This is a genomic window from Nonomuraea zeae (assembly GCF_005889725.1).
In the GTDB taxonomy this organism is placed as follows: domain Bacteria; phylum Actinomycetota; class Actinomycetes; order Streptosporangiales; family Streptosporangiaceae; genus Nonomuraea; species Nonomuraea zeae.
On record NZ_VCKX01000012.1, the window covers coordinates 1 to 57,671 of the forward strand.

The window sequence follows — 57,671 nt, forward strand, 5'->3', positions numbered from 1 at the left end:
GCATCCCCCGGCTCGGGCCGGGACGTCCCCGCACCCGGCCCGACAGCCTGACCGCGGACAAGGCCTACTCCTCCCGCGCCAACCGCGCCTACCTGCGCCGCCGTAAGATCCGCCACACCATCCCCGAGCCGCGCGACCAACGCGCCCACCGGCGTCGGCGCGGCTCGGCCGGAGGACGGCCCACCGGCTTTGACGCCGAACGCTACAAGGGCAGGAACGTCGTCGAACGGGCGATCAACCGGCTGAAGAACTTCCGGGCCGTGGCCACGCGTTACGACAAACGCGCCTACATCTTTCGCGGCACCGTCACCCTGGCAGCTCTGGTCATCTGGCTCCGCACCTGATCTAAGAAACAGCTCTTAGCCGAACGTTATGCAGTCCGGGTTCGGGACGGGCATGGACGTCCCGGTGTCCGCCAGCCGCCCGGACCGCGGATCGACGCCGAACAGGTTGACGGTGCTGCTCACCTGGTTCGCCACCAGCATCCACCGGCCGCCGCGGTGGATCGTGAAGCTCCACGGCGACAGCCCGCCGCAGGGGATGCGCTGGACGAGCGTGAGCCGGCCGGTCGCCCGGTCGGCCGCGAACACGACGATGGTGTTCTCCCCGCGACTCGAGGCGTAGACGAAGCGGCCGTCGCGGCTCATTCCCAGCTCGGCCGCACTCTTGGTGCCGGTGTACTCGGGTGAGTCGGTGGACACGCTCTGGCCGGGCGTGAGCTCTCCCGTCCTGGGGCTCCAGCCGAGGACCTGGAGGTCCGCCGTCAGCTCGTTCAGCAGGTAGAGGGTGCGGCCGTTGGGGTGGAACAGCAGGCGGCGCGGACCCGAGCCCGGGCTCGCCGCGTAGAAGCGCGGGCCGGCCGGCCCGCCGGCGGACAGAACGCGCGTCCTGCGGTCGAAGCGGTAGGCGAACACGCGGTCCGCGCCGAAGTCCGCGACCAGCGCGAACCGGCCGCTCGGGTCCACGGTCACGTGGTGCGGGTGCGGACCCGCCTGGCGGGGGTGCGGGCCCGAGCCGGTGTCCACCACGACGGACACCGGGGAGCCGAGCCCGCCGTCAGGCCGGATCGGCAGGGCCGCGACCAGGCCCGCCGCGAAGTTCGCCGCCAGCACGGTGCCCGAGGGTCGGTCCACCCCGATATAAGACAGGCCACCGGGCGTGCCGGCGCTGTCCGTGGTCGCCCGGCCGATCAGGTCGAGGGCGCCGCTCCCCCGGTCGATCCGGAACGCGGAGACGGTGCCGCCGCTGTCCCCGCTGCCCACGTAGAGAACCGGCTTCGACGGGTGTCTCGCCTGCCAGCTCGAATTCACCTGCGCCACGACTCCGGACGGGGTCAGCGTCGCGCCGTCCGGGTCGAACCGGGCGCCGTTCACCTGGGTGCCCCGCCAGGTGCCGATGTAGAGCCGCTCCGCCGTCGTGCCGGCCGCCGCCTCGGCGCCGCGCGCGCCGGCGAGCGCCCCCACGGCCGCCGCGGCGGTGGACAGCACCGTTCGCAGAGCCGTTCTCCGGGACGGCCGCCAGGCGGATCCGGACGGCGAAGCCTCGGTTTCGATGTGTTCTGAGTCCCACATTGGCGGCTGACCTCTCTGTTCGCGAAGAACACCTGTCGAGGACCAGCCGTGCGAACGCCAGACGCCAACCACGTAGTGCCACAGTCTGGGCCAGCCGCGGCCGATCGTCCAGAGCTGCCGCCGATCTCATGGTTGCATCCGGCGCAACGTAAGGTTTCGCGATCGTCGCCCGGCGCGGAAGAGCAGGCCGTGCACTGATTGTTGGACAATCAGCCAAGTCCATGTTGCAGACTCTTGTAGTTATGAGTCGGCACTGTTACGTTTCGTTCATCGCTTGTCGGACAATCCATGAACAGAGCGGCAGGCGATCGGACCGGCGTGCGAACGCCGGACACACCAGCCACGCATCAGCGCATCAGCGACTGCGTGTCCGAGGGACGCCACCCGGACACGCGCACACAACTTCCCTACCCGCCGTTCCCGGCGGTCAAGGAGGCACACGTTGTCGAACAACCCTCTCGCCCCCCATCCGGACGCACTCCGCTTCGAGCACGTCACCCTAGAGTTCCCCGGTGCCCACCGGCCGGCCATCGAGGACGTATCGTTCCAGGTCGGGCGCGGCAAGTTCGTCGCCGTGATCGGGCCCAGCGGGTGCGGCAAGAGCACCCTGCTCAACCTGGCCGCGGGGCTGCTCTTCCCGGCACAGGGCGAGGTGCACTTCAACGGCGCGCCGGTCACGGGGGTCAACTCCGAGGCCGCGTACGTCACCCAGCAGGCCAACCTGCTCCCCTGGCTGAGCGTGCGGGCCAACATCGGCCTGGCGCTGAAGTTCCGCAAGGTCCCGAAGGAGGAGCGGAACGCGCGGATCCAGCACTGGATCAAGATGGTCGGTCTCACCGGGTTCGAGGACCACTTCCCCCGGGAGCTGTCCGGCGGCATGCAGAAACGCGTCTCGATCGCGCGAGCGCTGATCTACGAGCCGTCGATCGTGCTGATGGACGAGCCCTTCGGCCCGCTGGACGCCATCACCCGGCTCAGGCTCCAGCAGGACCTGCTCAACCTCTGGCAGGAGGAGCGCGGCACGCTCGTTTTCGTCACGCACGACCTGAACGAGGCGATCTACCTGGCCGACGAGGTCATCGTGATGTCCGACGGGCCGGGCACGATCCGCCGCGTCCTGCCGGTCCCGTTCGAGCGCCCGCGCCAGATCAGCTCTCTCGTCGAGTCGCCGGAGTTCGCCGAGCTCTACAACGACCTCTGGAGCCTGTTCAGCTCCGAGACGCAGACCGCGGACACCACGGCGTGAGGGCCGGCCGAGCCGCCGAGCGAGGGCGGCGGCATTGATATCGATCACGGAAGAGATCGCCGTCCCGAGTCCCCCGGCCCGCGTGTGGGAGGTCATCTCGAACCCGGCCGACGTCGTGTCCTGCATCAGCGGCGCCGTGCTCGGGGCAGCCCACGACGACGGCTCGTTCGACGGGACGCTGGTCGTCAAGTTCGGCGCCGTACGCGTCAGGTTCGCCGCCCGGGTCACCCTCGACCTGGCCGCGGACGAACGCGAAGGCCGCCTGTCGGCGCGCGGCCGGGACGGCCAGCGGGCCACCCGCTTCACCGCGGACGCCACGTTCCGGGTGGCGCAGGCCGGGCCGGGCCAGGCGCGGGTGAGTGTGAGCGGCGAGATCACCATCAACGGCAAGCTCGCCTCGCTGGTCGAGTCGGGCGCCGGAGCCGTCGTCACGCGGATGACGAAGGAGTTCTCCGACCAGCTGGTCCAGCGCTGCGCCGGTCCGGCGGCCGAAGCGACCGGCAGGACCGAAGCGACCGCGGCGACCGCGGCGACCGCGGCGACCGCGGCGACCGGCCCGACCGGCACGGCCGAAGCGAGCACCGGTCTGTTCGGCCGGTTGCGGGCCTGGTGGGCGCGGCTTCTGGAGCGACGCCGGCCCGCCGGCAGCGGAGGCCGGCGTTGATCCCCACCCAGGCAATCACGAGAGCAGTCGAAGGAGGCGGGAAGTGGCAATGCCCAGGCTGAACAGGGTGATCGGCGGCTTGGCGGCGGGAGAGCACGTCTTCGCGTCCTTCTGCGCGCCGGATCCGGCGGCCGCGGTCGAATTCAGCACCACCGACTATGACGGCCTGGTCCTGGAGACCGAGCACAAGCCGTGGGACGTCATCGCGCTCCGGGACAGCCTGCAGTACCTGCTGAACCGGCGCCAGATCTTCACCGCCGGCAGCCTCGCGGCCCCGGTCACCCCCTTGGTGCGGATCCCCGCCAACGGCGGCGAGAAATCCCAGTGGCACGCCAAGCAGGCCCTGGACCTGGGCGCGTACGGCATCGTGTGGCCGCACGTCACCTCGGTGGCGGAGGCGTACAACGCGGTCGCGGCCTGCCGCTACCCGCGGCTGCCCGGCACCCCGCGCCACGAGCCCGCCGGTCTGCGCGGCGACAGCCCGGCCGCGGCGGCGCGCTACTGGGGCGTGTCGAACCAGGAGTACTACGCCAGGAGCGACGTGTGGCCGCTCGACCCGGACGGCGAGATTCTCGTCGCCGTCATGATCGAGGACCAGCGCGGCATCGAGAACCTGCCGGACATCCTCGACCAGGTCCCGGGCATCGGCCTGGTCCTGCCCGGCGAGGGCGACCTGAGCCAGGAGCTGGGGGTGCCCCGCCAGTACGACCACCCGCGCGTCATGGAGTCCAAGCGCCGCATCCTCGACGTCTGCGCCGAACGCGGGGTCGCCGTCGGCCATCCCCACGTCACGGCCGACAACGTCAAGCAGGTGATCGAGGACGGCTACCGGTTCCTGATGACGGCCCCCGTGCGCTCGTACCCGGGTCTCGACCTGGGCCGCGCCCTGACCGGCCGAGCCTGACGAGGAGACCTTTCATGATCATCGACTGTCACGGCCACTTCACCACCGCCCCTCCCGCGCTCGGCGAGTGGCGGGAACGGCAGATCCGGGCGTTCGAGGAGTCGGGCGAGCGGGTGTCGCCCGGCGAGCTGCGCATCACCGACGACGAGATCAGGACCGCCATCGAGCAGGGCCAGCTCAAGCTGCAGCAAGAGCGCGGCACGGACCTCACGCTCTTCTCCCCCGGAGCCGGGAAGATGGCCCACCACTACGGCGACGAGCGGACCAGCCTGGACTGGTCCCGGGTCAGCAACGACCTGATCGCCCGCGTGTGCGCGCTCTTCCCCGGCAAGTTCGTCGGCGTGTGCCAGCTGCCCCAGTCGCCGGGCGCCGCCCTCGCCGCCTCGGTCCGCAACAGCGTGGCCGAGCTGGAACGCTGCGTCGAAGAGCTGGGATTCGTCGGCTGCCTGCTCAACCCGGACCCCTCCGACGGCTTCTGGCAGGCGCCCCCGCTGACCGACCGGGTGTACTACCCGCTCTACGAGAAGCTGACCGAGCTCGATGTGCCGGCCATGATCCACGTCGCGATGTCGCGGAACCCGGCTCTGCAGGGCACCTGCGCCCACTATCTCAACGGCGACACCGCGGCGTTCATGCAGCTGTGCCAGTCGGAGCTGTTCCAGGACTTCCCCACCCTGAAGCTCATCCTGCCGCACGGCGGCGGCGCCGTCCCCTACCACTGGGGCCGGTACCGGGGCTTCCTGCTGGACCAGGGCCGCCCACCGCTGGAGGAGGCGGTGCTGCGCAACGTCTTCTTCGACACCTGCGTGTACCACCGGCGGGGGCTGGAACTCCTGGTGGACGTCATCCCCACGGCCAACGTGCTGTTCGCCTCGGAGATGATCGGCGCCGTCCGCGCCGTGGACCCCGAGACCGGGCGGCGCTTCGACGACACCAAGTACCTCCTCGACTCCATCCCGGCCCTGGACGGCACCGCCCGTCAGGCGGTGTACGGCGGCAACGCGCTGCGCGTGTTCGGGCGGCTGGAGGGCGTGCTGAAAGGGACCATGAAGTGAAGGTTTACGAGCTACTCGCCCAGGCGTTCGTCGCGGAGGGCACGAGCGACGTCTTCGGCATGATGGGCGATGCCAACATGCACTGGATGAACGCCCTCGCCCGGCGCGGCGTGCGGCTGTACGAGGTGCGGCACGAGGGCTCCGGCCTGGGCATGGCCGACGGGTGGGCGCGGACGGCCGGGCGGCCGGGCGTCGTGACGACCACCAGCGGGCCGGGCGTCGCCCAGCTCGCCACCTCGATGATCGTGGCGAGCCGGGCGCGCACCCCGCTGGTCGCCTTCTGCGGTGAGACGGCCTGGGGCGACCAGGGCGCCGTGCAGTACCTGGACCAGCGGCGCTTCGCCGCCGCGATCGAGTGCGGCTTCGTGCACGTGTCCCGGGCCGACCTGGCGGAGGAGGCCGTGCAGCGGGCCTTCTACCTCGCGCGCACCGACTCCCGGCCGATCATGCTCAGCGCGCCGATCGACGTCCAGAAGCAGGAGTGCGAGGACGGCGACCACTACGTCCCCTCCACCGACCTCATCCCGCACGTGCGCTCGCTGCCCGACCCGGCGGCGATCGAGGCGGCCCGCGACATCATCCGCACGAGCAAGCGCGTGGTCATCATCGCCGGTCGTGGGGCGCGCCGCGCGGAGGCCGGCGAGCAGATCCTGCGGCTGCAGGCGCAGACCGGCGCCCTGCTGGCCACCACCCTGCAGGCGAAGAACTGGCTGTGCGGCGACACCGACTACCACGTGGGCATCGCCGGCCTGTACGGCAACAAGACCGCGATGGAGCTGCTGCAGGAGGCCGACTGCGTGATCGCGGTGGGCGCCAGCCTGAACCACTACACGATCGAGCACGGCTACCTGTTCCCGGACGCCCGGTACATCCAGATCGACACGGCTCCGCACATCGTCATGGGCAACGGCGCGGTGGCGGACTCCTACATCAGGGCCGACGCGGTCACCGCCCTCACCGAGCTGAGCCAGGCGCTGGAAGGCCGGGCCGAGGGCTACCACACCGCCGAGGTGTTGCACCGGCTGACCGCCCCGCTGGTGGCCCCCGCGGAGTTCCGCGACGAGCCTGGCCGGATGGACCCGCGCGAGGTGATCCACGTCCTGGACGAGGAGATCCCCGGCGACATCGGCCTGGTCCTGGGCAGCGGCCACCAGACCGACTTCGGCACCATGCTCTTCCAGCGCTCGCGCGAGGTCCTGTCGAACTACGGCATGTTCGGCGCCATCGGCCAGGCTCCGCTGCTGACCATCGGGTCCATCGTGGCCGACGGCAACCGGCCCGCCTTCGTGGTCGAGGGCGACGCCAGCTTCCTGATGCACCTGCCGGAGTTCGAGACCGCCTGCCGCTACGGCATCCCGATCCTGGTCGTCGTCATGAACGACGAGGGCCTGGGCGCCGAGTACCACAAGGCGGCGGCCGCCGGCCTGGACCCGCAGCTCGCGGTGATCCCGACGCCGGAGCTGGGCCCGGTCGCGGTGGCGCTCGGCGGCGGCGGGGCCACCGTCCGGACCGCCGACCAGTTGCGCGCCGCCCTCGCGGAGTACGTACGCGCCCCCCGCCCCACCGTGATCGACGTCCGGATCACCCGGAACGTGGTCAGCGTTCCCTACCGCCGGCTCCTGCACGGCGAGGACGTGTGAGATGGCGGCGCTGACGGTCCTGCTGGGCGACTACCCGCACACGCGCCCGCTCAAGGACGGGACGCTCGCCGTGGCGGGCGTGGACTGCCGGTTCGCCAGCTCGTCCCCGCTGTACCCCGCCTTCGCCCGCATGGTGCGCGACCTGGAGTTCGACGTGTGCGAGCTGGCGCTGGCGACCTACCTCCAGGCGCGGGAGGCGGGCGTACCGATCACCCTGCTGCCCGTGGTGCTGATCGGCGGCACCCACCACCGCTCGCTCACCCGCCTGCCCGGCGGCCCCGCGCTCGCCCCCGGCGAGCTCGCGGGGCAGCGGGTCGGGGTGCGCTCCTACAGCCAGACCACGGGCCTGTGGGTCCGCGGCATCCTGCGCGAGCAGTACGGCGTCGAAGCCTCCGACGTCACCTGGGTCACCACGGAAGAGCCCCACGTACGGCACTACCGGGAGCCCGCGTACGTGACGCGGTCATCGGCCGGGCAGGTCGCCGACCTGCTGCGCGACGGCGAGGTGGCGGCCGCCGTGCTCGGCCCGCGCGCGATCGGCGGCCAGGGCGCGGGCCTGGTCCCGGTCATCCCGGACGCCCACGACGCGGAGCGCGCGTGGCTGGACCACCACGGTTTCGTCCCGGCCAACCACCTGGTCGTGGTCCGCGACGACGTGTTGCGCGCGGACCCGGACGCGGTACGCGCGCTGTACCACGCCCTGGCGGACGCGATCGGCGCCACCGCGGACCGTCGCGACGATTCACCGGCGGGCCGCGCGGTCGCGGCCGGCTGGAGCGAGCAGCTGGCCGGCTGCCTGGACCTGGCCGCCCGGTACGCCCTCGAACAGGAGCTCGTGCGCGCGCCGATCGACCTCGCCGCCATCGAGAAGGAAGCGGCCTTCCTCACATGAGGGCTCAGGACATGCCCGCGGCGGCGAGCGCGGGCGGGCCGCAGGACGAGACAGCAGCACGAAGGGAGGCGGCGATGACGGGATTGCGCAGGCGGGGCCATGCCCCCACCCGGCGCCCCGACGTGATCACGCCGGAACTGCACGCGAAGATCGACTGGCGGCGGCGCGCGGCCGCGGAGCCCTTCCGCGGGGTGGCCACACCGGACGGCCCGCGGCCGGGACTGTTCCCGCTGCACGCCACCGGACTGGACGTCAGCGGCGTCCGGCGGGCGGCCGAGGACTACCTGTCCGCGCTGACGCCCCAGGAAGTGGCGCAGGGCCGGTTCGCCATGGACGACGAGACCTGGCGGCACTGGGCGAACGGCGCCCGGTACTTCCTGCGGCACGGCCTGTGCCTGGAGGACCTCGACGACGGCAAGCGGGACAAGGCGCTCGCCCTGGTCCGCGCCAGCCTCAGCGCGTACGGATACACGCAGGTCGTCGACCTGATGCACCTCAACCTGACCATCGGCGAGCTGCGCGGCGAACAGGACCTGCTCAACGAGTGGATCTACTGGTTCAGCGTTTACGGATCGCCCGAGCAGGGCGCGTGGGGCTGGCAGCTCGACGGCCACCACGTCAACGTCAACTGTGTCTTCGCCGGGGACCAGATGACGCTCACCCCGACCTTCCTCGGCGCGGAGCCGGTGATCGCCGAGTCCGGCAGGTACGCCGGAACCAGCGCCTTCCGCCGCGAGGAGGCCGTCGGCCACCGGCTGTTCACCAGCCTGACCGGCGAGCAGCGCAAGCTCGCGGTGATCGCGGAGGAGCTGCCGCCCGACCTGTTCACCGGCGCCTTCCGCGACAATTTCGAGCTGAACTACGCGGGCCTGCCGCTGGGCGAGCTCACCGGGCCGCAGCGCGAGACCGCCTCCGACCTGATCGGCCTGTACGTGAACCGGGCCCGCGAGGAGCACGCCCGGATCCGGATGGACGAGGTCCGCGCCCACGAGGCGGAGACCTACTTCGCCTGGATCGGCGACCCGGGCCCCGAAGGGGTCTTCTACTACCGCGTCCACAGCCCGGTGATCCTCATCGAGTTCGAGCACCAGGCCGGTGTGATGTTCGACAACGACACGCCGACGCGCCGGCACATCCACACCGTGGTCCGCACGCCCAACGGAAACGACTACGGCATCGACCTGCTGCGCCAGCACCATGAGCGGTTCCACCGGTGACCGGCGGCGGACCCCGTGCGGCGCAGCGGCCCACGCCCATCAAGGAGGAGCGCAAGTGAAGGTGGTTCTGGGCCGCGACGATCTCGCGGCCGCAGCCGAGTCGGCCGTCCGCGGGACCGGCACGGAGGTGGAGCGGCTCGATGTCCGCCCGGTGAACAGGGCCGCGCGCGGCATGATCGCCGAGTCGTCGGCCGACATCTGCGAGCTGCCGATCGTGACGCTGCTGCAGGCCGTCGCCCACGACCGGCCGGTGGTCCTGCTCCCCGTCACCGCGCTCGGCCGCTTCCAGCACCAGACCCTGGTGACCTGCGGCGACCTGACCGTCGCGGACGTCGAGGGCCATAGCGTGGGCATCCGCTCGTGGAGCCAGACCACCGGCGTCTGGGTGCGCGGCTTCCTCACCGAGCAGTACGGGGTCGATCTACGCAAGGTCGACTGGGTGGTGTACGAGGGCGGGCACGTGGACGGGCAGCACGACCCGGCGTACGTGCGCCGCGCGCCGGAAGGGGCCAGCCTGCCGGCGGACTTCCTCGAAGGCCGCCTCGACTTCGGGATCATGGGCAACGAGCTGCCGGCGGACGACCGCGTCCGCACCGCCATCGCCGGCCCCGCCCAGGTGGCCGCCGCCTGGTCGGCGGACAAGGGATTCGTCCCGGTCAACCATGTCGTGGGCGTCGGCGAGAAGGCCGCGCGGGAGCACCCGGCCGCCGTCTGCGCGGCCTACGACGCGATGCGCGACCTGCTCGCGGACAGCGGGACGGACCTGAACCCGGTGGGCTTCGAGGCGCTGCGCGGCCCGGTGACGCAGGTGGCGGCGTACGCGCTGGAGCAGGACGCGCTGCCGCGGCCGGTGGACTTCGACGAGCTGGTCGCGCGTTCCTGCGCGGCCCTCGGGGTCCCCTCGTCGCGCCTGGGCGGCTGAGGCCGGGTGACCGGCATTCGGGGGCCGATCCCAGGCGGACCCCATGACATTCACGACGTGCGGATCGGAAGGCAGGGTATGGAGAAGCTCTCGGTGGCCCTCGGGGATTACCCGCACGGGCGGGCACTGCTGGACGGCGGTGCCGAGGTGGACGGCTACCGGGTCGAGCCGGTGGAGGTCAGGCCGATCATCGCCGCGTACCGGCGGATGATCCGGGACCTCGAGTACGACGTGTGCGAGCTGGCGCCCGTGTCCTACCTGATGGCCCTCCAAAAGGGGGTGCCGATCATCGGGATCCCGGTGTTCCTCAACCGGCGCTTCCACCACGAGGACATCCAGTGCGCCGCGCTGTCGGGCATCCGGGTGCCGCGGGACCTGGAGGGACGGCGGGCCGGGGTGCGCGCGTACTCGGTGAGCACCGGCGTGTGGGTGCGCGGCGTCCTGTCCGAGGAGTACGGCGTCGCCCACGAGAAGATCACGTGGGTGGTGGACGACGACGACCACATCGAGGGCCGCGCCCCCGCGAACGTCGAGCGGGTCACCGACGGGCGCTCCCTGGGCGAGCTGCTGCGCACCGGTGAGCTGGACGCCGCGCTCACCGGCAACGCCGGGACCGGACGCGCCGGCCCGCCCCGGGCGAACTGGACCGCGACCGCTACTGCCTCTGGGACCGTCTCCGGGATCGGCAGTGGCGCCCTGGGCGAGGACGGCGGCGCCGACGGCCCGTATCCGCTCTTCGCCGAGCCCGGGGTGCTCAGCGCCGACTGGTACCTGCGTACCGGGATCTACCCGCTCCACTCGGTGATCGCGATCCGCTCCGAGCTGGTCGAACGTGACCCCGGCCTGCCGACGGCGCTGTACGCGGCGCTGGCGGAGAGCAAGCGCCGCCACCTCGCCGCCGACCCCGGCTGGTCCGGGCTCGCGCGGTTCGCCCGCCAGGCGCGGCAGATCGGCGGCGACCCCGTCCCCTACGGCATCGGGGCCAACGAGCCGAGCCTGAACGCCCTCGTGCGGTACTCCCGGGACCAGGGCCTGCTCGGCCCGGACTTCCCCACCGACCTCCGCGCGCTGTTCGCGCAGGGCGACTACCCGGACGCCTGACCGCAGGAAGGAACGGAACGTGTACGTGATCGACACCCACTGCCATGTCCTCTCGGACGACCTGACCAGGTACCCGCGAGCGCCGATCGGCGGCAAACAGTCGGAATGGGCCGAGTCCCGGCCGGTCACCGCCGCCGAGATGGCGGACCGGATGGACGGGACCGGCATCCGGCAGGCCGTGCTGGTGCAGGCCACCACGGCCTACGGGTACGACAACTCCTACGTCCTCGACAGCGCCCGGGAGCGGCCCGACCGGTTCGTGGCGGTGGGGACCTTCGACCCCCTGCGGCCGGACGCCGCCGCCCGCCTGTCGGAGGCGGTCCGCGGCGGCCTGGCCGGGGTGCGGCTGTTCACCCACGGGAGCACCGTGCCCGTCCAGGGCGAATGGTTCGCCGCGCCCGAGACGTACGAGTTCTGGGAGAAGGCGGGAGAGCTCGACGTTCCCGTCTGCCTCCAGATGCGTCTTGGGCCGGCCACCAAGCAGTTGCGCGAGGTGCTGGAGCGGTTCCCCGGCGTGCGGGTGCTCCTGGACCACATCGGCTACCCCGGCATCGCCGCCTCACCCGCCGACGCCGGCGGCGAGGTGGCCGAGCTCGCCCGGCACCCCGGCCTGCATCTCAAGCTCACCCACCGCAACCTGGAGCGGCTGCGGGACGCCGGCGAGGAGGCCGCCGGCTTCCTGGAGCCGGTGGTCGAGGCGTTCGGCGCCGGCCGGATCGCCTGGGGGTCGAACTGCCCGGCCGCCGAGCAGTCGCTGCCGGAGCTGCTGCGGCTCGCCGAGGAGGTGCTCGCGCGGCTGTCCGAGAAGGACCGGGAGGAGATCTTCGCCGGTACGGCGCGACGGCTGTATCCGAGCCTGGCGCAGGTCGAACCCAGCGGGATGGGTTGAGCTCGGACATACTCCCGGATCAGTCGTCATCTCTCTTCTGGGACACAGGTGATCATGGTGGAAGTCAGCGACCACGTCGTGGAACCGGACAAGACCTCGCAGACTCGGCACAACCAGGCGTACGAAGGGCTGCGCTCGCTGCTGATGTCGGGCAACCTCGCGCCCGGCACCCGGCTCACCGAGGCGGAACTGACCACGATGTTCAACGTCTCGCGCAGCACCATGCGGTCGGTGCTGGTCCGGCTGACCCAGGAGGGTTACGTCACCAGCGAGGTCAACCGCGGGGTGCGCACACGCAGCTTCTCGGCCGAGGAGGCGCTGGACATCCTGGAGGCCCGCGAGGTGCTGGAGTCCGCGCTGGCGGGCAAGGCCGCGGAGCGGGCCACCGAGCAGGAGATCCGCGAGCTGCGCGACACGCTGGAGGCGATGGAGGACTGCAAGCGGCGCGGCGACCAGGCCGGCTACTCGCAGGGCAACCGCAAGTTCCACCAGCAGGTGAAGGAGGCCGCCCACCAGCAGACCCTGGCCCGGGCGTACGACACCCTGCTCTACCCGCTGGTCATGCGCCAGTACCGCAACCTGTCCGCACAGCACCCGAGGAGCGGGTCGCTGGAGGAGCACCAGGCGATCCTGCTGGCCATCGTCACCCGCAACCCGGACGCGGCGGTGGCCGCGATGCGCCACCACGTCGCCTCCGCCCGGCGGGCGCTGCTGCTGCAGACGGCCGCCGACGCCGGACCGGCCGCCCGGACCGGCCAGGACGCGCGGCCCGATGAAGGCGCGCGGCCCGATGAAGGCGCGGAGCGCGGCGAGCAGCCGGCGCCGTCCGAGAACGGCCGGCAGCCGGCCGCGCCCGGGCGCGCATCCGATTGACCGGCCGTGCGGCGCACGGCTCGCCGCACGGCCAGGAAGGACCTACCCCCCATGCGTCACCCAGTGGAAACCGAATCGGGGCTGGTGGAGGGTGTACCGGGGCGAGACCCCTCGGTCACCGTCTTCCGGGGCGTGCCCTACGCCGCTCCCCCCGTCGGGGAGTCGCGGTGGAGACCGCCGCGACCGGCGCCGCCCTGGCCCGGGGTACGCCGGGCCGCGACCTTCGGCCCGATGTGCCCGCAGGCGCCGGACGGCGGGGCGGGCGGCGCCGGACTGCCGATGAGCGAGGACTGCCTGTACCTCAACGTCTGGACCCGCGCGGCCGGTGCCGGGGAGCGGCGGCCGGTGCTGGTCTGGATCCACGGCGGCGGCTTCCGCACGGGAACCGGCGCGAGCCCCCGCTACGACGGCGAGAGCCTGGCCCGCGCGGGCCTGGTCGTGATCACCTTCAACTACCGGCTAGGAGCACTCGGGTTCCTGGCCACCCCCGAGCTGAGCGAGGAGTCCGGGCACCGCGCCTCGGGCAACTACGGGCTGCTCGACTGCCTCGCGGTCCTGCGGTGGGTCCGGCGCAACGTCTCCGGCTTCGGCGGCGATCCCGGCCGGGTGACGATCGCCGGGCAGTCCGCCGGCGCCGGGACCGTGAACTTCCTGGCCATGTCGCCGCTGGCGGCCGGGCTCTTCCACCGGGCGGTCGCGCAGAGCCACGCCCGCCACTGCCGTGACCCCGAGCTGCGCTACCTGGCCACGTCGTACCGGACCCTGGCCGAAGCCGAGCTCGCGGGCGCCCGGTACGCCCGGGAGCGCGGCGCGCCGACGCCGGCCCTGCTGCGGTCGCTGCCCTGGCAGCGGCTGGTGGACGGGGACGACGCCGTGGACGCCGCGGTCGAGACCTGCGGCCCGGCCAAGCCGCCGCTGTTCCGGCCGGTCGTGGACGGCCGGGTGATCCCCGCGGGCTACGAGGAGACGTACGCCGAGGGGCGGCAGAACGCGGTCTGCTACCTCGCGGGCAACAACCTCGACGAGAGCGGCGCGGTCCCCGAGAGCATGTTCACGGCCTACCGCGCGGCCGGGACGAAGACCTGGCGGCCGGGCATGCCTCCGGTCCACGTGACCCTGGACGGCTATCTGGCCGCGGCGCGGCGCAGGTTCGGCGCGCTGGCCGGGGAGTTCCTGCGGCTCTATCCGGCGGGCACGGACGACGAGGCGGCCCGGGCGCACTGCGCGTCGGTGCGCGACAACGCCCGCGTGTCCACCTTCCTCTGGGCGGCGGACTGGAGCAGGCGGGCCCGCCGCCCCGTCTACACCTACTTCTGGACCCACGCCGCGCCGGCGCGGGGCCAGGATCCCCGGCGTGCCGCACACGGCTCGGAGATCGAGTTCGTCTTCGGCAACGTCGGCGGCGCCCCCGAAGGCGGCGGCCCGGGAGACGGCGGCCCGGGAGACGGCGGCCCGGGAGACGGCGGCGCCGGGTGGACCGGCGGCGACCGCCGGATCGCGGAGATCATGTCCGCCTACTGGGCCAACTACTCCGCCACGGGGGACCCCAACGGCCCGGGCCTGCCGCGCTGGCCGGCGTTCTCGCCGGACTCGGCCACGGTGATGGAGCTCGGCGGCGGCTTCGGGCCGATCCCGGTGGCGGATCCCGCCCGGCTCAAGTTCTGGAAGCGCTTCTTCCGTACGGAGGAAGCATGGTGACAGGAGATGACATGGGACACCACATCACGGACGGCGGCGTCGTCGGCAGCCGCGCATCGGTGACCCGCAGGCGATTGCGGGCCCTCGCGCTCGCGACCGCCCTGGCCCTCGGCGGCGGCACGCTGACGGCCGCGTGCGGCGACTCCGGGTCCGCCCAGGGCGGCGGGCCTACCGCGATCATGGTCGGCAGCGGGGAGAGCATCTTCGACCTGCCGATGAGGGTGGCGCAGGCCAAGGGCTACTTCCAGAAGCAGGGGCTCAAGGTCACGTTCGTCTCGACGAACGCCTCGACCGGCCCGGCCGCCCTCGAGTCCGGCTCCGTGCACTTCCTCAACTCCAGCCCGACCGGCTTCCTGTCCGCCCTGGCCAAGGGCATCCCGCAGGTGGCCATCGCCGCGGACGGCCTCGGCAACCCGCTCGGCATCGTCGTCAGCAAGAAGTTCGCCGACGCCAACAAGCTGTCCGGCTCGACGCCGGTGGAGCAGGTGGCCAAGGCGCTGGGCAACTCGATCGGCGGCGCCAGCTCGGCCAACACCAAGGCCCAGGCGAGCATGTTCCTCAAGGCCCGCGGCGTGGACCCCGCCAAGGTGAAGTGGGTGTCGCTGCCCAGCCCGGCCGCGAACAAGGCCGCGCTCACCAGCGGCCAGATCGACTGGTTCATCACCTCCGAGCCGACGCCGCTGTCCATCGAGCACGCCGGGGAGGGCGTCGTGGTGGCGGACCCGCTGCGGGCCCCCGAGTGGTCTCCGGAGCAGTCCGGATACGGCGAGTTCGTGGTGGTGCGCAAGGACTACCTGGAGAAGAACCCCGAGATCGCCAAGAAGTTCGTCGCCGCGGTCCAGGAGGCCACCGCATACATGAACGGCCACCTGCACGACGCCGACCTGCTGAACCTCACGTCGAAGGAGATGTCCGGCATCCCGGTCCCGGTGCTCGAGGCCAGCCTCCAGCACGCCGGCTGGCCGACGAGCGCCGCGATGGACGACGCGACCTGGAAGAAGACCTTGGACTTCGTCAACGGGCTCGGCGTGCTGCCCAAGGTGATGACCGTCACCTCGAACGACTGGACCAACAAGTACGTGCCGTCCGGCGGCGGAGCATGATCCGGCCGAGCGAGGCCGGATCGCGGACGGGAAGGAGCGCACCATGGTGGCTGCCACTGACAGACCGGTGAGGAAGAGGACCGAGGTCGTCGTCGCGACCAGGCGGAAGAGCGGCCGGTGGCAGGGCCAGGCCACCCTGGTGGCGCTGCGCGTCGCCGTGATCGCGATCGCCCTGCTCCTCTGGCAGGTCCTGAGCGGCCCCGTCCTGCCCGAGTACGCCGTGAGCAAACCCACCGAGGTGGCGGGGGCCCTGGTGGAGATGCTCGGCTCGGCGTCCGGATGGGCCGACATCAGGGCGACGGTGGTCGAGGTGGTGGCCGGGTTCTCCATGGGCGTCGTGCTCGGCGCCCTGCTGGGCCTGCTGCTGGGCTCCTTCCCGCTGGCGGGGCGGGTGCTGGAGCCGCTCGTCGCCGCCTTCAACGGCATCCCCAAGATCGCGCTCGCGCCGCTGTTCCTGCTGTTCTTCGGCATCGGCGCCTGGTCGAAGATCACGATCGCGATGATCGGGCCGGCCTTCGTGATGTTCTACAACATCTACCTCGGCCTGCGCCTGCGGGAGCGGGAGCTGGTCGAGGTCGTCCAGGTGATGGGCGGCCGCCGGCACCACCTGCTCGCGTACGTGACGATCCCCACGCTGGCGGCGCCGTTCTTCGCCGCTCTCAAGACCGGCGGGCCGCTGGCCATCCTCGGCGTCATCGGCGCCGAGTTCATCGCCTCCACCGAAGGGCTCGGCCACGGCCTGTTCACCTCTGCCATGAATCTGGACGCGGCCACCGAGTTCGCCGGCCTGATCGTCCTGGTCACAATGACGCTCATCCTGAACGGGCTGCTGACCTGGCTCGACAAGCTCGCGCTCAAGCGTCTCGGCCTCACCGCCCGCGACCGCCCGGCGGCCGAGCACGCCTGACGCGCCCTCGGGCCCGCCCGCGGCCGGGCCCGAGGAGCTCGTGCCGGTAAGACCGCTTTCCCGGACTCCGCCCCCCGGCGGAGAACATCGGCCTGCCCGAAAGGCAGCCAATCGGCAATGAATTCCCGGACAGCACAATCACCTTGACGGTGAGTACGCCCCTCAGTAGCGTCCCGCACAAATCCGCACACCTGATTCGGACGCTGAATGGCGAATTGTTTATCTGGTCGCACATGAGCCGACGGCGGTAATCAGCCGTCCATGCGAAAGGGAGCTGGTAAGGCGATGGAATCTGGAATGAAGCGACGGGCCTTTCTGACGGCCGGCGCGGCCACCGTGGGCGCCGCTCTCCTGCCCAAGCCCTTTGCGGTGGCGGCGGCCGGCGAGAGCAAGAAGGGCGTGATGCTGATCAACCGGATCGGGCCCTCCTCGTCGAATCTGTACATCTCCGGCGTCGATGGCTCGAACGAGCGCCTGCTCCTGGGGAGCACGGGGTTCGACTATCACGCCAGCCTGGCCGCCAACGGCCAGTCGGTGCTCTTCACCTCGGAGCGGGCCGGCGACGGCAATTCCTGCCTCTACCGGGCCAAGATCGACGGAACAGGCGTCCAGCCGCTGGTGACCGGCCCGGCGATGGACGACTCCGGCGTCCTGTCGCCGGACGGGACCCGGCTGGCCTTCGTCTCGACCCGCGGTGACCACCGAGCCCACATCTGGGTGCTCGACCTGCGCACCGGCAAGCTCAAGAACCTGACCAGCGGCTCCGCGGTCGCCGGCGACCCCGAGGGCCCCGACTGCCACTTCCGCCCTTCCTGGTCGCCCGACGGCCGCTGGATCGCCTTCTCCAGCGACCGCAACACGCAGTGGCGTGGGCACAACGAAGGCCGTGGCTGGGAGCACACGCAGGAGCTCAGCATCTACGTCATCCGGCCGGACGGCACCGGCTTCCGCCAGGTCGCCTCCAAGGAGGGCTACTGCCTCGGCTCGCCGAAGTGGTCGCCGGACGGCCGCCGGATCGTCTTCTACGAGATCACCACCGAGGGAACCTGGGGCGCCCACCGCCCCGAGTACATCGGGAAGGTCGAATCCCAGATCGTCTCGGTGGATGTCACCACCGGCGAGCGCGTCGAGCACACCTCCGGCCCCAATCTGAAGGTCTCGCCCCAGTTCGTGACCGCCACCGAGATCGGCTATCTCGTCAAGGGCGGGCCCGACGAGGGCCTGGCCTACACCTCGGGCACGCTGCCGGCCGTCAAGCGGGCGCTGCGCTCGCCGGTCTGGTCGCCGGACGGGACCTCGGTGATCTACCAGAAGTTCGGCTACGCGGTGCGCCCGCTGGACAAGCCGCTCTACAGCTGGGACCCCGACTGGGAGTATCGCTTCTGCGACGTGTTCCCCGTCCTGTCCCGGCAGGGCCGCCTGGCGATCACGGAGAAGCAGCTCGGCACGTCCTCGATCGTCACCATGCGCCCGGACGGCTCGGACCGGCGCGTCGTCTTCGACACCGCGGGGAAGGGTCTCGACCCGGTGCTGCTGGCCAAGGGCATGGCCGGCGCGTTCCGCCCCGCGTGGTCGCCGGACGGCGCGTGGATCGCGTTCGGGCTGGGCGGCTGGTTCCAGGAGCGCGCGACGCACACGGCCGTGGTGGCGCGGGTGCGCAGCGACGGCTCGGCCTGGGAGGCGCTCACGGACGGCACGACCAACGCCGGCTTCCCGAGCTACTCGGCCGACGGCAACGAGATCGTCTACCGCGTGTGGGGCGAGGAGAACAAGGGCCTGCGCATCCTCAACCTCACGACCGGGGTGACCCGCGTCCTCACCGGCGAGTACGACAACCTGCCCGACTGGTCCCCGGACGGCAGGCTCATCCTCTTCACCCGCAAGACGAGCGCCACCAATTTCGACGTGTGCACCATCCGCCCCGACGGAAGCAATTTCCGCCGCCTCACGAGCAGCGGCTCGAACGAAGGCCACGCCGTCTGGAACCACGACGGGCGCATCCTCTACAACAGCGGCATGTACGGCTTCCGGCAGGAAGCGGCGTTGTACGACAACACCTTCCAGCCGTACGGCCAGATTTTCAGCATGAACGCGGACGGCTCCGAAAAGAGAATGCTGACCGACAGCCAGTGGGAGGATTCCATGCCCCTCTATCTCTCGCAGAGCGTCCTTTCCCAGTGACCCTTTCCTAGTTCTCCTTCGTGGCGCGGGACGGAGGAGAACTAGGAAAGCTCGGCGCCCAGGAGGCGGTCAGACGCGCACCACCGCGGTGTGGCCGTGCCCGCGGCTGCCGCCGACCTCCACCTTGACCGCGCGCTTGGCCCTGCGCACGCTGCGGCCGCCCTCCTTGACGGACTTCACCGGCCAGGGCAGCGTGATCTTCACCTCGCCGGCGGTCCTGGACGGGTCGGAGACCGCGAGCCGCACTCGCTGGTGATCGCGGCGGAGCAGCAGCGTGCACGGGCCGTCGGCGGCCAGCGGCCCGTCCTCGGTCTCGACGGTCCCCGCGCGCCAGAAGACGGCGGCGAGCAGGTCGTCGTGGGAGATGGCCTGCACCGCTCCGGAGTTGGCGAGGATCTCGATCCGCTGCCCGAATCCCGCGGTCTCCGCGATGGAGGCTTCGGGCAGGACGGCGTAGGCGTAGCGGGCCTTGCGCGGATCGACGCCGTGGTCGATGAGGATCGTGGTGTAGAGCCGGGTGACGGGGGTGTCGTCGCCTCCGGTGGTGGCGCCCTTGTCGATGTCGCGCCAGCGGCCGGTGCGCTGCTCGCGGATCACCTTCGGGTCGGCGCCGTCGAGCAGCGCGTAGCCGGCCACGCCGGACAGGTGGATCCAGCCGTCGCCCCGGGTCAGCGGCGGATGCCGGTCGTGGGTGTTGCGGTTCTCGACGATGGTCTCGACGCGGCGGCCGTCGGAGGCGGCGATGCCGGTGCCGAGGGCGACCACCGCGTCGTCGAGGAGGAACCACGCCTTCTTGGCCCGCAGCGAGGAGCCGCCGGCGATCAGCTTCATGGCCGCGACGCCGTGCTCGCCGAGTGCCACGCCGCCCGCCCACGGAGTGCGCGGCAGGCGGCGGTGTCCGTGCGGGAGATCGGCGCGCCTGCGGGTGTCGACCGTCGTGCCCGGCAGCCGGTACGGGTCGATCGTCGGCCACAGGTCGTCGTTCCAGGCGGTGAGGTCGCCGCCGGTGTAGAGGTAGGTCATGCCGTCGCCGGTGTACCAGCCGCGCAGGTTCTCCCGGTTCATGGCCTCGGCCGCGCCGATCCGCTCCGAGCTCATCGCGATCGCGTAGGCCCAGCCGGGCCGGCGGTGCACGACCCGGTCCATGTCGGCGAAGACGTACGTGCCCGTGGTGCGCGGGCCGACCGGCACCGACGGGTCCGCCAGCAGGGCCTCGGCCCGCGCGATGCCGGCCAGCGGGGCGAGCGTGTCGTAGGGGATGGCCTGGTTGCGGATGAGCCAGCCCTTCACCAGCGGGCGCCAGCGCCGGGCGTGGCGCTCGGGCGCCGCGTCCAGCAACGTGAGGATGGTCTCGATCGTCTTCTGGCCCGAGTGGTAGTCGCGGTGGCCCTGGCGCGAGATGGACCGGCCGCGCACGCAGTCCATCATCAGCCCGTCGAAGACGAACGGCACGAAGGAGCGGTCCACGATGTCGTAGTAGGCGTCCCCGATGCCGGTGATCTCCCACGGCGATTTCGCGAGCATGGCGATCAGCTTGGCCACGCTCTCCAGGTAGTCCACGCCGTAGCTGCCGGTGTAGGGGTACACGTCGTGCTGGATGAACGACCCGTCCCGGTAGAAGCCGTCGCGTGAGCCCGAGGTCCGCCGCAGCAGGCCGGAGACCGCGTCCGCGGCCCGCTTGATCAGGCGGGCGTCGTAGGTGAGCACGCCGCGCATCGCCACCGCCATGGCCTTGCCGGCGCGGTTGGCGCCGGTCTCGACGACGCCGGGGTGGCTGACGCGGCGCTCCGGGTCGGGGCACCAGTGGCGCAACGGGCGCAGCCAGCGTTCGAGGCGGTCCTTGGGCAGGCCGTCGTAGAGCAGGGCGCAGGTGTCGGTCAGCGAGCGGGGGACGCCGATCTCCCACCAGTACCAGTTGCTGCCCCGCCGGTCGAGCCCCTCGTGGTAGGCGTGCTCGTACAGGAAGTCCAGCGCCCTGGCCGCGGTCTCGGCGACCTGCCCGTCCCCGTGCATGGCGGTGCCCGGCGTGGCCCAGCCCAGCGCCAGCGTGCGCATGCGGTTGTAGGAGCGGTTGAAGTTGCCCGTCCCGGGGTCGTCGAGCGGCAGGTCGGGCCAGAGGCTCGGGCGGCCGGGGGTGGGCTGCAGCTTGCGCAGCACCGCGTTGGCCGAGCCCTCGACGGCCTGCGCCCGCTCGGTGAACGCGGAGTCGTACGACCCGCCCGCCAGCAGGCCCACCCACCGCTCACGCGCGGCGTCGAACGCGGCGGTGCCCGCCGCCTCGGCCGGCCTGTCCCACAGGGCGAGGCCGGCCACGGCCGCGGTGCCCAGCAGGGCGGAGCGCCGGCTGAGTGGGTGGGTCATGACAGCCTTCCGACAATAGGGCTGATTCTAGATAAAAGATCATATGTCGAATAGGCGACTGGATCCGGTCGCCCCTGCGACGGCAGCCCTCGGCAAGCTCTGCCGCCTGGACGATTTGGTGATCCACCGGACTCTGCCGGACGATTCACCGAATGGACCGCGCCGGACTCCGGATGCGGACCTGTCACGACAACGGGGAGAGGATCCATGAAGAAGATGCTCGTCGCGCTGCTGACCGGCGGGATGCTGGTCACCGGCACGCCCGCGCTCGCCACGACCGCGAAGCCCGCCCTGGGGCCGTACGGCTACGGTCCGGTCCGGCTCGGCATGAGCGCCACGAAGGCGCGGGCCACCGGGAAGATCGTGCGCAAGCTGCCCGCCGGGGCGGGATCGTGCTCCGGGTGGGATCTCAAGGCGCACCCGTCCGGGAAGGACCGCGTGGGCCTGTACATCTCCAGGAAGGTCGGCGTGGCCGTGATCCTGGCGCAGAAGGGGATGAAGACGCCCCAGGGCATCGGCCTGGGCTCCTCGGCGAGTCAGGTCAGAAAGGCGTACCCGAAGGCGAAGGTCTCGCCCAGCGGCTTCACGTACACCGCGGTGCCGGGCAACGCCAAGGCCTACTACGCCTTCCTCTACTCCAAGGGCAAGGTCAGGGAACTGGCCTTCGGGCTCGACAGGCAGGACTGCGTCAACTGACGGCCGGGCGCGGGCAGGTGCGGTAAGCGCGCGAGAATAGGGAAGTCAAACGGCTCGATGACCTTATGGCGAATCCCGCCCTTGACACCCGGGTCAAGGACCTGCCCGCGCCAATCGAGACGGATTTCTCGCGCGCGAGAATCCATGCGGAGATAAATTTCAGCAGGCCTGGAACGGCTCCCGCCGCACGAACACCCGGTTATTCGGGACGCGTAATCTTCTTATCCCGTTCCAGGAAGTACCGTTCCAAGGTCACTTCCGTCGATCATTGGTCGCGGCAAATCAAGATCCGTGTTCAATCGTACGGTTCCTGTTGGTGAAAACCCCGCACTGCAGGGTGGTCGTATGGATTTCAAGATCCTCGGGCCGATCGAGGTTCGTACCTCTCATGGGAGTCCGATCGCGCTCGGACGCCGAAAACAGCGGGTGCTGCTGGCCGCCCTGCTGCTCAACACGGGCAAGGCGATCCCCAGCCGGCGCATGCTCGACTGGCTGTGGGGCGAGCGCGCCCCCGCCACCGCGGAGTCGAACCTCTACACCTACATCTCCGCGCTGCGCAAGGTGCTCGGCTCCCCCTCCCGCATCGAGGCGGGCTCCAACGGGTACGTGCTGCGCGTCACGCCCGGCGAGCTCGACGTCACGTCGTTCGAGGACCTCGCCGCCCAGGGGCAGCAGGCGCTGGGCGCCGGCCGCTACGACGTCGCGCTCGAACGGCTCACCCGGGCCCTTTGCCTGTGGCGGGGCGAGTCCGTGCTGGAGGAGCTGCCCCTGCCCGCGCCGCTGCGCTGCGAGGCGGCGCGGCTGGAGCGGCTGCGGGCGACCGTCGTGGACGCCTCGCTGGAGGCCCGGCTGGCGCTCGGCCAGCACGGCGAGATGCTCGCCGACCTGGAGGCCCTGACCCGCAGGGACCCGCTGAACGAGCGGCTCAGGGCGCAGCTCATGCTGGCCTTGTACCGTTCCGGCCGCAGGGCCGACGCGCTGACGATCTATCAGGGCGCGCGGACGACGCTGGCCGCCGAGGTCGGCATCGACCCCGGCCCGGACCTGGTCCGCATGCACCGGCGCATTCTCGCCGACGACCCCGCCCTGACGCCGCAGCCCGCGGTCGCCGCCCGCAGGGCCCCGGCCGAGCTGCCCATCGGCTCGGCCGCCTTCACCGGGCGGGCCGCCGAGATCGCCCGGCTGCGCACGATGCTGACCTCGGCCTCCGGCGCGACCGCCGTCTCGGCGATCACGGGCGCCGCGGGGGTCGGCAAGTCGGCGCTGGCCGTGCACGTCGCCCACCAGGTCGCCGACCGGTTCCCGGACGGGCGGCTCTACGTGGACCTGCACGACTCCACACCCGGCGTCGCGCCGCTGGACCCCGCCGACGTGCTGGCCCGCCTGCTGCGCTCGCTCGGCGACGACACGATCGGGCAACCCGGCGGGCAGCCGGGCGGACGCCACGGCGGGCGGCCCGACGTGGACGAGGCCGCGGCCCGCTTCCGCTCGCTGACCGAGGGCCGGCACCTGCTGCTCCTGCTCGACAACGCCCGCGACGCCGCGCAGGTGCGCCCGCTGCTGCCCGCGAGTCCCACGTGCCGCGTGCTGGTCACCGCGCGCAGGACGCTCACCTCGCTGGACGCCGCGTCGCACTTTCGTCTCGGCGTCATGGCCGAGGACGAGACCTCCATGCTGCTCGGCCGCCTGATCGGCGAGGAGCGCGTGGCGGCCGAGCAGCGGGCGGCGCGCGCCATCGTGCGGCTGTGCGCCGGGCTGCCGCTGGCGATCAGGATCGCCGCCGCCCGGCTGATCGCCCGGCCGGGGCTGTCGCTGCGCGCCCTGGCCGACCGGCTGGCGGTCGAGGACCACCGCCTGTCCGAGCTCCAGGCCGACGACCAGGCCGTGCGGGCGTGCTTCATGATGAGCTACCGGAGCCTGGACGCCGAGTCCTCCCGGATGTTCCGGCTGCTGAGCCTGCTCGGCGGCGCCGCCATCAGCGTCGCGGCCGCCGCGGCCCTGGCCGACCGCCCCGAGTCGTGCACCGCCGACCTGCTGGATCACCTCGCGCAGGCCCAGCTGCTGGAGGCGTACGGCCACGACCGGTACCGCATGCACGACCTGCTCCGCCTGTTCGCCCGCGAGCGGGCGAGGGAGGAGGACACCGAGGAGGATCAGGCGCAGGCCGCCTTACGGGCGCGGCGTGACGTCTGGACGCCGTCCGCCCGGCCGGCCACCTACATGACCGCGAGGGGCTGAAGCCGCTTCGCATGCGGGAAATCATCCGTTATCGCCGCGAGATCTGGCTGATTGATACCCGGCGATCCACCCTCGGCCGCTTTTTCTCCTTCCCCTCTCACAACCCGCCGCGGACCTACACACATTTGTATGGCTCGGGGTGTAGCAGGATTCGACATTGTTGACGACATGTCTCACCTTTTCTCGCCGCTGAGAAGAAGGCCGGGCACCAGCGGAATTCGCGTGAACCGGGAAGGGCGGACGTGTCTGAACTGATCGGCGTTGACGAGTGTGAAAATTTCACCGTAAAACAGGTCCAAGATCTGTACAGAAGGTACGTCAGCCGCAGTCAGGTCAACCTCATGACCTCCTTCGGCTTCGGCCGGGAGCTCGTCGAGAGCGCGGAGGGCGCGTGGATCACAACGCGCGACGGCCGCAGGGTCCTTGACGTCACGGGCGGGGTCGGCGTACTGAACCACGGCCACAACCACCCCCGCATCCTCGACGCGCGGCGCCGCTTCGCCGAGCGCCGGCGCATGGAGGTGCACAAGGCGTTCTTCTCGCCGTACGTGGCCGCCCTCAGCCACAACATCGCCGAGCTGCTGCCGGGCGACCTGAACATCTCCTACTTCCCGAACTCCGGCGCCGAGGCGAACGAGGGCGCCGTGAAGATGGCGTACAAGTACCACCAGGGGCGCCGCAACACCATCCTCCGCTCCGACATCAGCTTCCACGGCAAGACCCTGGGCGCCGGGAGCCTGACGGGCTCGTCCGAGAACTCCTTCCGCTTCCCCGGCCTGCCCGGCATCGTCGTCTACCCCTACGCCGACATCGCGGCCGTCCGCACCGCCGTCGAGGCCGCTCGCACCCCCGACGGCACGTGCGACGTCTACGCGATCATGGCCGAGCCGTTCAGCGCGTCGAGCATGCGCTGCTGGTCGGAGAGCGACCTGTACGAGCTGCGGCGGCTCTGCGACGCGAACGACATCATGCTGATCTTCGACGAGGTCTACACGGGCTGGGGCAAGACCGGCAGCCTCTTCTACTTCATGCGCCACCCCGACCTGCTGCCCGACATCCTCGTCTACTCCAAGTCCCTCGGCGGCGGCAAGGCGTCGATCGCCGGCTACACCGCCCGCGAGCCCGTCTTCCGCAAGGCCTACGACCGGCTCTCCGACGTCATCCTGCACAGCACCACCTACTACGGGTTCGGCGAGGAGACGGTCACCGCCATCGAGGCCGTCAACATCGTCGTCGAGGACGACTACCCCGCCAGGGCCCGGCAGATCGAGCGCGTTCTGGGCCCGGGGCTGCAGAACATCCACAAGCGCCACCCCGACGTGGTCGGCCGGGTGAGCGGGGTGGGCGCGCTGTGGGGCGTGTTCCTCAGCGGCGGGCCCAAGGTGCTCGACCTGGCCGCCAAGCTCGCGCCCGGCTTCTCCGGCGACCCGCAGTTCCGCACCAAGCTGATCACGCTCTCGGTCATCGCCCACCTCTACCGCGAGCACGGCATCGTCTCCTACTACAGCCCGAACGCCGACAACCCCCTCGTCGTCGCGCCGACCCTCGCCATCGAGCCGGAAGACGTCGAGTACTTCCTGGACAGCCTCGACAGGACGCTGGCCAGGGGCCTGCCGCGGCTGCTCGCCGGGTTCGTGCGGGAGAAGGTGGGGTCGCGATGGCCCGCCGGGTCGTAGTCACCGGCAGCGCCGGGATGCTCGGCGGCAACCTGGCCCGCCGGCTCGTGCTCGACGGCCACGACGTGCTCGGGCTGGACCTGCGCCCCCAGGCGGACCCGCTGCTGGCGGCGGGGCACCGGATCTGCGACGTGCGCGACCTGCCGCTGATGACCGAGGCCATGACCGGGGCGGACGCGGTCGTCCACTGCGCCGGCGCCCTGCCGAGCTACCCGGCCGAGCAGATCCACGACCTGATCGTCGTGGGCACCGGCACCGTCCTGGAGGCCGGGCGCCGGGCCGGCGTGCCGCGGCTGGTCCACATCTCCTCCACCGCCGTGTACGGGCTGCCGGCGCTCGTGCCCACGCCCGAGGACCATCCGCGCGAACCGGTCGACCCCTACACCAGGGCGAAGGCCGCGGCCGAGGAGCTGGCGGAGAAGTACCGGGCCGACGGCATGTGCGTGCCCATCCTGCGCCCCAAGACCTTCCTCGGCCCCGGCCGGATGGGGCTGTTCGCGATGCTCTTCGAGTGGGCCGAGGAGGGCCGCAACTTCCCGGTGCTCGGCAGCGGGGACAAGCGCATCCAGATGTTCGCGATCGAGGACCTGGTGGACGCGGTGGCCCTCGTGCTCGACGCGCCGGCCGGCGTCGCCGACGACACCTACAACCTGGCCGCCGCCGAGTTCGGCACGCTGCGCGAGGACTTCCAGGCCGTTCTCGACGCGGCCGGCCACGGCAAGCGGGTCGTCTCGCTGCCCGCGGGACCCGCCCTGGCCGGGCTCCGGCTGCTGGAGCGCAGCCGGCTGTCCCCGGTGTACGGGCGGCTGGCGCGCAAGCTGCTCGCCGACTCCTACGTGAGCATCGACAAGGCCCGTGACCGGCTCGGCTTCCGTCCGCGGCTGTCCAACCAGGACGCGATCCTCCGCACGTACGCATGGTGGCGGGAACAGCGCGCGGCCGGCTCACCAGCCGTCTCATCGGGCGGTGCGACGAGCCGTGACGCGTGGCGGCAGGGCGCGCTGTCACTGGCGAAGGTCTTCTTCTGAGCTATCGGGGTAAAGCATGCGCCTTGTCGAATCGCCAGACGTTCCAGAGAGCCCGCAGCGTCAGGAGGCGGCGCAGGACCGGGCCGTGGGCGGCCGCAGGCACCTGGTCGCGGATCTGGCCGCCCTGATCCGCCCCTCCCACGCGGCCAAGGCGATCCTTCTCGTGCCCGTGGCGCTCATCGGCGCGCCCGCGCCCAGCCTGGCCGAGGTGGCCGGGGTCATCTGGGCCACCGTCGCGTTCATGATCGCCTCCGCCGCCGTCTACATCGGCAACGACATCGCCGACCGGCACCGCGACCGCCTGCATCCCGTCAAGCGCGAGCGCCCCATCGCGTCCGACCGCGTGGGGGTGCTGACCGCGGGCGTCTGCTGCGCCGTCCTGCTGGCGATGCTCGCGGCCATCGTCGCCCGGGCGCCGGCGTCCTCCTGGCCGGTGCTGGTCTACCTCGTGCTCAACATCGCCTACAGCCGCCTGCTCAAGCACATCCCGCTGGTCGACGTGGGCACGGTCGCGGCCGGCTTCGTCCTGCGCGTCGTGCAGGGCTACGAGGTGACCGGAGACCGGGTGCCCGCCTGGCTGCTGATCACGGTGTTCTCGATGTCCCTGCTGCTGCTCATCGGCAAGCGCCGCCAGGAGCTGCTGGAGGCCGGGGCCGGCCACCGGCCCGCGCTGCGCGGCTACTCGATGGAGCTGACCAACTGGCTGCTGCAGATCGCCTCCGTGCTGGCGCTCGTCTCCGGCCTGATGTACCTGCGTGACGAGGGACCGTTCGGCCCGCAGCACGGCCAGACCGCGATGATGCTGTCCACTCCCTTCGCGCTCTTCGCCCTCTTCCGGTACCTGCAGATGCAGCTCGTGGAGAAGGAGGGCGGTGACCCGGTGCGGGTGCTGCTGCGCGACCGCGTCATGGTCGCGAACTCCATGTTGTGGGCCGCCGCCCTGGGCGTGATGCTCGTGCTCGTCCACCACCCGTCCCTGGCGGCACTTGTTCACCTATGAGAACGATCGTGAGAGGAAGGCGATGGACGTCCGCTTACTGGGACCGGTCGAGGTGACCGCCGGCGACCGCTGCGTCCCCCTGGGACCACCCCAGCGACGCGCGGTGCTGGCCGCCCTGGCGATCGACGCCGACCGTCCCGTGTCGCTCGGCACGCTGATCGAGCGGGTCTGGGACGATCCGCCGGACCGGGCGACCGACTCGCTGTACGCCCACATCACCCGCCTGCGGCAGGCGCTCACCGCCACCGGGATCGCCATCGAGCGCCGCAACGGCGGCTACGCCCTCGACGTGGACCCCGAACGGGTGGACGCCCACCGGTTCCGGCGGCTGGCCAAGCAGGCACAGCAACGCGCCTGCGACGACTTCGCCCGGGCCAGGCTGCTGGCCGAGGCGATGGACCTGTGGCGCGGCGCGCCGCTCACCGGCCTGCCCGGAGAGTGGGCCGCCCGCGTCCGGTACGGCATCGAGCAGCAGTTCGTCGGCGCCGTCGCCGCCTGGGCCCAGGCGCACCTGAGCCTGGGCCGCCCCGACATCGTGGTCACCGAGCTGACCCCGCTGGTGCCGCGCTACCCGCTCGCGGAGCCCCTGGCGAGCCTGCTGATGCGCGGCCTGTGCGCGCTCGGACGCGGCGCGGAGGCGGTGGCCCTGTACGCCCGCCTGCGCGGCTACCTCGCCGACCACCTGGGCATCGAGCCCGGACCGGAGCTGCGCGCGCTGCATCTGGGGATCCTGCGGGCCGGCACGGACCCGCTGCCCCGGCCGGCCGGGCGCCCCGGCCTGCTGTACGCCGCCCAGGTCGGCGGCCTCACCGGCTGAACGAGATGACCAGCCGCTGCCCGCTGTGGTCGGACAGGCCGTCCGAGCGGACCAGCCGGTACTCGTGGACGGCGACCTCCTGCGTCGTGTACGCCCAGTCGATCCGCCACAGGGCTCCCAGGGTCCACCGGTCGTTCCAGGTGGCGGGGTAAAGCGAGCGCAGCGCCGGAGTGGCGTCGGCCATCCGCTCCGGCACCAGGCGCAGGATGCCCATCGCGGGCGAGGCGTTGAAGTCCCCGGCCAGGACGGCGGGCAGCGGGTTCGCCTGGATGTCGGCCGCGAGCGCGCGGAGGTTGGCCGCGCGGGCCTCGTGCTGCGCGCGGTTGAGCCGGGAAAGGCCGAGGCCGCCGGCGGACCCGCCGACCGGCGAGTTGATGTGCGAGTTGTAGAACGAGACGGTCCGGCTCCCGACCCGCAGGTCCGTGCGCAGCGTCTTCACCGTGTGGAAGCCGGGCCAGTCGGAGCCGGGCGGCACGGGCGCGGCGTGCTCGGGCGCGTGCGGGCGCAGGTCGAGGCCGCGCTCCAGGACGATCGGGAACCGCGACAGCGTCACCAGCTCGCTCGCCGCGGCGATGTGGAACCCGGGGAACTCCCCGCGCAGCCGGTCCAGGTCGTTCACCCGGATCGGCCGGGAGTCCGCGCCGAAGTAGACGTACTCCTGCAGCAGCAGCACGTCGGCGTCCTGGGCGCGGAGGTAGCGGTAGAAGGCGGCGACGTCCCGCGGGGGCGTGCCGGTGGGCGGGGGCAGCTGGCGGCCCACGGGCTGGTCCCAGTACCAGGTGTTCCAGGAGAAGACCTTGATCGCGTCCGCCGGAGCCGGGTCGGCGCGATGCCACAGCGCGGCCGGGTTGAGCCCGCTCGCGCCCCCGCCCAGCGTCAAGGCCGCCAGCGCCACCGCGACGGCCGCCCGGCGGGCGCGGCGCGCCGCCAGGGCCGCGCCGAGCAGCGCCACGGGGACGGCCGCCAGCGCCAGCGGCGGGACGAGCTCGGGGAGCTGCCACCACCACACGCGGCCGGACAGGGCGTGGTGCGCGGCCACGAACACCAGCCAGGCGCTCGCCGCGCACAGCACCAGCGGGACCCTCCGGCGGGCTCCAGGGGCGCGCCGGAGGTCGCGCGGGCGCGTCGCGGGCCCGCGCTCCTGGCGGGCCGGGCCGAACAGCGCCCGGAGCGGAGCCGTCACGTGGCCGCCTCGCCGGCGGCCGGGTGGCGCAGGGTCAGGTCGGTGTCGTAGAGCCGGCGGAACCTGGCCGAGCACAGCCACCGGGCGACCCCGGCGGCCACCCCGGCGGCGATGGTCACGTTCACCAGGAAGTGCACGGCGCCGAAGTAGAGCAGGAACAGCGGGCCGCGCCTGCGCAGCACGAAGCGGTACATGCCGAGGTCGGCCAGCAGCGACCCGGCCAGGGCGAGTGCCGCGAGCGCGGCGCCGGCCGGGCCGAGCACGATCGCCGACAGCGCCGCGGCCACCGCCGCCAGCGCGGCGAGGCTGCCGCCGGCCCGGCTGGAGGTCTCGAACCCGCGGGCGAAGCGGCGCCGGCGCGCGTACAGCGGCACCCGGGCGCGCCCCCGCCGGTACAGCTTGCGCAGCAGCCTGAACAGCTTGTCGTCGTGATCGTGCCGCGAGCGCACCGCGGTGGTGAGCACCATCTCGTAGCGCTGGGTGAGGCGGTGGCCGTAGTCGACCTCCTCGGTCTCGCGCAGGCGCGGGTTGAACGGCCCGACGTCGTCGAACACGCGGCGCGGCATCGCCATCAGCGCCGGGAACAGGAACGAGATGGGCCCTTCGGAGCTGGCCGTCCAGTAGTGGTACTGCAGCGCCCGGTACTCCTCGACGAGGCTGTCACGGATCAGCGGCTCGGGGTCGTGGATGCTGCACACCGCGCCGAGCCCGGGATCGGCGGCGAGCATGCCCACCGCCACCTCGACGGCGTCGGGGTAGGGGGCCACGTCGGAGTCCACGAACATCAGGATCTCACCGCGCGCGTGCGCGACGCCGAGGTTCCGCGCGCCGGCCACGCCCAGGTTGCGTTCCGTACGGATCACCCGCACGCCGAGCTCCCACGCGACCTCGACCGAGTCGTCGGTGCTGCCGTCGTCCACGACGATCAGCTCGATCGGCCGGTAGGTCTGCGCCCGCATCGCGAGCAGGCACAGCTTCAGCGAGGCGGCGTAGTTGTAGTTGGGCACGATCGCCGACACGAGGGGGCCTTGCTCGGTCATCGCTCACACCCCGGCCGACGCGGAAGGGGCGGGCAGGTCGTACGTGCGGCGGAACCGGCTGGACAGCAGGCACTGGGCCGCGCCGGCGAACACCGCCACCGCGACGGTGACGTTCACCAGGAAGTGCACGGCCGTGAAGTACAGGGTGAAGCGCGGGCCGGCGTAGCTCCACACGAAGCGGTACATGCCCAGGTCCGCCGCCACCGAGCCGGCCAGCAGCACGAGCGGCGCGGCCAGCCAGACCGGGCCGAGCACCACGGGCAGGGGCGCGGTGAGCACGGCGAACAGGGCGGCGAGCGAGCCCCAGCCGCGGCTGCTGTTGGTGGGGCCGCCGTTGAAGTCCGGGCGGCGCAGGTACAGCGGGATGTGCAGGCGCGCGCGGTGGAAGAACTTCGACAGCACCACCTTGAGCCGGTCGTCGTGGTCGTGCCGGCCCCTGATCCTGTTGTCCAGCACGATGCGGTAGCGCTGGGTGACGCGGTGGCCGTACTCGGCGTTCTCGCTGTGGCGCAGCGCGGGGTTGAGCGGCCCCACCTCGCGGAAGACCTCGGCCCGCATGGCGAAGAGCGCGGAGTAGATCGTGGTGATCTCGCCCTCGTCGCCGGAGATCCAGTAGTGCAGCTGGAGGCTGCGGTAGCGCTCCACGAGGCTGTCGGGGATGAGCGGCTCCGGGTCGTAGGTGCCGCACACCACCCCCAGGGTGGGATCGGCGGTGAGCAGGTCCACCGCGTGCTCGACCACGTCCTCGGCCAGCGCCAGGTCCGAGTCGAGGAAGAACAGCACCTCTCCGCGCGCGTGCTCGACGCCGAGGTTGCGCGCCGCCGGGGCGCCGATGTTGGTGTCGGTGACCACGACCCGCGCCCCGTGCCGGCGGGCGATCTGCACCGAGTCGTCGGTGCTGCGGTCGTCGACGACGATCACCTCGATCCGCGGGTACGTCTGCCGCTCCAGCGCGCTCAGGCACAGGCCGAGCGTGCGGGCGTAGTTGTAGTTCGGCACGATGACCGAGACCAGAGGCGGTGCCTGCGGCGTCATCGGTGCTCCCCTCTCCTTGTCCGGCGCAGTAACAGTGGCAGGGGCCGGCCCAGGCCGCTCCTGGTGAAGTCCGAGGCCGCGTTCACCCGGGGGAAGGGCTCGGCCGGGACCGGGACCTCGAGGAACTCGCACAGCGGGCCCCAGCCGTCGGCGACGTCGAAGACGAGCAGCCGCTCGGCCGGGACGGCGGCGATCACCCTGGCCGCGTGCTCCTCGAACAGCTGGACGGCCCGTCCGGGCGCCCGGTCGGCGGGTGTGGCGAAGGTCCGCGCGTCGAGGGTCGTGTCGACCATCCTGACGAACGCGGCGAGGTCGGTGCCGAGCAGCGTCGACAGCAGGACGGCGGCCCGGCCCGGCAGCGATTCGATGCGCCGCCGCTGGGCGAACAGGGTCCGCTGCATGCTGGCCAGCCAGCGGTCCGGGTCGCGCGTGGTGAGGATGACCTTGGCCTTCGGGTAGTGCCCGGCGAGCTGCTCCCAGTAGGCGGAGGTCGGCCCGTCCACGCACGACTCGTACCCGACGAGCAGCCGGTCCCAGTTCACCTCGCCGGGCGCGGCGGCGGCCAGCCACGACCTGATCTGCTGGGGGTGGGCGAACACGTCCACCATGTGGTGGCACGGCCCGAGGCCGAGCCGCTCCAGCGCCGTCTTGAGCGAGAGCGTTCCCGTCCGGCCGAAGCCGGTGCCGATGATCTGCATGGCCGGTCAGTCCTGGCCCGCGAGAATCCGGGCGGGCTTCTCCAGCCGGGTGAGCGCGAACCCCTCCAGGACGCCCACCGCTCCGCCGAGCGCGCCGGTGAAGGTGACGGCGAGGTGCACGCCGGAGAAGTACAGGCCGAACGCCAGGCCCCGCTGGGTGCAGGCGAAGCGGTAGGTCCCCGCGTCCAGGGCCATGGCGGCGGCGACGAGCGCGGGCGAGACGAGCGCGCCGGCGCGGCCCGCCGCCGCGGGCAGGACGAGGGGCAGGGCGAGCGCGGGGACGGCGGCGAGCAGCAGGACGCCGCCGATCGCGCGCGGCACGGAGTCGCCGGGCGTCTCCCCCTTGCGCCAGTCCAGCGCGCTCATGCGGGCGCGGCGGAACACCTTGCGCAGGATCGTCCGCACGGTGGCGTCGTGGTCCTTGCGTCCGCGGATCGCGTCGCTCAGCTTCACCTGGTACGACCGCGTCACGCGGACGCGGTAGTCGGAGGAGACGGTCTCGCGCAGCCGGGGGTCGAAGGGGCCGACCTCGGCGAACACCTTGGCGGGGACCGCCAGCACGGCCGCGTGCAACTCGAGCGTCGGCCGGTGGGCGGGCATCCACCAGCGGTGCATCTGCAGGGCGCGGTACTGGGAGGCCAGGCTCTGCGAGACCAGCGACTCGGGCCGCAGGATGCCGCCCAGGGCGCCGATCCGCGGGTGGGCGTCCAGGACGCGGACCGCGTTCTCGACGGCGTCCGGGTCGAGGGCGATGTCGGCGTCGAGGAAGAACAGGATCTCCCCGGTGGCGTGCTCGGCGCCGAGATTGCGCGCGGGGGTCGGGCCGCCGTTGACCTTGGTGCGTACCACCTTGGCGCCCTTGGCCGCGGCCACCTGCGCCACGTCCTCGGTGCCGCAGTCATCCACCACGATGACCTCGATATACGGATAAGTCTGCTCTTCGACCGCAGCCAGGCAGAGTCGTAACACGTCGGACCGGTTGTAGCTGGGGATGATGACCGAGACTAGCGGGTGCTCCCGACTCATGATGTGCTCCATTGGCCGTGCGAGACCTCGTGTCCGGTTCACGCTAGGCACAGCGGCTTGTCCCATTCTTGTCGCGCCGCACGCGCCTGCCCGGCCGCCGCCCGCTGACAAGGATGCGACAAGGACCACTGAGTACGTTCGGCACCGGACCACCCACCGAGGACGGTGTCGATGCGCGACGGGGACGCAGTGACCGAGCGGCGGCTCTCCCCCACGCCGCCCCTGCCGGAAAGGCCGTGGGCGGAACGTGCCCGGCGATTCATCCGCCCACGACGGCGCTGGTGCTGGGGCACCAAGCTGGTCGTGACCGCCTCGGTGGCCTGGCTGCTCTTCGTGCTCTGCCACCTGCTGGCCAGCGGGCGCACCTCGCTGTGGGCCCCGATCGAGCTGATACCGCCGCTGCTGTTCCTGGCGGTCCCCGCGCTGCTGCTGGTCGTCGCGCCGCTGGCCCGGCCGGTGCGCCGGCGGGTCATATCGCTGCTGGTGGCCACCGCGGTGCTGGGCGCCGGGTCGAGCGGGGTCAACTACGCCGCCCTCTGGTACACGCCGCCGCCCGCGGGCCCGGGAGGCATCACCGTGGCCGCCTGGAACACCGAGTTCTGGGACCAGGATTGGCGCACGGCCGAGGGCGACCGGTACTCACCCGAGTTCTACGCCTACCTGCACAAGCTGGATGCCGACGTCTACCTGCTGACGGAATACCTCTACGTGGACACCCGGGCCGGGGACATGCGGGCCCAGCGGTGGACGGCCGACCTGGCGCTGCGCATCGACAAGCTGGCCGAGCTGCGCCGCGAGTTCCCCGGCTACCACGTCGCGGCCTCCGGCGAGCAGATCACGCTCTCGCGGTTCCCGATACTCGGGCACCGCGGCCTGGACCTGCGCCCGTGGCTGCCGCCCGACCAGAAGGAGATCCCCGAGGCGCTGCGCGGCTGGCCGGAGGGCTACACGGTCGAGACGCTGCGTACCGACATCGACGTCAACGGCACGACCGTCTCCTTCTACGACGCCCAGATCTCCCAGCCCCCGCTCGAATGGCGGCTGTACGACGCCGGGTCCCGCGACGTCGCCTTCAGCAGAACCCTGCGGCGGGAGGCCAGCTACCGGGCCATCGGCGCGGACGTCGCGGCCAACCCCCATCCCGTCGTGCTCGCCGGCGACCTGAACACCTCCCCCGCGATGGGCGTGCGCCGCCTGCTCCCTGAGCGGCTGATCGACAGGACGCCCGCGCTCTCGTCCCTCTATCCGGCGACCTACCTGGCCGGGACCGCCGAGCTGTGGCGGATCGACTGGCTGTACACCAGCCCCGAGGTGACCGTGCACCGCTACGAGCTGCCCGGCGCCGAGGGCCTGTCCGACCATCGCGCCCAGCGCATGGTCGTGTCGGTGTCCTGACCGGCGCGGCCCACCAAGGAAGGGAACGGATGATGCCTGACGAGGTGGTCCGGCGTGATGACGTCGCGGTCATCGTGCCGAACTACAACAAGCGCAAAACCCTGCGGGCCTGCCTGGAGTCGGTGTACGCGCAGACCTACCGCCCGGCCGAGGTCATCGTCGTCGACGACGTCAGCACGGACGGCTCGCTGGAGATTGCCCGGCAGTTCCCGTGCGCGATCGTCCAGTCGTCGCGCAACCAGGGGCCGGCGGGGGCCCGCAACCTCGGGGTGGCCGCCAGCACGGCTCCGCTGCTGTTCTTCGTCGACTCCGACACCGCGCTCGCCCCCGACGCGGTGCGCAACGCGGTCAAGGCGTACCGGGAGACGCCGGACTGCGGCATGGTCCAGGGCATCTACGACATCGAGCCGCTGTACGACGACGGCCCGGTCGAGCGCTACCGCGTGCTGTGCGAGCACTACGAGCGCAGCCGGACCACGGCGACGTTCCTGTCCTGCACCCTGATCCCGCGCCACGTCTTCGAGGAGGCGGGCGGGCTGGACGAACGGCTGCGCGACGGCGAGGACTTCGAGTTCGGCACGCGCGTCCCGGCCCGCTACCGGCTGGTCGTCACCACCTCCGTGGTCACGAGGGCCGACGACGAGGACCGCTTCTGGGGCTGCCTGGCGGAGCGGTTCGTCCGGTCCACCACGCTGCCGCTGATCATGGTGCGGGCGCGGCGGCTGCGGGGTGAGGGCAAGGTCGGCTTCCAGCTCAACATGATCGGAACGGGCCAGAACCAGCGTCGCAAACCGCCCAAGGTCTCCTCCGCCTCGGCGACGGCCGCGTTCCTCACCCTGCCGCTCGCGCTCGTCAGCCCGTGGCTGCTGGCGGTGCCGGCGGCGGCGCTCGCGGTGTTCCTGCGCCGCAACCGTACGTTCATCGGCTTCGCCCGCCGCCACCGCGGCGTCCGCTTCGGGCTGTGGGTCGCCTGGATGCAGCTCTGCTTCCACACGGCCTTCTTCCTCGGTGCCTGCGTGGGGCTGCTGCGCGTCGCCTACGAGCTGGGCCGCCGGCGGGGAGAGCCGGTCAGGACGGGCCGGTCCCCGGTGCCGTCGGCCGGGGCGCGCGAGTGAGATCGATCAGGCTGCCCCGGCTCCCCCGGCTGCCGCGTCCGCTGAAGCTGGCGCTGGCCGGCGCGTTCGCCGTCGCCGTCGTCACCGCGATCGTGTGGACGATGTCCCGGCTGGACTGGAGCGTGGTCGGTGTCCTGTTCACGCGACGCGACGCCGGGCAGATCAGCCTCCTGCTCGGCGGCTCGCTGCTGGCGAGCGTGGCGGGGCTGTCGCTCGGGTTCCTCGGCTGGCGCGTCGTCCTGCTGGAGCTCGGCCCCCCGGTCAGCGAGCCGCGCGTGGTGCGGATCTTCTTCGTCGGCTTCCTGTCCAAGTACCTGCCCGGACGGGTGCCCGGCATGATCGCGGCCACCAAGGTCGCCACGGCCAACGGCGTCACCTTCGGCCGGCTGATGACCACGGCGGCGCTCGTCATGAGCGTGGTGCTGCTGAGCGGGTTCACGGTCGGGCTGCTCGCGGGCGTGCAACTGCTGGGGGCGCAGGCGGCGTGGCTGGCCGGCGCCGCCGTGCTGATCGTGCTCGTCCTGGTGCGCCCGCAGATCGTCAACCAGGGCTCCGCGCTCCTGCTGCGGCTGCTGCGCCGCCCCACGGCGGCCAAGGCCGCCTCCGTCCGGGGGGTGCGGCTCGCGGTGGCCTGGCAGAGCCTGTCGTGGGTGGTCACCGGTCTGCACGTGTGGCCGCTGGCCATCGCGATGGGGGCCGCTCCGTCCCGCTCGCTCATGCTGTGCGTCGGCGCGTTCACGCTCGCCACCTCGGCCGGGATCGCGAGCGTGTTCATCCCCGACGGGATCGGCGTCCGCGAGGCGGTGCTCACGGCCGCGCTGACGCTGGTGCTGCCCGCCCCCGCCGCCGCGGTGGTGGCCCTGGCCAGCCGTCTGGTCTCCACCGTCAGCGAGGTGCTGCTCGGCGCGGCCGCCCTGGCGACCGCCGAGTACCTGATCCGCCGCGGCCGGACCGGCCCGCAGGAGATCCCTGAGCCTGCGGTGTCACCCCCGGCCGGAAGCCGGTGACCGCCACCGCCGAGCCGCCGTGCAGGGACGGTCCCTGTCGCACATGTCTCAACCGGTGGCCTTACCCGGGATGCTGCTCATCTGAAGGTGCCGGACCTCCCGCAAGGAGACGACGGTCCCGGCTCCCAGCAGAACGACAGCTCCACAGCCGGCCAGGACGGCTCGCACTCCCACGACGGGCCAAAGGGGCCCGCTACCGCGTACGCGACGGGCACCAGAAGACTGCCGAGAGTGGCGTTCGCCGCCACGATCCGGGAGCCGATTTAGCGAGGAGCTTCTCGCCGGCGGCAACAATGCCGTGGAAGTCGTGCGTGTCGGTGACACGGTGCACCGCACACGCGACCGATCGTGCAGGCCAGGGAACGCAGGAGCTCGGTCCAGAACGCCTGCTCGCCGACGGTCAGGCCGAGGACCTCGCGGTGGTCGCCGGCGGTGCCGGCGATGACGACCAACTGGGAGACGATCGCGCGCCCCAGCGTGCGCTCTGGCCGCCTTGGCCGACGAGCTCGCGGCCTGATCGGAGACGGCCTCGACCCGTTCGGAACATCTCCTGGGAACGCCGCGCGGCGCCTCGGGCCCGACCACGCCGAGGACGTCGTGGCCGAGGCGTTCACCAGGGCCATGACATGTGCTCGCCGCGAGAGGTAGTTCATGCATCGCTCCTCTTCTTGCTTGACTGATCACCCCACGTTATTGATCACTAGATCCCGCGAAATCCACGACGAGCTCCAACCCGCCCCCCGGGTTGGGGCTCGCTCGCACGTCGGCCCCGTGAGCCTTCGCGATCGACGCGACGATCGACAACCCGAGCCCGGCGCCCTGTCCACGGGTCGTCTGCAGCCGCCGGAAGGGCTCGAAGAGATCGCCGAAACGTTCCTGGAGCACGTGCGGGCCGGTGTTACGGACTGTCAGAACTCCACGGGAGAGCGTTACCTCAACCGTTCCGCCGGGATGGTTGTAGCGGACCGCGTTGTCGAGGAGGTTGGTGACGAGCCGGTTCAGCAGGACAGGGTCTCCATCGACGACGAACGGCTCTGTTCGCTCCGTCACGGTGATGCCGTCGGAACCTGTTTCCGCCAGGACGAGCCGTACCACCTCATCCAGGGCCACCGGACTCCTGTCGTCCAGGCCGTGTTCCGCCTGGGCCAGGACCAGCAAGGCATCGATGAGCTTCTCCGCGCGGTGGTTGTGGAGCAGGAGCGTGCCGCGGATCTCGCCGACGTCCTCGGGGAGCCCGATCTCGATCGCCGCCCGCTGGACGGCCAGCGGGGTCCGCAACTCGTGGGACGCGTTCGCGATGAACCGCCGCTGCCCCGCGACGGAGCGTTCGAGCCGGTCGAGCATCGCGTCGAAGGTGTCGGCCAGTTCCTTCAGCTCGTCCTTCGGCCCGGCGAGCGCGATCCGTTCGTGCAGGGTCGACAGGGACAGCCGCTGCGCGGTGGCGGTGATCCGATGGATGGGCCGCAGGATCCGCCCGGCGACCAGCCAGCCGACGACCAACGAGACCAGCGCCAGGATCCCGACCGTCAACACGGTCGCCTGCCACTGGTAGCCGATCACCCCGTTCACCAGCTCGGGCAGCTGCGGCAGCGGCGGCGGCCGATCGACCGGCGCTCCCCGCGTCAGCTCCACCACTCTCCCGCCCAGACGGGCGATCCGCGCCTCCAGCGTCCGGCGCAGCAGGAGGTTGACCGTGACCAGCAACACGATCGAGGTCAGCAGGAACAGTCCAGAGTAGATCAGCGTGAGCCGTACCCGGATCGTCGTCACAGCAGGTATCCCGCACCGGGAATGGTCTGAATGCACGGGGGGTCGCCCAGCTTGGCCCGTAGGCGGCTGACCAGGACCCGCACCACCGTGGTGAACGGATCGGCGTTCTCGTCCCATGCCTCTTCAAGCAGCCGTTCGGAGCTCACGACCGCGCCGTCCGCTCTCATCAGCACCTCCAGGACGGCGAACTCCTTGAGCGACAGGTGCAGGTGCCGCCCGTCCCGCGAGGCTTGCAGCCGGTGCCTGTCGAGCACGATCCCGCGCCGCGTCAGCACCGGCGGTACCTGCGACTGGCTGCGCCGCCCCAGCGCCTGCACCCGTGCGACCAGCTCCGCGTAGTCGAACGGTTTGGGCAGATAGTCGTCGGCCCCCATCCCGAGACCCGCGATTCGCTCCGGCACCGACGACGCCGCCGTCATCATCAGGATCCGCGTGCGGCTCCCACGCGCCACCAGCTCACGGCACACGAGGTCGCCGTGCATCTCGGGCAGGTCCCGATCCAGCACGAGAACGTCATAGTCGTGCACCGCCAATCGCTCCACCGCGGCGGCCCCGTCATACACCACGTCAACGGCCATGGCATGGCGGCGCAACCCCACCGCCACGAGATCGGCCAGGTCACGTTCGTCTTCGGCCACCAAAATCCGCATCCGACGTTCATACCCGAACCGGGGTTTCACTGGCGTTAACGGATCCGTTCGCGACCGTGCAACCCGCTTCAGGCCACGCTGACACCCATGATCAGAGCCGTGGAGTCGCGGCCCAGACCTCGGCGATCGAGGCGCTGTTCATGACCACCCCTTTCGAACCTCTGCACAGGAGGACATAGCGTGACTTCTATCTTGCAGGCCCAGGGCTTAGACAGGAAGTACGGCAAGCGCTGGGCGCTGCGCGAGTGCACCGTCGACATCCCGGCGGGCCACGTCGTGGGATTGGTGGGTCCCAACGGAGCCGGCAAGTCCACGCTGCTGAAGCTGGCCGGCGGCCAGCTGGAGCCGACCGCAGGCGGCATCACCGTGCTCGGCGGCCGACCAGGCAGCACGCCCGCGCAGCTGGCCAAGGTCGGCTTCGTCGCCCAAGACACCCCCGTCTACGCGGGCCTGACCGTCGCCGAACACCTGCAGCTGGGAGCCCGGCTCAACCCCCGCTGGGACGACGGCATGGCGCGGGAACGCATCGCGCGGCTCGGCCTCGTCCCCGCCCATCGGGCGGGCAAGCTGTCCGGCGGCCAGCGCGCCCAACTCGCCCTCACCCTGGGCCTGGCCAAGCGGCCCGAGCTGCTGATCCTGGACGAGCCCGCGGCCGCGCTCGACCCGCTGGCCCGTAGCGAGTTCCTGCAGGGGCTGATGGAGGCCACCGTTGAGCACAAGCTGAGCGTGCTGCTCTCCTCCCACCTGGTCTCCGACCTGGAACGGGTCTGCGACTACCTGATCGTGCTCGTCGACTCCCGCGTCCAGATCGCAGGGAAGACCGATCAGCTGCTGGCCACCCATCACCGGCTCACCGGCCCGCGCTGCGATCCCGACCGGCTCCCCGCCGACCAGCAGGTGGTCTCCGCGCGCCACACCGAGCGACAGAGCACGTACGTGGTCAGGACCGACGCCCCGATCCACGACCCCGCCTGGACGATCACCCGGCTCAGCCTGGAAGACCTCGTCCTGGCCTACATGGACAAGCCCGCCGCTGAGCGTCGCCGGGTCGCCCTGGAGGTGCAGGGATGATCTGGCTGACCTGGCGGCAATTCCGCGGCTCGGCCGCGATGACGGCCGCCGTGCTCGTCGTCCTCACTGCTGTGCTGGCCTTGACCGGCCCGGATCTGGCCGCCCGCTACGCTGCCGGGATCGCCGGCTGCACCCCGGACAACACCTGCAACGAATTCTTCGACCGCTTCTTCGACACCTACCAGATCCCCTTCCTCGCCCTCACCCTCGTCGTGCTGATCCTGCCGGCACTGGTCGGGCTGTTCTGGGGAGCGCCATTGATCACCCGCGAGCTGGAGGCGGGGACGCACCTGCTGGTGTGGAACCAGAGCGTCACCCGCGCCCGCTGGCTGGCCGTCAAGCTCGGGCTCACCGGCCTGGCGGCCATAGCCGCCGCCGGCCTGTGCGGCCTCGCGGTCACCTGGTGGTCCGACCCCCTGGACAAGTCAGCCGTTCCGGAAATGGCCCAGATGGCGCCCCTGGTGTTCAGCGCGCGCGGCATCGCCCCGATCGGGTACGCGGCCTTCGCCTTCGTCCTCGGCGTGACCGCGGGCGTGCTGGTACGCCACACACTGCTCGCCATGGCCCTCACCCTGGTCGCTTTCACCGCGATCCAGCTCGCCATGCCGCTGCTGGTCCGTCCCCACCTGATGCCCCCGGTCACGTCCACGTTCGAGCTCAGCCGGACGAACGTGAACGGCCTCGTGCCGCAAGGACAGCAAGGCGGAGGCATGCAGCTCTTCCTGAGCACGTCGGCCGTCCCCGGCCACGCGGGCGCCTGGGTCCTGTCCAGCGACCTCCTCGATCCGTCCGGACGTACCGTCGCCGGCGGCGATGGAGCCTCGGGGCCGTCGTCGACGATCGCGCGGTCCATCCCGGTCTCCACGACGTCGGGACCCTGCGCACCCATGGGGGGACTGGGCACGGACACATGCACAGCGGAGATCAACCGGCTCGGCTACCGGCAGCAGGCGACCTACCAGCCCATCGAGCGCTTCTGGCCCATCCAGTGGATCGAGACCGGGATCTACACCCTGCTCACCCTCGGCCTCACCTGGCTCTGCTTCTGGCGGGTACGGAGAGGCTTGTCATGACCGTCGTCAGGATCGCTGCCGCCGGGCTCGCGCTCCTCCTGGCGACGGCCTGCACGGCCCCGACGCCGCCGCGCGGCGAGGAGAGCACGGCGGCGGGTACGGTCTGCGCGCCGCCCCAGGGAGCGCCCGGACCAGAGACTGCCACCACGATCGACGTCATCGAGCAGGCGTACTTCTGCATCCTCGGCAACTACTACAGCGGCGCCACCCTGGACGCCCGCTCACTGCTGACCGCCGGATTCGTCGCCCTGACCCAGGAGCTCAACCGCAACGGACGCGACCTGCCCGAGGCCACCATGCCCGCGCTGACCGGGGACCGCAAAGCCGACTGGACCGCTTTCGAGACCGTCTACCGGAAGATCACCGATCAGGTCCCCGACCTGCGCGACAAGCTGGCCATCGTCACCCTTGAGGCCATCGTGGCCGCCCTCGGTGACGACCATGCCGGCTGGACGCACGACGTCGAGCAGCCGCCCGACTACTACGACGGCGACGGCTACGGTCTCGGGTTCCAGGCGAGCGTGGACGATTCGCAAGCGGACGGCAACCTCGGCGTCGCGCTCGCCCCGTTGTTCGTCACCACCGTGCAGGGCGGCGCCGCGCAGGACGCCGGACTGCGCCCGGGCGACATCATCGAATCGATCAACGGATCGGCGCCCTTCATCGATGGCCAGGCCACCCCCGCGATCAACGCTCTCTATCCGCAATATCCGGAAGCGCGTCCCGTCAGGCTGCGCCTCCTGCGGCAGAGCACCGGACGCCGCTGGAGCGTGACGCTTCAGCCTGGCCTTTTCCAGCGGGACCTGGTCGCCCTGCAAGTGGTGCGGTCGAAGCTGCTGGACGACGACATCGCTCACGTACGGCTGACCAGCTTCCTGCCCGACTCCGCGGACCGGGTCCTGCGGGCGATCTCCAGGCTGCGCGCCGGCCGGACGCTGTCCGGTGTCGTGCTGGACCTGCGCGGTAACAGCGGCGGCAGCCCCACGGAGGCGGTCCGGCTGCTGAGCGCGTTCGTCCACGGCAAGGTCACCGCCTACCAGTGCGCCGTGGACGGCAAGTGCGCGACATCGCGGACCGACGACACCGTCGAGCTGCTCGGCCTGCCGCTGGTGGTGCTCACCGATGCCGGCTGCGCCTCGGCCTGTGAGCACTTCAGCTCCGCGGCCAAGGACCTGCGCATCGGCCAGCTGGTCGGCACCAGAACCGCCGGCGTCATCTCCGGGCCGGCGCAGGCGTACCTGCTGCGCAACAACACCGCGCTGGGCTTCCCCGCCCGACACCACCTCGGGCCCAACCACGAGGTGATCGACCGGGTCGGCGTGCCGCCCGACCACTACGTACCCCTGACCCCCAAGGACGCGGCCGCCGGGCGCGACCCCGCCCTGGCCAAGGCACTGACCTTGCTGCACAAGTGAACGGACCTCTCCATGAGACAGCTCCTGGCCCTCGCCGCGGGACTGGCCGTGTTGGCCGCGTCCGCCTGCTCCGCACCCGCGCCGCCCCGATCCGACGCCGTGTCCGCCGCGCCGGCCGCCCCGCCACCCTGCCCACTCCCACCGGCCCTCACCCGGTCGGCACCACCGCCTTGCATCTGACCGACACCTCCCGCCCTGACCCTTGGGATCTTGACGTCCGGGCCAGGGAGCTCAAGGTCACTCTGTGGTACCCGACCAAGCAGCGCGACGGGCAGCGGGCGCCGTACATGACGCCGAAGGAATCGGAACTGCTGCTGAAAGGCTCCGGGATCGCGAGCGCGCCGTACGACACGCTGAGCAAGACGCGCACGAACGCCATCCAAGACGCCGAACCCGCAGGGAAGATGCTGCCGCTGGTGGTGCTCTCCCCCGGCTTCACCAAGCCGATGAGCACGCTCACCTCTCTGGCCGAGGACCTGGCCAGCCGCGGATACGTCGTGGCCGGGATCGACCACACCTACGAAAGCTATGCCACCACCCTGTCCGACGGCAGGGTCGCCGAATGCCTCGCCTGCGACAGCAACTCCGATCCCGGCTTCGGCGCGGGGTTGGTCGCGGGCCGGGCCGCCGACGTCTCGTTCGTGCTCGACCAGTTGCCCTCGAAGTGGGCCGGTTCCGACCGGATCGACCGCTCCCGCATCGCGATGATCGGCCAGTCGATCGGCGGGTCCAGCGCCATGGCCACCATGGTGAAGGACCACCGGGTGCGGGCCGGCATCGACATGGACGGCACCGCCTACGCCCGGATCCCCAAGAGCGGGTTCTCCCGGCCGTTCATGTTCCTCGGTTCGGCGCAGCACATCTCCGGAGGCCCCTTCCCCACGTGGGACCGCGACTGGAAGCTGCTCACCGGATGGAAGCGCTGGATCGTGCTGTCAGGCGCGGAACACCAATCCTTCACCGACACCCCGCTGCTGTCGGACGCCCTCGGCATCAAGCCCCTCCCCGGCGTCCTGCCCGCGGCGCGCGCCGCCGAGCTCACCCGCACATACGTGGCGGCCTTCCTCGACCAGCACCTGAAGTCGCAGCGGCAGCCCCTCCTGGACAAGCCGTCATCGCGCTACCCCGAGGCCACATTCTGCCCCGCGACCTGCGGTCGATCCTGAAGCCCGGCGGCCCCTGAAGCCGTCGGGGGATGCTGAAGACGGGCGCAGTAGGTCTGCCAGCGGTGGTGGGCGGCGTCGTGGGAACAGCGGCCCACCGGCACCGTTGACGCCGGCCCGGAACAACGGCCCCGCGATGCAGCCTGAGCGGGCCAGGTACAGCTTGAGCAGGGCGACGTAGCCGCGGTCGTCGAGCGCCAGGCGACGTCGGCCGCCGCGGCGGAGCGGGGCAAGTTCTTGGGCACCTTGACGGTATCGATCCGGTCCATCGGGTTGGCCTGCAGCGCGCTACGCGCTGTACGAGCCTCAGCTGCCTTCTCCAAAGCCGTGGCCCGTACTGGGAGGCCCACGCTCGAATGCCTTCGCGCCGGACCCCACCGTGCTCGGCATGCTGGGGTCTACCTGCCTGACGTGCCTGACAGACCTCCAAGCGGCTGACCAGCCAGGTCGCTTGACAACCCAAGATAACGATCGAAGTCGTGCGTGTCGGTGACACGGTGCACCGCACACGCGACAACCGCGCCGACTTTGCCGCCCGGGTACTGACCTACTTGGAGTCCGTCGGCTATCCCCATGCTCCGCGCTACTTGGGCATCGATGAACGAGGCCGGGACATCCTGACATTCATCTCGGGCACCACCACCAACCACCCCACACAACGGGCACTCGGCGCCTACGCGCGCGGCGGCCGGATGCTTCGCACCCTGCATGAGACAACCGCCGGACACGTCCTGGCCGCCGGCCAGGACTGCGTCATCCATGGCGACCCCGGGCCCTTCAACACCATCTTCCAGAACGTCGACGATGAGGTCGGTGACGGCCTGGCCGGCCAGCCAGGAGGTGGCGATCGGCCAGGTGTGTATGACCACGCGTTCGCGGCGGGCCGCGTGCGGGTGTTTGCCGACGGCCACCAGCAGGTCCAGTCCCAGGGTGTCCAGGCCGTCGGCGCCGGGGTGGGGCGCACGACGGCGCGGCCGCCGCCGGGCCGGTCGAGGGTGTTGATGTGGCGGTTGGCGGCCGCGTCGTCGCCGGTGTTGTCGACCAGCACGACGTGCAGCAGCGCGTCGGCGACGTCGTGGTAGCCGACAGCTCTGTTCTGGTCCCATCTGAACCTGTATGGGCGCTTCCAGCTGGACATGAGCCGTCACCTGGAGCTGGACGACGTCCCCCTCAGCGGCGGGCCCGCCTGAAACGGACCGCAGGCCGCCGGGAAGGGTTCGGGGAGTTGGGCAGTCGGGGTGGCGCCGGCGTGCTGCCAGGGGGTCGATGGCGGCGGAAGGGAGCGGACAGGCCCCCTGGGGGCGGTGACCGCAGGAGCTTTGATCAGGCTTGGGTGCTTGTGAGCGTGTCGGCGCTCAGTCGGACGCAGAGACTCCACACGGCGCTTTGGTTGCGTTCATCGAGAGCGCTGGCCGGCAAGGGCTTGCGGCGGCACTTGTCGTCGAAGTAGGCGCCGGTGAGGCCCTCAACCTCCGGGCTCGCGGCCAGATAGACGCTGGAACGAGCCGAACGGGTCAGATCCGACAAGAAAAGCGGAGCGACGACCTTCAGAACCAGGGGCGCGACCGGCCGGTAGAGCTTCGGGAAGGCAGTGATCGGGGTCGATCGGTTCATTGGCGTGTAGCCGTGCCCGGGGTAGACCACATTGGCGGTCACCCCCGTGCCCTGCAGTTCCCGGGCGAGCCGGGCCGTCAGCGCCATCGTCATGGTCTTGGTGTGGTTGTAGTGGCTGAACGTCCACCCGATGAAGCGGCGCTCGCCCAGCAGGTTGTCGTGCTCGATGGGGCCGCCGGGAATGCCCCCCGTCAGGTTGACGACTCGGGCGTGACCGGCGCGCTTCAGTTGCGGCAAGAGCAGGTGAGTGAGGGTGAATGGCGTGAGAACGTGTGCGGCGAACATCTTCTCCACACCGTCGGCGGTCAGCTCCCGGCGTGGCCGGTTCATGCCGACATTGTTGACCAAGACGTCCAACGCGTTGTAGCGCTCGGCGATCTGGGATCCGAGCCGGAGCAGCCCGTGGAGGCTGGTGAGGTCGGCGGCGAAGGCGCTCACCCGATCGTGTCCCGCGCTGGTGCGGATGTCCCGGGCGGCTTGCTGCGCTTGAGCGTGATCGATTCCTACCAGGATGACGGAGGCTCCCAGTTCGGCCAGGCCGCGGGCTGTCTCCATGCCGATCCCCGCGGTGCTGCCGGTGATCAGGGCGGTCTTGCCCGTCAGGTCGCTGAGTGTCATCTGTGCTTTCTCCAGGTTTGGTCGGACGCTGTCGTCTGGGTCGGTTAGGTGAAGCATCGGAACAGGGCATGGGCATGGCCGTCAGCGTGAGATCAGCTCTCGGGTGAGGTCACGGAGGCGTAGTGCGTCATGCCGGTTGAATGCGCCTTTGTCACCGCACGTAGCGGTTGCGGCAGGCTCGCGGGCATGCCGGTGGAGACCGCGCCGGGGTTGTAGCCGATGCAGGAGACGCCGCTGTCGGCATGCAGAACGCCGGGGGCGACTCCGAGGAGGTCGTCAGCCCGGAAGGACTGCAGGGTGGCCTTGGTCCCGCTGTAGGTACGTGTCAGCTGCAGGTCATCCCAGTGGATACGGCCCAGCGGCACACCGGGCGCGCCCACGTTCATGATGACCGGAACGGAGGGCGGCCCGCAGCGGGTCGTGGAGGCCGTGGCTCAGCACGAAACGGCTGGTTGGCGAGCCGTTCGACGAGCTCCCAGGAGCCGGCCACCGAGGTGAGACCGGCGCGCACGAAGCCGGCCCGTCCGGTCGTCAGGGCTTTGGCTTCAGCGATCAAGGCCTGTCCCTTTTCTGCGGTGCTGCCGATGGCGATGACGTGAGCGCCTTGGTGGAGGTAGTGGCGGGCCAGCCCTTTGCCGAGCCCATCGGTGCCTCCGGTGATGATCACGGTCTTCATGTTTCACCTGCTCTCCCCGCATACCCACCGAAGTGGATATGGCATATCCGCTTATGTCGGGGAGCCTAGCACGAAGTGGATATGATGTATCCAGTTATCCGGACGGACGGGATGCCATGAGCGAAGAGACACCGGTACTGCGCCGCGACGCCGAGCACAACCGGCAGCGCACGCTGGCGGCGGCACAGGAAGTGTTCGCCGCGCGCGGGCTGCAAGCCACGCTCAACGACGTTGCCCACCACGCGGGACTCGGCGTCGGCACCGTCTACCGACGGTTTCCCAACAAAGAGGCCCTCGCCGAGGCCGTCTACGCCGGCAAGCTTGACGACATCCGTGCCGCGGCACAGGCCGCGCTGGCAGGGCAGGACGCCTACGAAGCCCTGAAAGTCTTCCTCGAACACGCTTTGGAACAAGCCGCGACCGATCGCGGGCTCCGCGAACTTATACGGCGGGGTACGGGCGAGAGCAAGCAGATCGCACGCACCCGTGAAGGCATCATGAAGTGCTGCGGCTGCCTCATCGCCCGCGCCAAGGAACAGGGCACGATGCGCGACGACATCACGGTGGGCGACATCGCGCCCATCGTTGCGATGATCGACTCCGTGATGGATCTGCCGTCCGCCGGTGCCGCGCAGCCGTGGCGCCGCTACCTCGCGCTCGTCCTCGACGGCCTACAGGCCAGGCCGGACCGCCGAGGCCAACGCTCTTCATAGAGCGAACGTGCCGGCAGATCGGCGTTGGACGACATTGCCGTCGGACGACAGCACCTGTTTGAGAAATGATCTCCTCGACTCCGTCTCTCCCACTTGGCCTCCGGACTGGTGGATGGGACTGGAGTTTGGCTCGATGAACGACTCCCTGACGATGGATCGGTGACGGTGGCGCCGCCGATGGTCTTGCCACGGCTGGTGGCACGGGTGGAGATCTTCTCGGAGAAGATCCGGGTGTCGCTTATGGAACGCACCCGAACGACCTTTGGAAACACAATCCGTGAGCGTGATTACGGAAAGCTACTTTGGGGCCGGTGACACGGACCCGAGTGGGGGCCGACACCGGGAGTCGCCGCCCGAAATCCACCCTATGTGGCAGGTAATCGACAGGTAGGAGAGGTTTGGGGCTGAATGATGGTCATGAACGTGAAGCGGAACCTTAGCCTTGCCCTTGCGGCCGGCACTTTTGCTTTCGGTGTTGTGGCCACTCCAGTTCAGGCCCAGGAACCGGCGCAGCCGGTGATCGAGGGGCGGATGACCCCGCAGGCCAGCACCTTCATCGGGCGGCAGACCACCTTCGGCGCCATGCTCACCGAGGACGGCTTCGACGAGCGGGTGGCGGCATACGAGAGGATCTGGTCGCAGGACGCCACGCTCTGGGAGGCGGCCAGCCCGATCGTTCAGGGTAAGGAGAACATCAAGAAGTCCATCTCCAACAGCCTCACGCTCGTCCCGTCCTTCAACATGCGCCCGACTCGCATAGCCATCGGCGGCAACACGGTCATGTACGGTGCCGCCAACCGGATCGTGGTGCACGGCCGCACCATCGACTACCCCGCCATCTACCGCGTCGTGGTGAACAAGGACGGCGACGTGGTGCAGGGACGGCGCTACTACGACAGATTCGCCTGGTTCAACCCGATCGCCCCTGTGGAACTGCGCCTGGAGGACATGTTCGGCGGTATCACTGACTCCGACGGACGCGCTCCCCTCAGACCAGTGCGCGTGAGCCAGCTGACCAAGAACCTTCTCGCCCGCGCCGCCGCTTGGAACGGCAAGAACGCCGAGGCTCTGGTGGACGGCGTCGGCGCGGCGCCGCTGTCGGGTATCGGGCTCGGCGAGCGCACGCTGCATACCCGATCTGCCAAGCTCGCCTACATCAACAAGCTGGTCGGCAAATTCGAGGACGACCAGGATGGCACCCCCGCAGGCAAGCTCGAACCAGGGCAGACAGTACGCACCAAGAACGCCACCTATCAGGAGTGGTACGGCACGGTCCGCAGTCAGGGTCGTGACATCACCTTCGGCATCATCGAGCGCTTCGGCCACCGGCACGGCAAGGTGACCGACTGGAACCTGACGTTCGACACGCTGCCGCTCATTGCCGACCAGGAGAAGATCAGCAAACTGTACGGCCTGCTTGCGGTCAAGCAGTGATCCTTACCTCACTACCGAGATGGCCTGGCTAGCGCCGGGCGGCCGAGCCGGCGAGCGGGTCCGTGTCGGTGCTGATCGTCGTCATGGTCTTTCCCATGTCCATGATGGCATCGAGCCCGGTGCGGACGCTGCCGGGAAGCTTCAGCCTCTCAAGTAGCCCTCGCGCCTTACTCGCCGACGCGGTCGCCCCGGCGGCTGCGGGTTGGGCCTGCACGATCGGGCCTTCCATCCGTCGCTGCTGACCCATTCCGGCGGCGGCCGGCATCGGGTACGGCGTCGGCGAGGTGAGCGCCCGGGCCCGCCATGCGTCCAGGGCGGCCTCGTCGTACAGCTCCGGGTCCGGGCCGGTGGTGTGCAGGGTCGGCCGTCGCCCGATGGGGGCGGGAAAGCCGTCCTGGGGACGCCAGAAGCTGCGGACGCACTTCTCCGAGCGGCCTACCCTGGCCGCCCAGTCAGCCCAGAGTGATGCCCAGTACCGGGCGAGCCGTGCACCTCATGATGCCGCACGACGGGACGCCTCGCCGACCGGGGATGGTCCCGTGGCGCGGGTGACGGTAGCGAGAGGCGAGCCCCGGCCGCGCGGGCGGGGCTGTGCCCCGTCGCCGGGACGCAACACCACAACCTCCGCTTACGTGCGCAGTTGACACATAACGAATGATCAGGTCATTCTGTTCCGCGGCGTGCCAAAAAGTCCTAAAAAACTCAACAATCGGCAGGCGTGACAATGACGTCGGATGCAGCATCCTTAGCATCTGTTCTGCAGCTTTACCAGGCTCAGCTGGATGCGGCCCCACAAAAGGTCGCTGTTTCGGCTGGTCCAGAACAGCTCACCTACCGGGAGCTGGACCGCCTGGCGAACGGCATCGCAGCCGAGCTGCGCAGCCTGACGACCCCCGGCCGGAGCTGGGTGGCCGTGCTGGCCGGGCGCTCGATCCGGCTGGTCGCGGGCCAGCTCGGCGCGATGAAGGCGGGTGTCGCGTTCGCGCCGATCGACCCGGCCACGCCCGTGGAGCGGATCCGCGCCATGCTGGCGGGGGCCGCGGCCGTCGTCACGGCGCCGGAGTGGCGGTCGCTGGTCCCCGGCGGCGTCCCCGTGATCGACACGCCCGCCGCGACGGACGCGCCGCCCGCGCCCGATACGGAGCACCCGTCCCACCCCGGTGCGGAGCACCCGTCCCACCCTCAGCCCGGCGATCTGGCGTACGTCATTCACACCTCCGGGTCCACCGGTGCTCCCAAGGGGGTGCTCGTCCCCCACCGCGCGCTGGCCAACCTGATCCGGTGGTCGCACGAGACCTTCGGCACCGGCGGCCGGGCCCCGCTGCTCACGAGCCCCAACTTCGACCCGTCGGTCTGGGAGATCTGGACGTACCTGACCGCCGGGACCACCATGGTCATCCCCGACGAGCGCACGAGGCTTTCGCTGCCCGCGTTGCGCGACTGGATCGTGGAGCAGGAGCTCACCACCTGCTACGCGCCCACGCCCATCGCCGAGGGCCTGCTCGGCCTGTCCTGGCCGGCGGGGACCAGGCTGGCCACGCTGAGCACCGGCGGCGACCGGCTCACCACCTACCCCGCGCCCGAGCTGCCCTTCCGGCTGATCAACCTCTACGGCCCGGCCGAGTGCGCCGTCAACGCGATCGCCGGCGAGGTGCCGGTCCGCGACGGCCAGAGCCGGCCGCCCGCGCTCGGCTCGCCGCTGCCCGGCGTCACCGTCCGCCTGCTGGACGAGGCCATGCGGCCGGTCGAGGAGGGCGAGATCCACCTCGGTGGCGTGTGCGTCGGCCTGGGCTACCTCGACCGGCCCGACCTGACGGCCGAGCGCTTCGTCCGGGACCAGGACGGGGAGCTCCTCTACCGCACCGGAGACCTGGCCCGCCGCCGGCCCGACGGGCTCATCGAGTTCCTCGGCCGGCTCGACGACCAGGTCAAGATCCGGGGCAACCGGGTGGAGCTCGGCGAGATCGAGACCGTGCTCGGCCGCCATCCGGGCGTCCGCGCCGCCACCACCGCCGTCCGCGGCCACGACCTGGTCGCCTACGTCGTCGGCACCGCGACCGGGCAGGAGGTGCGCGCCCACCTGCGCCGGTTCCTGCCCGACTACATGATCCCCACCGCCGTGGTCCACCTGGACGAGCTCCCCCTGACCGGCAACGGCAAGGTGGACCGTGCCACGCTGCCCGACCCGGTCCGCGAGCGCCGCTCGATCACGCCGCCCGCCACCGCCACCGAGACGCTGCTCGCCGAGCTCTGGCAGGAGTTCTTCGCCGCCGGGGCGATCGGCGCCGACGACGACTTCCTGGCGCTGGGCGGCCAGTCGCTGCTGGCGATGCGCATCGCGGCCCGCGCCGGCGAGCGGCTGGGCAAGCCGGTCGAGCCCCGGATGCTGTTCGAGCGGCCCGCGCTCGCCGCGCTGGCCCGCGCGATCGACGACCTGCCGGAAACCGCGCCCCCCACATCGCCACGGGAGGCGGACGGGCTCACGCCCGCGCAGCGCCGCCTGTGGTTCATCGACCAGGTGGCACCCGGCCCGGCGTACAACGTGCCCATCCTGTACGACCTGGACGGGCCGCTCGACACCGCGCGCCTGGAGCGGGCGATCAACGAGGTCGTCCGCCGCCACCCGCCCCTGCGCACCCGCTACGAGGAGCAGGACGGCGAGCCGGTGCCCGTCGTCGAGCCGGCCGCGGCCGTGCGGATGAAGATCGTGGACGCCACCCCGCGCGGCGCGGACGCGCTGGCCAGGCACGCCGCCCGTGACCCCTTCGACCTGCGGAACGGTCCTTTGCTGCGGGCGCTGCTGCTCAAGCTCGCCGACGACCGGCACCGGCTGCTGGTGACCGTCCACCACATCGCCTTCGACGGCTGGTCGGCCGGGGTCCTGCTGGACGAGCTGGCCCGGCTGTACGCCGGGGAGAGCCTGCCCGAACCGGCCGGGCCGTACCGGCGCGGGCAGGGCGTGGACGGGCTGCCGTACTGGAGGAAGGTCCTGGAGTCGCCGCCCGAGCGGCTGGCGCTGCCCGCCGACCGCCCGGGATCGGGCAAGCCCGCCCGGCGCGGCTCGCGGGTCCGGGCCACGCTGCCGGACGGGCTGCTCCCCGCGCTGGAGCAGGTGGGCAGGCGCGGTCAGGCGAGCCCCTTCATGGTGCTGTTCGCCGCGTTCCAGGCGCTGCTGGCCCGCTACAGCGGCCAGGACGACATCGTGACGGGCGTGCCGTTCTCGGGCAGGGAGGCGCCGGGCGCCGACTCCATGATCGGCTTTTTCGTGGAGACACTGCCGATCAGGACCACCCTGGACGGCGACCCCTCCTTCGAGCGCCTGCTCGGGCAGGTGCGGGCGGCGGTCCTGGCCACGCCCTCGGACGTGCCGCTCGAAGAGATCGTACGAGAGCTCTGCCCCGACGGCCGGCCGCCCTTCGACGTGATGTTCGCGATGCAGGAGCCGCCGGACGCCAGGCGCGGCGACGGGGTCACCTTCCGGATGCTCGAAGAGGTGGAGAACGGCGGCGCCAAGGCCGACCTGGTGCTCTACGCCGAAGGCCGGGAGATGAGCCTGGAGTTCGCCACCGACCTGTTCGAGCGCGCCACCGCGGAACGCCTGCTGCGGCACTACGTACGCGTCCTGGAGCAGGTGGCGGCCGACCCGGCCGCGCCGGTCTCCGCGCTGCTCGCCCGGGAGCACGAGCCCGCCGGTCACGGACCCGACCAGTGCCTGCACCGGCTCTTCGAGCAGCAGGCGGACCGGACGCCCGACGCGGTCGCGGTGGAGTTCGAAGGCGCCTGCCTGACCTACGCCGAGCTCGACCGGCGGGCCAACCGGCTGGCCCACCTGCTGCGCGGGCTCGGGGTGGGCCCGGAGGTGCCGGTCGCCCTGCACGTGGGCCGCTCGCTCGACCTGCCCGTGGCGCTGCTGGGCATCCTGAAGTCGGGCGGCGCGTACGTGCCGCTCGACCCCTCCTACCCCCGCGGCCGCCTCACCCAGGTGCTCGGCCGGGTCGACACCCCGGTCCTGGTGACGCACCGGGCGCTGGCCGGCGGCCTGCCGCACGAGCGGCCGGTCCACGTCGACACCGACCTCGGCGGCCAGCCCGACCACCGGCCGGACAGCGGTGTCACGCCCGACGACCTGGCCTACATCCTGTTCACCTCGGGCTCGACCGGGCAGCCCAAGGGCGTGGCCATGCCGCACCGCCCGGTCGCCAACCTGATGGCCTGGCACAGCGGCGCGTACCGCAGCCTGCAGTTCACCGCGCTCGGCTTCGACGTCTCCGTGCAGGAGATCTTCAGCACCTGGGCGTACGGAGGCACGCTGGTCATGGTCGCCGACGACGTGCGGCGCGACCCGGCCGCCCTGCTCGACCACATCGCCAGGACCCGGGTGGAGCGGATCTTCCTGCCCTTCGTGGCGCTGCAGTCGCTGGCCGGCGCCGGAGTGGAGCCGCCCGCCACGCTGCGCGAGGTGATCACCGCGGGCGAGCAGCTCCAGGTCACCCCGCAGCTCGAACAGTTCGTCAAGCCCTGGATGACGCTGCACAACCAGTACGGGCCGACCGAGGGCGCGATCATCGACATCGCCCACACGCTCACGGGCCCGCCGCAGGACTGGCCCCGGCTGCCGCCCATCGGCAAACCGGTCACCGGCATCCAGGCGATCATCCTCAACCGCCTGGGCCACGAGACGCCCGACGGCCTGCCCGGCGAGCTGCATCTCGGCGGCGCCTGCCTGGCCAGGGGCTATTACGGCCAGCCCGAGCTGACGCGGGAACGTTTCGTCACCTGGCGGGACGGCCGCAGGCTCTACCGGACGGGCGACCTGGCCCGCCGCAACGAGGCGGGCGACATCGAGTTCCTCGGCCGTGCGGACGACCAGGTCAAGATCCGCGGGTACCGGGTGGAGCCGGGCGAGATCGCCGCCGTGCTGGCCGGGCATCCCGCCGTGCGTGAGGCGTTCGTCATGGCCAGGGACGGCGGGCTGGTGGCCTACGTCGTCGCCGGCGGTCCTCCCGTCCCTCCCCCCGAGCTGCGCGCCCATCTCGCCGAGCGGCTGCCCGAGTACATGGTGCCGGGCACGTTCGTCGCGCTGGAGTCGCTGCCGGTGAACCCGTCCGGCAAGGTGGACCGGCAGGCGCTGCCGGAGCCCGGCACGGTCGCGCGGACCGTCACTCCCCCGGCCACCCCGGTGGAGCAGGCCGTCGCGGCCATCTGGCAGGAGGTGCTGGGCGGTGAGGTCGGACGGCACGACAACCTCTTCGACCTGGGCGGCCACTCGCTCAACGCGACCCGGATCGCCTCCCGGCTGAACGAGGCGCTGGAGGTGCGGGTGCCGCTGCGCACGCTCTTCGCCCACCCGACCGTCGCCGAGCTCGGCGCACAGCTCACGTCGCCCGACGTGGAGGCGGCCGCGGAGCTCTATCTCATGGTGGCCGCGTACTCGGACGAAGAGGCCGAAGCCCTGCTGCGGTCGATGGAAGGTGACGAATGAGCCTGTCAGCCCAGCAGCGCCAGCTCCTGGAGGCGTTACGGAAGAAGAAGCAGCAGGCCGCGCCGCCGTCCAGGCCGGACCGGCTGCCGATGTCCTTCGCCCAGCTGCGCGCCTGGTATCTGGACCGGATGGCGCCCGGCGCCGCGCACTACCTGATCCCGCTCGCCTTCCGCATCGAGGGCCCGCTCGACCGCGACCGGCTGCACCGCGCCCTGAACGCGCTGGTCGCCAGGCACGAGAGCCTGCGCACCACGTTCGCCATGGACGAGGACGGCCCGTACCAGATCGTGGCCGGGACCCTCGCGATCGAGCTGGCGGACGCCGCGGACGAGACGCCGATGGACCTGACCACCGGCCCGCTCATCCGCGCGCACCTGGTGCGCGAAGACGCCGGCCGGCACGTGCTGCACCTCACCCTGCACCACATCGTGGCCGACGCCTGGTCTCTCGACGTGCTGCGCAGGGAGCTGAGCGCGCTCTACGACGGCCAGGAGCCGGCCGCGCTGCCGAGGCAGTACCCGGACTACGCGATCTGGCAGCGGGAGCAGGACTTCGGCGCGGACCTGGACTACTGGCGCACGACGCTGGCGGGCGCGCCGCCGCTCACCGAGCTGCCGCCGGACCTGCCCAGGCCGGCCGTCCAGACGTACGCGGGGGCCGAGCTGCCCTTCACGCTCGACCTTCCGCGCGAGGAGTTCGCGGCGTACTGCCGGAGCCTGGGCGCCACCCCCTACATGGTGCTGTTCGCGGCCTACCTGGTGGTGCTCTCCCGGCGCTCGGGCCGGCGGGACCTGGTGGTGGGAACGCCCATCGCCAACCGGGACCGGATCGAGTACGAGGGCCTGATCGGGTTCTTCACCAACACCCTGGCCATCCGTGCCGACCTGTCGGGCGAGCCGTCGTTCGCCGAGGTGGCCGAGCGGGTCAAGGACGCGGTGCTCGACGCCCACGAGCACCAGGGGATGCCCTTCGAGCGGCTGGTGGAGGAGCTCAACCCGGAGCGCCGCCTGGACCACGGGCCGGTGTTCCAGACGATGTTCAACATGCTGCCCGCGGCCACGGCGGAGCTGGAGCTGACCGGACTCACGGTCACCCCCGTGGAGATCCCCGAGCGCACGGCCAAGTTCGACCTGACCGTGGGCGTGCGCGAGAGCCTGGACGGGCTCGTGGAGTACAACACGGACCTGTTCCACGAGGCGACGATCCGCGGCCTGGTGGCCGACCTGCGGCAGGTGCTGAGCACGGCGATGAGCGGCGAGGAGCCGGCCGCGGACCTGCCGCGGCACCAGATCGCCCAGATCGTCACCCGTGCCTGGCGCGAGGCGCTGGGCAGCGACGCCTTCGGCCCCGGCGACAACTTCTTCGAGGTCGGCGGCCACTCGCTGCTGGTCCTGCAGGTGCACGAGCGGCTGCGCAAGCGGTTCAGCCTGACGGTCACCGACCTGTTCAGGTATCCGACGATCGCCTCGCTGACGGCGTACCTGAGCCCCGAGGCTCCGGCGCCCGCGGTGGTCACGGCCGCCGCACCCGCGAGCGGCGCGCTCGCCATCGTCGGCATGGCCTGCCGGTTCCCCGGCGCGAGCGGGCCCGAGGAGTTCTGGGCGGCGATCCGCGACGGGGTGGAGGCCGTCCAGGACTTCACCGACGAGGAGCTGCTCGCCGACGGCGAGGACCCCGACCGGCTGGCGGACCCCGCCTACGTCCGGTCGGGCACGGTGCTGGACGGCATCGACCTGTTCGACGCCACGCTGTTCGAGTTCACCCCGCGCGAGGCCGAGATCCTGGACCCGCAGCAGCGGCTGTTCCTGGAGAGCGCCTGGGAGGCGCTGGAGGACGCGGGCTGCGACCCCGCCCGCCATCCCGGGCAGATCGGCGTCTTCGCCGGCTCGGCCATGAGCAGCTATTTCATCGAGAACCTGCTGGCCGCCCCCGACGTGCTCAAGGCGGTGGGCGAGTACCAGGTCATGCTCAGCAACGACAAGGACTCGCTGCCCACCAGGACCTCCTACAAGCTCGACCTGCGCGGGCCGAGCATCAGCGTCAACACCGCGTGCTCCACCTCGCTGGTCGCGCTCCACCTGGCCAGGCAGAGCCTGCTGGCGGGCGACTGCGACGTCGCGCTGGCCGGAGGCGTGCGGGTCAACGCCTGGACCCGCCGCGGCTACCTCTACCAGAGCGGTGGGATCGGCTCGCCGGACGGCCACTGCCGCCCCTTCGACGCCGCCGCCCAGGGCACGATCGGGGCCAGCGGCGTGGGCGTCGTCGTGCTCAAGCGGCTGGAGGACGCCCTCGCCGCGGGCGACACCGTCCACGCCGTGGTACGCGGCTCCGCGGTCAACAACGACGGCACCAGGAAGGTCGGCTACGCCGCGCCCGCCGTGGACGGCCAGGCCGAGGTCATCACCGCGGCGCTGGCCGCGGCCGGCGTCGATCCCGGGACCATCGGCTACGTCGAGGCGCACGGCACGGGCACCGCGCTCGGCGACCCCATCGAGGTCGCGGCGCTCTCCCAGGTCTTCACCGGGGACCGGCGGATCGCGCTGGGCTCGGTCAAGTCCAACATCGGGCACGCCGACGCGGCCGCCGGGATGGCCGGGCTGATCAAGACCGTGCTGGCGCTCAAGCACCGCACGCTGCCGCCCACGGTCAACTTCGCGGCGCCCAACCCGCGCATCGACTTCAGCCCGTTCTACGTGCCCACTACCGGCGAGGAGTGGCCGCAGGGCGAGGGGCCGCGCAGGGCGGGCGTCAGCGCCTTCGGGATGGGCGGCACCAACGCCCACGTCGTCCTGGAGGAGGCTCCCCCGAGCCCGT

The 57,671-nt window shown here is 71.3% G+C and carries 47 protein-coding genes (1 of these 47 running past the window's edge); 34 read left to right on the forward strand and 13 right to left on the reverse strand.

All coding sequences use genetic code 11. The features are described 5' to 3' along the window. Window positions 1-344, forward strand: a 344-nt coding sequence (locus ETD85_RS05940; protein ID WP_170246522.1) for a transposase, incomplete at its 5' end; no start/stop codon positions are given. Between the two features lie 15 nt (window positions 345-359). Here the strand turns inward: ETD85_RS05940 and ETD85_RS05945 are convergent. Beyond that, the gene (locus tag ETD85_RS05945; RefSeq protein WP_138688588.1) at window positions 360-1,487 is read right to left on the reverse strand and encodes a lactonase family protein; all 1,128 of its coding nucleotides are present in this window, start codon (window positions 1,485-1,487) and stop codon (window positions 360-362) included. Between the two features lie 526 nt (window positions 1,488-2,013). Here ETD85_RS05945 and ETD85_RS05950 point away from each other — a divergent pair. From ETD85_RS05950 to ETD85_RS06020, 15 genes are all read left to right on the forward strand, one after another. Then, the gene (locus ETD85_RS05950) at window positions 2,014-2,817 is read left to right on the forward strand and encodes an ABC transporter ATP-binding protein (protein ID WP_138688589.1); all 804 of its coding nucleotides are present in this window, start codon (window positions 2,014-2,016) and stop codon (window positions 2,815-2,817) included. Window positions 2,818-2,851: 34 nt separating this feature from the next. Next, on the forward strand, window positions 2,852-3,481 hold the full coding sequence (locus ETD85_RS05955; RefSeq protein ID WP_138688590.1) for an SRPBCC domain-containing protein: 630 nt from the start codon (window positions 2,852-2,854) through the stop codon (window positions 3,479-3,481). A 49-nt stretch (window positions 3,482-3,530) separates the two neighbouring features. Further along, on the forward strand, window positions 3,531-4,385 hold the full coding sequence (locus tag ETD85_RS05960) for an HpcH/HpaI aldolase family protein (RefSeq protein WP_138688591.1): 855 nt from the start codon (window positions 3,531-3,533) through the stop codon (window positions 4,383-4,385). A gap of 14 nt (window positions 4,386-4,399) precedes the next feature. Beyond that, window positions 4,400-5,440 (forward strand): amidohydrolase family protein, encoded by a 1,041-nt coding sequence (locus tag ETD85_RS05965; protein ID WP_138688592.1) that lies wholly within the window; start codon window positions 4,400-4,402, stop codon window positions 5,438-5,440. Beyond that, complete coding sequence (locus ETD85_RS05970; RefSeq protein WP_138688593.1) at window positions 5,437-7,080, forward strand: thiamine pyrophosphate-binding protein; 1,644 nt, start codon at window positions 5,437-5,439, stop codon at window positions 7,078-7,080. Before ETD85_RS05965 ends, ETD85_RS05970 begins: the two co-directional genes overlap by 4 nt. A 1-nt stretch (window position 7,081) precedes the next feature. Continuing rightward, window positions 7,082-7,972 carry a substrate-binding domain-containing protein gene (locus ETD85_RS05975; RefSeq protein WP_138688594.1) on the forward strand — a complete coding sequence of 297 codons (891 nt, stop codon included), beginning with the start codon at window positions 7,082-7,084 and terminating at the stop codon, window positions 7,970-7,972. Continuing rightward, window positions 7,969-9,189, forward strand: a complete 1,221-nt coding sequence (locus ETD85_RS05980; RefSeq protein ID WP_138688595.1) for a DUF3500 domain-containing protein — start codon at window positions 7,969-7,971, stop codon at window positions 9,187-9,189. Before ETD85_RS05975 ends, ETD85_RS05980 begins: the two co-directional genes overlap by 4 nt. 55 nt (window positions 9,190-9,244) lie before the next feature. Then, entirely contained in the window at window positions 9,245-10,111 is an 867-nt protein-coding gene (locus ETD85_RS05985) for a substrate-binding domain-containing protein (RefSeq protein WP_138688596.1), read from the forward strand. Window positions 10,112-10,189: 78 nt separating this feature from the next. Beyond that, entirely contained in the window at window positions 10,190-11,212 is a 1,023-nt protein-coding gene (locus ETD85_RS05990) for a substrate-binding domain-containing protein (RefSeq protein ID WP_138688597.1), read from the forward strand. 19 nt (window positions 11,213-11,231) lie between these two features. Further along, window positions 11,232-12,101 carry an amidohydrolase family protein gene (locus tag ETD85_RS05995; protein WP_138688598.1) on the forward strand — a complete coding sequence of 290 codons (870 nt, stop codon included), beginning with the start codon at window positions 11,232-11,234 and terminating at the stop codon, window positions 12,099-12,101. 54 nt (window positions 12,102-12,155) lie between these two features. Beyond that, window positions 12,156-12,974, forward strand: a complete 819-nt coding sequence (locus ETD85_RS06000; RefSeq protein WP_138688599.1) for a GntR family transcriptional regulator — start codon at window positions 12,156-12,158, stop codon at window positions 12,972-12,974. Between the two features lie 51 nt (window positions 12,975-13,025). After that, the gene (locus ETD85_RS06005; protein ID WP_138688600.1) at window positions 13,026-14,672 is read left to right on the forward strand and encodes a carboxylesterase/lipase family protein; all 1,647 of its coding nucleotides are present in this window, start codon (window positions 13,026-13,028) and stop codon (window positions 14,670-14,672) included. An 11-nt stretch (window positions 14,673-14,683) separates the two neighbouring features. Then, window positions 14,684-15,775, forward strand: a complete 1,092-nt coding sequence (locus tag ETD85_RS06010) for an ABC transporter substrate-binding protein (RefSeq protein WP_138688601.1) — start codon at window positions 14,684-14,686, stop codon at window positions 15,773-15,775. 67 nt (window positions 15,776-15,842) lie between these two features. Then, entirely contained in the window at window positions 15,843-16,682 is an 840-nt protein-coding gene (locus ETD85_RS06015; protein ID WP_206058118.1) for an ABC transporter permease, read from the forward strand. A gap of 297 nt (window positions 16,683-16,979) precedes the next feature. Then, window positions 16,980-18,863: a DPP IV N-terminal domain-containing protein gene (locus ETD85_RS06020; RefSeq protein ID WP_206058119.1), complete on the forward strand. Its 1,884-nt coding sequence runs from the start codon at window positions 16,980-16,982 to the stop codon at window positions 18,861-18,863. Between the two features lie 69 nt (window positions 18,864-18,932). On the opposite strand, the gene ETD85_RS06025 is transcribed toward ETD85_RS06020, so the two are convergent. Then, complete coding sequence (locus ETD85_RS06025; RefSeq protein WP_138688604.1) at window positions 18,933-21,224, reverse strand: polysaccharide lyase 8 family protein; 2,292 nt, start codon at window positions 21,222-21,224, stop codon at window positions 18,933-18,935. 207 nt (window positions 21,225-21,431) lie between these two features. Here ETD85_RS06025 and ETD85_RS06030 point away from each other — a divergent pair, with 207 nt between their 5' ends. The 6 genes from ETD85_RS06030 to ETD85_RS06055 all read left to right on the forward strand — a co-directional run bounded on the left by ETD85_RS06030 (window position 21,432) and on the right by ETD85_RS06055 (window position 28,679). After that, entirely contained in the window at window positions 21,432-21,920 is a 489-nt protein-coding gene (locus ETD85_RS06030) for a hypothetical protein (RefSeq protein WP_138688605.1), read from the forward strand. A 345-nt stretch (window positions 21,921-22,265) separates the two neighbouring features. Further along, on the forward strand, window positions 22,266-24,158 hold the full coding sequence (locus ETD85_RS06035) for an AfsR/SARP family transcriptional regulator (RefSeq protein WP_138688606.1): 1,893 nt from the start codon (window positions 22,266-22,268) through the stop codon (window positions 24,156-24,158). 341 nt (window positions 24,159-24,499) lie between these two features. Beyond that, window positions 24,500-25,834, forward strand: a complete 1,335-nt coding sequence (locus ETD85_RS06040) for an aspartate aminotransferase family protein (protein WP_206058120.1) — start codon at window positions 24,500-24,502, stop codon at window positions 25,832-25,834. After that, window positions 25,816-26,862, forward strand: a complete 1,047-nt coding sequence (locus ETD85_RS06045) for an NAD-dependent epimerase/dehydratase family protein (protein ID WP_138688608.1) — start codon at window positions 25,816-25,818, stop codon at window positions 26,860-26,862. Before ETD85_RS06040 ends, ETD85_RS06045 begins: the two co-directional genes overlap by 19 nt. 16 nt (window positions 26,863-26,878) lie before the next feature. Next, window positions 26,879-27,862: a UbiA prenyltransferase family protein gene (locus ETD85_RS06050; RefSeq protein ID WP_138688609.1), complete on the forward strand. Its 984-nt coding sequence runs from the start codon at window positions 26,879-26,881 to the stop codon at window positions 27,860-27,862. Window positions 27,863-27,884: 22 nt separating this feature from the next. Continuing rightward, window positions 27,885-28,679, forward strand: coding sequence for an AfsR/SARP family transcriptional regulator (locus ETD85_RS06055; protein ID WP_138688610.1), 795 nt, complete (start codon window positions 27,885-27,887; stop codon window positions 28,677-28,679). Here the strand turns inward: ETD85_RS06055 and ETD85_RS06060 are convergent. From ETD85_RS06060 to ETD85_RS06080, 5 genes are read right to left on the reverse strand one after another with little or no spacing between them, the layout of a single operon-like run. After that, complete coding sequence (locus ETD85_RS06060) at window positions 28,669-29,862, reverse strand: endonuclease/exonuclease/phosphatase family protein (RefSeq protein ID WP_170246523.1); 1,194 nt, start codon at window positions 29,860-29,862, stop codon at window positions 28,669-28,671. The two genes, ETD85_RS06055 and ETD85_RS06060, sit on opposite strands and share 11 nt — an antisense overlap. Continuing rightward, window positions 29,859-30,902 (reverse strand): glycosyltransferase family 2 protein, encoded by a 1,044-nt coding sequence (locus ETD85_RS06065; RefSeq protein ID WP_138688612.1) that lies wholly within the window; start codon window positions 30,900-30,902, stop codon window positions 29,859-29,861. The genes ETD85_RS06060 and ETD85_RS06065 overlap by 4 nt, the downstream gene beginning before the upstream one ends. Before the next feature lie 3 nt (window positions 30,903-30,905). Then, complete coding sequence (locus ETD85_RS06070; protein WP_138688613.1) at window positions 30,906-31,937, reverse strand: glycosyltransferase family 2 protein; 1,032 nt, start codon at window positions 31,935-31,937, stop codon at window positions 30,906-30,908. Then, entirely contained in the window at window positions 31,934-32,635 is a 702-nt protein-coding gene (locus ETD85_RS06075) for a sulfotransferase family protein (protein WP_138688614.1), read from the reverse strand. Before ETD85_RS06075 ends, ETD85_RS06070 begins: the two co-directional genes overlap by 4 nt. Window positions 32,636-32,641: 6 nt before the next feature. Further along, on the reverse strand, window positions 32,642-33,661 hold the full coding sequence (locus tag ETD85_RS06080) for a glycosyltransferase family 2 protein (RefSeq protein ID WP_170246524.1): 1,020 nt from the start codon (window positions 33,659-33,661) through the stop codon (window positions 32,642-32,644). Between the two features lie 171 nt (window positions 33,662-33,832). Here ETD85_RS06080 and ETD85_RS06085 point away from each other — a divergent pair, with 171 nt between their 5' ends. From ETD85_RS06085 to ETD85_RS06095, 3 genes are read left to right on the forward strand one after another with little or no spacing between them, the layout of a single operon-like run. Then, window positions 33,833-35,056, forward strand: a complete 1,224-nt coding sequence (locus tag ETD85_RS06085; RefSeq protein WP_138688616.1) for an endonuclease/exonuclease/phosphatase family protein — start codon at window positions 33,833-33,835, stop codon at window positions 35,054-35,056. A 29-nt stretch (window positions 35,057-35,085) separates the two neighbouring features. After that, the gene (locus tag ETD85_RS06090; RefSeq protein ID WP_138688617.1) at window positions 35,086-36,171 is read left to right on the forward strand and encodes a glycosyltransferase family A protein; all 1,086 of its coding nucleotides are present in this window, start codon (window positions 35,086-35,088) and stop codon (window positions 36,169-36,171) included. After that, window positions 36,168-37,178 carry a lysylphosphatidylglycerol synthase domain-containing protein gene (locus ETD85_RS06095; RefSeq protein ID WP_138688618.1) on the forward strand — a complete coding sequence of 337 codons (1,011 nt, stop codon included), beginning with the start codon at window positions 36,168-36,170 and terminating at the stop codon, window positions 37,176-37,178. The genes ETD85_RS06090 and ETD85_RS06095 overlap by 4 nt, the downstream gene beginning before the upstream one ends. A gap of 690 nt (window positions 37,179-37,868) precedes the next feature. On the opposite strand, the gene ETD85_RS06100 is transcribed toward ETD85_RS06095, so the two are convergent. Then, the gene (locus ETD85_RS06100; RefSeq protein ID WP_138688619.1) at window positions 37,869-38,948 is read right to left on the reverse strand and encodes a HAMP domain-containing sensor histidine kinase; all 1,080 of its coding nucleotides are present in this window, start codon (window positions 38,946-38,948) and stop codon (window positions 37,869-37,871) included. Beyond that, window positions 38,945-39,598 carry a response regulator transcription factor gene (locus tag ETD85_RS06105; protein WP_138688653.1) on the reverse strand — a complete coding sequence of 218 codons (654 nt, stop codon included), beginning with the start codon at window positions 39,596-39,598 and terminating at the stop codon, window positions 38,945-38,947. Before ETD85_RS06105 ends, ETD85_RS06100 begins: the two co-directional genes overlap by 4 nt. A 180-nt stretch (window positions 39,599-39,778) precedes the next feature. Here ETD85_RS06105 and ETD85_RS06110 point away from each other — a divergent pair, with 180 nt between their 5' ends. From ETD85_RS06110 to ETD85_RS64480, 5 genes are all read left to right on the forward strand, one after another. Next, the gene (locus ETD85_RS06110) at window positions 39,779-40,669 is read left to right on the forward strand and encodes an ABC transporter ATP-binding protein (RefSeq protein WP_138688620.1); all 891 of its coding nucleotides are present in this window, start codon (window positions 39,779-39,781) and stop codon (window positions 40,667-40,669) included. Further along, on the forward strand, window positions 40,666-41,742 hold the full coding sequence (locus tag ETD85_RS06115) for an ABC transporter permease (RefSeq protein WP_138688621.1): 1,077 nt from the start codon (window positions 40,666-40,668) through the stop codon (window positions 41,740-41,742). Before ETD85_RS06110 ends, ETD85_RS06115 begins: the two co-directional genes overlap by 4 nt. Beyond that, the gene (locus ETD85_RS06120) at window positions 41,739-43,157 is read left to right on the forward strand and encodes a S41 family peptidase (RefSeq protein WP_138688622.1); all 1,419 of its coding nucleotides are present in this window, start codon (window positions 41,739-41,741) and stop codon (window positions 43,155-43,157) included. Before ETD85_RS06115 ends, ETD85_RS06120 begins: the two co-directional genes overlap by 4 nt. Window positions 43,158-43,327: 170 nt before the next feature. Then, window positions 43,328-44,323: an alpha/beta hydrolase family protein gene (locus ETD85_RS06125; protein ID WP_240778985.1), complete on the forward strand. Its 996-nt coding sequence runs from the start codon at window positions 43,328-43,330 to the stop codon at window positions 44,321-44,323. A 476-nt stretch (window positions 44,324-44,799) separates the two neighbouring features. Further along, a complete protein-coding gene (locus ETD85_RS64480) occupies window positions 44,800-45,402 on the forward strand; it encodes a hypothetical protein (protein ID WP_206058121.1) in 603 nt (200 codons plus the stop codon). A 241-nt stretch (window positions 45,403-45,643) separates the two neighbouring features. Here ETD85_RS64480 and ETD85_RS06140 read toward each other — a convergent pair whose 3' ends face one another. From ETD85_RS06140 to ETD85_RS06150, 3 genes are all read right to left on the reverse strand, one after another. Further along, a complete protein-coding gene (locus tag ETD85_RS06140) occupies window positions 45,644-46,552 on the reverse strand; it encodes an SDR family NAD(P)-dependent oxidoreductase (RefSeq protein ID WP_240778986.1) in 909 nt (302 codons plus the stop codon). A gap of 92 nt (window positions 46,553-46,644) precedes the next feature. Continuing rightward, window positions 46,645-46,938: a hypothetical protein gene (locus tag ETD85_RS06145; RefSeq protein WP_138688623.1), complete on the reverse strand. Its 294-nt coding sequence runs from the start codon at window positions 46,936-46,938 to the stop codon at window positions 46,645-46,647. Then, window positions 46,935-47,228 carry an SDR family NAD(P)-dependent oxidoreductase gene (locus ETD85_RS06150; protein ID WP_138688624.1) on the reverse strand — a complete coding sequence of 98 codons (294 nt, stop codon included), beginning with the start codon at window positions 47,226-47,228 and terminating at the stop codon, window positions 46,935-46,937. Before ETD85_RS06150 ends, ETD85_RS06145 begins: the two co-directional genes overlap by 4 nt. 116 nt (window positions 47,229-47,344) lie before the next feature. Here ETD85_RS06150 and ETD85_RS06155 point away from each other — a divergent pair, with 116 nt between their 5' ends. After that, window positions 47,345-47,941, forward strand: a complete 597-nt coding sequence (locus ETD85_RS06155; protein ID WP_170246525.1) for a TetR/AcrR family transcriptional regulator — start codon at window positions 47,345-47,347, stop codon at window positions 47,939-47,941. A 408-nt stretch (window positions 47,942-48,349) separates the two neighbouring features. Further along, entirely contained in the window at window positions 48,350-49,375 is a 1,026-nt protein-coding gene (locus ETD85_RS06160; RefSeq protein ID WP_138688626.1) for a nuclear transport factor 2-like protein, read from the forward strand. A 28-nt stretch (window positions 49,376-49,403) separates the two neighbouring features. Here ETD85_RS06160 and ETD85_RS06165 read toward each other — a convergent pair whose 3' ends face one another. Further along, on the reverse strand, window positions 49,404-49,604 hold the full coding sequence (locus ETD85_RS06165) for a hypothetical protein (RefSeq protein ID WP_138688627.1): 201 nt from the start codon (window positions 49,602-49,604) through the stop codon (window positions 49,404-49,406). A 495-nt stretch (window positions 49,605-50,099) separates the two neighbouring features. On the opposite strand from ETD85_RS06165, the gene ETD85_RS06170 reads away from it, so the two are divergent. Together ETD85_RS06170 and ETD85_RS06175 are read left to right on the forward strand one after the other, a co-directional pair. Further along, on the forward strand, window positions 50,100-54,857 hold the full coding sequence (locus ETD85_RS06170; protein ID WP_138688628.1) for a non-ribosomal peptide synthetase: 4,758 nt from the start codon (window positions 50,100-50,102) through the stop codon (window positions 54,855-54,857). Beyond that, window positions 54,854-57,671, forward strand: partial view of a non-ribosomal peptide synthetase/type I polyketide synthase gene (locus ETD85_RS06175; RefSeq protein WP_138688629.1) — the 5' portion only. The gene runs 6,665 nt beyond the window's last position; only the first 2,818 of its 9,483 coding nucleotides appear in the window; its start codon is at window positions 54,854-54,856; its stop codon lies off the right edge, out of view. The genes ETD85_RS06170 and ETD85_RS06175 overlap by 4 nt, the downstream gene beginning before the upstream one ends.

Coding starts and splice junctions, on each gene's coding strand:
- ETD85_RS05960 (WP_138688591.1), top strand. CDS start 3,531: ATGCCCAGGCTGAACAGGGTGATCGGCGGCTTGGCGGCGGGAGAGCAC.
- ETD85_RS05965 (WP_138688592.1), top strand. CDS start 4,400: ATGATCATCGACTGTCACGGCCACTTCACCACCGCCCCTCCCGCGCTC.
- ETD85_RS05975 (WP_138688594.1), top strand. CDS start 7,082: ATGGCGGCGCTGACGGTCCTGCTGGGCGACTACCCGCACACGCGCCCG.
- ETD85_RS05980 (WP_138688595.1), top strand. CDS start 7,969: ATGAGGGCTCAGGACATGCCCGCGGCGGCGAGCGCGGGCGGGCCGCAG.
- ETD85_RS05990 (WP_138688597.1), top strand. CDS start 10,190: ATGGAGAAGCTCTCGGTGGCCCTCGGGGATTACCCGCACGGGCGGGCA.
- ETD85_RS06000 (WP_138688599.1), top strand. CDS start 12,156: ATGGTGGAAGTCAGCGACCACGTCGTGGAACCGGACAAGACCTCGCAG.
- ETD85_RS06005 (WP_138688600.1), top strand. CDS start 13,026: ATGCGTCACCCAGTGGAAACCGAATCGGGGCTGGTGGAGGGTGTACCG.
- ETD85_RS06010 (WP_138688601.1), top strand. CDS start 14,684: ATGGGACACCACATCACGGACGGCGGCGTCGTCGGCAGCCGCGCATCG.
- ETD85_RS06020 (WP_206058119.1), top strand. CDS start 16,980: ATGAAGCGACGGGCCTTTCTGACGGCCGGCGCGGCCACCGTGGGCGCC.
- ETD85_RS06025 (WP_138688604.1), bottom strand. CDS start 21,224: ATGACCCACCCACTCAGCCGGCGCTCCGCCCTGCTGGGCACCGCGGCC.
- ETD85_RS06030 (WP_138688605.1), top strand. CDS start 21,432: ATGAAGAAGATGCTCGTCGCGCTGCTGACCGGCGGGATGCTGGTCACC.
- ETD85_RS06035 (WP_138688606.1), top strand. CDS start 22,266: ATGGATTTCAAGATCCTCGGGCCGATCGAGGTTCGTACCTCTCATGGG.
- ETD85_RS06040 (WP_206058120.1), top strand. CDS start 24,500: ATGACCTCCTTCGGCTTCGGCCGGGAGCTCGTCGAGAGCGCGGAGGGC.
- ETD85_RS06045 (WP_138688608.1), top strand. CDS start 25,816: ATGGCCCGCCGGGTCGTAGTCACCGGCAGCGCCGGGATGCTCGGCGGC.
- ETD85_RS06050 (WP_138688609.1), top strand. CDS start 26,879: ATGCGCCTTGTCGAATCGCCAGACGTTCCAGAGAGCCCGCAGCGTCAG.
- ETD85_RS06055 (WP_138688610.1), top strand. CDS start 27,885: ATGGACGTCCGCTTACTGGGACCGGTCGAGGTGACCGCCGGCGACCGC.
- ETD85_RS06065 (WP_138688612.1), bottom strand. CDS start 30,902: ATGACCGAGCAAGGCCCCCTCGTGTCGGCGATCGTGCCCAACTACAAC.
- ETD85_RS06070 (WP_138688613.1), bottom strand. CDS start 31,937: ATGACGCCGCAGGCACCGCCTCTGGTCTCGGTCATCGTGCCGAACTAC.
- ETD85_RS06075 (WP_138688614.1), bottom strand. CDS start 32,635: ATGCAGATCATCGGCACCGGCTTCGGCCGGACGGGAACGCTCTCGCTC.
- ETD85_RS06080 (WP_170246524.1), bottom strand. CDS start 33,661: ATGAGTCGGGAGCACCCGCTAGTCTCGGTCATCATCCCCAGCTACAAC.
- ETD85_RS06085 (WP_138688616.1), top strand. CDS start 33,833: ATGCGCGACGGGGACGCAGTGACCGAGCGGCGGCTCTCCCCCACGCCG.
- ETD85_RS06090 (WP_138688617.1), top strand. CDS start 35,086: ATGATGCCTGACGAGGTGGTCCGGCGTGATGACGTCGCGGTCATCGTG.
- ETD85_RS06105 (WP_138688653.1), bottom strand. CDS start 39,598: ATGCGGATTTTGGTGGCCGAAGACGAACGTGACCTGGCCGATCTCGTG.
- ETD85_RS06115 (WP_138688621.1), top strand. CDS start 40,666: ATGATCTGGCTGACCTGGCGGCAATTCCGCGGCTCGGCCGCGATGACG.
- ETD85_RS06120 (WP_138688622.1), top strand. CDS start 41,739: ATGACCGTCGTCAGGATCGCTGCCGCCGGGCTCGCGCTCCTCCTGGCG.
- ETD85_RS06140 (WP_240778986.1), bottom strand. CDS start 46,552: ATGACACTCAGCGACCTGACGGGCAAGACCGCCCTGATCACCGGCAGC.
- ETD85_RS06145 (WP_138688623.1), bottom strand. CDS start 46,938: ATGAACGTGGGCGCGCCCGGTGTGCCGCTGGGCCGTATCCACTGGGAT.
- ETD85_RS06150 (WP_138688624.1), bottom strand. CDS start 47,228: ATGAAGACCGTGATCATCACCGGAGGCACCGATGGGCTCGGCAAAGGG.
- ETD85_RS06155 (WP_170246525.1), top strand. CDS start 47,345: ATGAGCGAAGAGACACCGGTACTGCGCCGCGACGCCGAGCACAACCGG.
- ETD85_RS06160 (WP_138688626.1), top strand. CDS start 48,350: ATGATGGTCATGAACGTGAAGCGGAACCTTAGCCTTGCCCTTGCGGCC.
- ETD85_RS06165 (WP_138688627.1), bottom strand. CDS start 49,604: ATGGAAGGCCCGATCGTGCAGGCCCAACCCGCAGCCGCCGGGGCGACC.
- ETD85_RS06170 (WP_138688628.1), top strand. CDS start 50,100: ATGACGTCGGATGCAGCATCCTTAGCATCTGTTCTGCAGCTTTACCAG.